The sequence below is a fragment of the Corynebacterium sp. HMSC078H07 genome (assembly GCF_001812805.1).
Lineage (GTDB): Bacteria > Actinomycetota > Actinomycetes > Mycobacteriales > Mycobacteriaceae > Corynebacterium.
The window spans coordinates 1-56,145 of the sequence record NZ_KV810440.1; the positions used below are offsets into that span (position 1 = coordinate 1).

General features: G+C 60.0%; 55 protein-coding genes. 24 read left to right on the forward strand and 31 right to left on the reverse strand.

The window, feature by feature from the left end; all coding sequences use genetic code 11:
* Positions 1-285: 285 nt before the first annotated feature.
* The 3 genes from HMPREF2875_RS01445 to HMPREF2875_RS01455 are packed head-to-tail and all read right to left on the reverse strand — an operon-like array spanning position 286 to position 2,443.
* Positions 286-1,272, reverse strand: coding sequence for a hypothetical protein (locus HMPREF2875_RS01445; RefSeq protein ID WP_070669733.1), 987 nt, complete (start codon positions 1,270-1,272; stop codon positions 286-288).
* Entirely contained in the window at positions 1,272-2,072 is an 801-nt protein-coding gene (locus tag HMPREF2875_RS01450; protein WP_070669734.1) for an ATP-binding cassette domain-containing protein, read from the reverse strand. The genes HMPREF2875_RS01445 and HMPREF2875_RS01450 overlap by 1 nt, the downstream gene beginning before the upstream one ends.
* A complete protein-coding gene (locus HMPREF2875_RS01455; protein WP_010187877.1) occupies positions 2,069-2,443 on the reverse strand; it encodes a GntR family transcriptional regulator in 375 nt (124 codons plus the stop codon). Before HMPREF2875_RS01455 ends, HMPREF2875_RS01450 begins: the two co-directional genes overlap by 4 nt.
* A 226-nt stretch (positions 2,444-2,669) precedes the next feature.
* On the opposite strand from HMPREF2875_RS01455, the gene HMPREF2875_RS01460 reads away from it, so the two are divergent.
* Positions 2,670-3,896 (forward strand): NYN domain-containing protein, encoded by a 1,227-nt coding sequence (locus HMPREF2875_RS01460; protein WP_070669735.1) that lies wholly within the window; start codon positions 2,670-2,672, stop codon positions 3,894-3,896.
* Positions 3,897-3,994: 98 nt separating this feature from the next.
* On the opposite strand, the gene HMPREF2875_RS01465 is transcribed toward HMPREF2875_RS01460, so the two are convergent.
* Entirely contained in the window at positions 3,995-4,831 is an 837-nt protein-coding gene (locus tag HMPREF2875_RS01465; protein WP_070669736.1) for a PspA/IM30 family protein, read from the reverse strand.
* 150 nt (positions 4,832-4,981) lie between these two features.
* On the reverse strand, positions 4,982-5,356 hold the full coding sequence (gene trxA / locus HMPREF2875_RS01470; protein ID WP_070669737.1) for a thioredoxin: 375 nt from the start codon (positions 5,354-5,356) through the stop codon (positions 4,982-4,984).
* A gap of 144 nt (positions 5,357-5,500) precedes the next feature.
* Between trxA and HMPREF2875_RS01475 the strand changes: the two genes are divergently transcribed.
* From HMPREF2875_RS01475 to HMPREF2875_RS01490, 4 genes are read left to right on the forward strand one after another with little or no spacing between them, the layout of a single operon-like run.
* On the forward strand, positions 5,501-5,701 hold the full coding sequence (locus HMPREF2875_RS01475; RefSeq protein ID WP_070669738.1) for a heavy-metal-associated domain-containing protein: 201 nt from the start codon (positions 5,501-5,503) through the stop codon (positions 5,699-5,701).
* A gap of 5 nt (positions 5,702-5,706) precedes the next feature.
* Positions 5,707-7,926: a heavy metal translocating P-type ATPase gene (locus HMPREF2875_RS01480; RefSeq protein WP_070669739.1), complete on the forward strand. Its 2,220-nt coding sequence runs from the start codon at positions 5,707-5,709 to the stop codon at positions 7,924-7,926.
* A gap of 11 nt (positions 7,927-7,937) precedes the next feature.
* Positions 7,938-9,272, forward strand: coding sequence for an MFS transporter (locus tag HMPREF2875_RS01485; protein WP_070669740.1), 1,335 nt, complete (start codon positions 7,938-7,940; stop codon positions 9,270-9,272).
* Positions 9,273-9,300: 28 nt separating this feature from the next.
* On the forward strand, positions 9,301-9,765 hold the full coding sequence (locus HMPREF2875_RS01490) for a VanZ family protein (protein WP_070669741.1): 465 nt from the start codon (positions 9,301-9,303) through the stop codon (positions 9,763-9,765).
* A 17-nt stretch (positions 9,766-9,782) separates the two neighbouring features.
* On the opposite strand, the gene dnaB is transcribed toward HMPREF2875_RS01490, so the two are convergent.
* From dnaB to HMPREF2875_RS01535, 8 genes are all read right to left on the reverse strand, one after another.
* A complete protein-coding gene (gene dnaB, locus HMPREF2875_RS01495; protein ID WP_070669797.1) occupies positions 9,783-11,222 on the reverse strand; it encodes a replicative DNA helicase in 1,440 nt (479 codons plus the stop codon).
* Positions 11,223-11,839: 617 nt separating this feature from the next.
* Entirely contained in the window at positions 11,840-12,292 is a 453-nt protein-coding gene (gene rplI / locus HMPREF2875_RS01505; RefSeq protein ID WP_070669743.1) for a 50S ribosomal protein L9, read from the reverse strand.
* Positions 12,293-12,338: 46 nt separating this feature from the next.
* Positions 12,339-12,920 (reverse strand): single-stranded DNA-binding protein, encoded by a 582-nt coding sequence (locus HMPREF2875_RS01510; protein ID WP_070669744.1) that lies wholly within the window; start codon positions 12,918-12,920, stop codon positions 12,339-12,341.
* A 62-nt stretch (positions 12,921-12,982) separates the two neighbouring features.
* On the reverse strand, positions 12,983-13,273 hold the full coding sequence (gene rpsF, locus HMPREF2875_RS01515; protein WP_181815413.1) for a 30S ribosomal protein S6: 291 nt from the start codon (positions 13,271-13,273) through the stop codon (positions 12,983-12,985).
* A 138-nt stretch (positions 13,274-13,411) separates the two neighbouring features.
* Complete coding sequence (locus HMPREF2875_RS01520; RefSeq protein WP_070669746.1) at positions 13,412-13,603, reverse strand: hypothetical protein; 192 nt, start codon at positions 13,601-13,603, stop codon at positions 13,412-13,414.
* Positions 13,600-15,003, reverse strand: coding sequence for a glycosyltransferase family 87 protein (locus HMPREF2875_RS01525; RefSeq protein WP_070669747.1), 1,404 nt, complete (start codon positions 15,001-15,003; stop codon positions 13,600-13,602). Before HMPREF2875_RS01525 ends, HMPREF2875_RS01520 begins: the two co-directional genes overlap by 4 nt.
* A gap of 15 nt (positions 15,004-15,018) precedes the next feature.
* Complete coding sequence (locus HMPREF2875_RS01530; RefSeq protein ID WP_070669748.1) at positions 15,019-17,235, reverse strand: transglycosylase domain-containing protein; 2,217 nt, start codon at positions 17,233-17,235, stop codon at positions 15,019-15,021.
* 76 nt (positions 17,236-17,311) lie between these two features.
* Positions 17,312-17,695 (reverse strand): DUF5318 family protein, encoded by a 384-nt coding sequence (locus HMPREF2875_RS01535; protein WP_246817001.1) that lies wholly within the window; start codon positions 17,693-17,695, stop codon positions 17,312-17,314.
* A 199-nt stretch (positions 17,696-17,894) separates the two neighbouring features.
* On the opposite strand from HMPREF2875_RS01535, the gene HMPREF2875_RS01540 reads away from it, so the two are divergent.
* From HMPREF2875_RS01540 to HMPREF2875_RS01550, 3 genes are all read left to right on the forward strand, one after another.
* Positions 17,895-18,374: a MarR family winged helix-turn-helix transcriptional regulator gene (locus HMPREF2875_RS01540; RefSeq protein ID WP_039672736.1), complete on the forward strand. Its 480-nt coding sequence runs from the start codon at positions 17,895-17,897 to the stop codon at positions 18,372-18,374.
* Positions 18,375-18,457: 83 nt separating this feature from the next.
* Entirely contained in the window at positions 18,458-19,438 is a 981-nt protein-coding gene (locus HMPREF2875_RS01545; RefSeq protein ID WP_070669750.1) for a universal stress protein, read from the forward strand.
* A gap of 22 nt (positions 19,439-19,460) precedes the next feature.
* Positions 19,461-19,937, forward strand: a complete 477-nt coding sequence (locus HMPREF2875_RS01550; RefSeq protein WP_070669751.1) for a hypothetical protein — start codon at positions 19,461-19,463, stop codon at positions 19,935-19,937.
* Positions 19,938-19,939: 2 nt separating this feature from the next.
* Here the strand turns inward: HMPREF2875_RS01550 and HMPREF2875_RS01555 are convergent, their stop codons facing one another.
* From HMPREF2875_RS01555 to HMPREF2875_RS01565, 3 genes are all read right to left on the reverse strand, one after another.
* Positions 19,940-20,869, reverse strand: coding sequence for an oxygen-dependent tRNA uridine(34) hydroxylase TrhO (locus tag HMPREF2875_RS01555; protein ID WP_070669752.1), 930 nt, complete (start codon positions 20,867-20,869; stop codon positions 19,940-19,942).
* 49 nt (positions 20,870-20,918) lie between these two features.
* On the reverse strand, positions 20,919-22,649 hold the full coding sequence (locus HMPREF2875_RS01560; RefSeq protein ID WP_070669753.1) for an ATP-binding protein: 1,731 nt from the start codon (positions 22,647-22,649) through the stop codon (positions 20,919-20,921).
* Positions 22,650-22,863: 214 nt separating this feature from the next.
* A complete protein-coding gene (locus HMPREF2875_RS01565) occupies positions 22,864-24,360 on the reverse strand; it encodes a DUF1846 domain-containing protein (RefSeq protein ID WP_070669754.1) in 1,497 nt (498 codons plus the stop codon).
* Positions 24,361-24,437: 77 nt separating this feature from the next.
* Between HMPREF2875_RS01565 and HMPREF2875_RS01570 the strand changes: the two genes are divergently transcribed.
* Positions 24,438-25,247, forward strand: a complete 810-nt coding sequence (locus HMPREF2875_RS01570) for an Fpg/Nei family DNA glycosylase (RefSeq protein ID WP_070669755.1) — start codon at positions 24,438-24,440, stop codon at positions 25,245-25,247.
* A gap of 11 nt (positions 25,248-25,258) precedes the next feature.
* Positions 25,259-26,860 (forward strand): NAD(P)H-hydrate epimerase, encoded by a 1,602-nt coding sequence (locus HMPREF2875_RS01575; RefSeq protein WP_070669756.1) that lies wholly within the window; start codon positions 25,259-25,261, stop codon positions 26,858-26,860.
* Between the two features lie 161 nt (positions 26,861-27,021).
* Here HMPREF2875_RS01575 and HMPREF2875_RS01580 read toward each other — a convergent pair whose 3' ends face one another.
* From HMPREF2875_RS01580 to HMPREF2875_RS01590, 3 genes are all read right to left on the reverse strand, one after another.
* Positions 27,022-27,846 (reverse strand): YwaF family protein, encoded by an 825-nt coding sequence (locus HMPREF2875_RS01580; protein ID WP_070669757.1) that lies wholly within the window; start codon positions 27,844-27,846, stop codon positions 27,022-27,024.
* 78 nt (positions 27,847-27,924) lie between these two features.
* Positions 27,925-28,572, reverse strand: a complete 648-nt coding sequence (locus HMPREF2875_RS01585) for an ABC transporter ATP-binding protein (RefSeq protein WP_070669758.1) — start codon at positions 28,570-28,572, stop codon at positions 27,925-27,927.
* Entirely contained in the window at positions 28,572-29,567 is a 996-nt protein-coding gene (locus HMPREF2875_RS01590; RefSeq protein ID WP_070669759.1) for an ABC transporter permease, read from the reverse strand. Before HMPREF2875_RS01590 ends, HMPREF2875_RS01585 begins: the two co-directional genes overlap by 1 nt.
* A gap of 115 nt (positions 29,568-29,682) precedes the next feature.
* Here HMPREF2875_RS01590 and HMPREF2875_RS01595 point away from each other — a divergent pair, with 115 nt between their 5' ends.
* Genes HMPREF2875_RS01595 through HMPREF2875_RS01605 form a run of 3 tightly spaced genes read left to right on the forward strand, consistent with a single transcriptional unit; the run spans position 29,683 to position 32,468 of the window.
* A complete protein-coding gene (locus HMPREF2875_RS01595; protein ID WP_070669760.1) occupies positions 29,683-30,831 on the forward strand; it encodes a sensor histidine kinase in 1,149 nt (382 codons plus the stop codon).
* The gene (locus HMPREF2875_RS01600) at positions 30,824-31,441 is read left to right on the forward strand and encodes a response regulator (RefSeq protein WP_070669761.1); all 618 of its coding nucleotides are present in this window, start codon (positions 30,824-30,826) and stop codon (positions 31,439-31,441) included. The genes HMPREF2875_RS01595 and HMPREF2875_RS01600 overlap by 8 nt, the downstream gene beginning before the upstream one ends.
* Positions 31,442-31,445: 4 nt before the next feature.
* Positions 31,446-32,468, forward strand: a complete 1,023-nt coding sequence (locus HMPREF2875_RS01605) for an NAD(P)-binding domain-containing protein (protein WP_070669762.1) — start codon at positions 31,446-31,448, stop codon at positions 32,466-32,468.
* A 12-nt stretch (positions 32,469-32,480) separates the two neighbouring features.
* Here the strand turns inward: HMPREF2875_RS01605 and HMPREF2875_RS01610 are convergent, their stop codons facing one another.
* Positions 32,481-33,056 carry a VanZ family protein gene (locus HMPREF2875_RS01610; RefSeq protein WP_070669798.1) on the reverse strand — a complete coding sequence of 192 codons (576 nt, stop codon included), beginning with the start codon at positions 33,054-33,056 and terminating at the stop codon, positions 32,481-32,483.
* An 87-nt stretch (positions 33,057-33,143) separates the two neighbouring features.
* Between HMPREF2875_RS01610 and HMPREF2875_RS01615 the strand changes: the two genes are divergently transcribed.
* Positions 33,144-34,109: an acrylyl-CoA reductase family protein gene (locus HMPREF2875_RS01615; protein ID WP_070669763.1), complete on the forward strand. Its 966-nt coding sequence runs from the start codon at positions 33,144-33,146 to the stop codon at positions 34,107-34,109.
* Here the strand turns inward: HMPREF2875_RS01615 and metS are convergent.
* The 5 genes from metS to HMPREF2875_RS01640 form a co-directional block, all read right to left on the reverse strand.
* Positions 34,106-34,279, reverse strand: coding sequence for a methionine/alanine import NSS transporter subunit MetS (metS, locus tag HMPREF2875_RS01620; RefSeq protein ID WP_070669764.1), 174 nt, complete (start codon positions 34,277-34,279; stop codon positions 34,106-34,108). The genes HMPREF2875_RS01615 and metS overlap by 4 nt on opposite strands.
* Positions 34,280-34,304: 25 nt before the next feature.
* Positions 34,305-35,966 carry a sodium-dependent transporter gene (locus HMPREF2875_RS01625; RefSeq protein ID WP_070669765.1) on the reverse strand — a complete coding sequence of 554 codons (1,662 nt, stop codon included), beginning with the start codon at positions 35,964-35,966 and terminating at the stop codon, positions 34,305-34,307.
* A 282-nt stretch (positions 35,967-36,248) separates the two neighbouring features.
* Positions 36,249-37,574 (reverse strand): MFS transporter, encoded by a 1,326-nt coding sequence (locus HMPREF2875_RS01630; RefSeq protein WP_070669766.1) that lies wholly within the window; start codon positions 37,572-37,574, stop codon positions 36,249-36,251.
* Between the two features lie 116 nt (positions 37,575-37,690).
* Positions 37,691-38,956 (reverse strand): AMP-binding protein, encoded by a 1,266-nt coding sequence (locus tag HMPREF2875_RS01635; protein WP_371327546.1) that lies wholly within the window; start codon positions 38,954-38,956, stop codon positions 37,691-37,693.
* Positions 38,957-39,292: 336 nt separating this feature from the next.
* Positions 39,293-39,928 (reverse strand): TetR/AcrR family transcriptional regulator, encoded by a 636-nt coding sequence (locus HMPREF2875_RS01640; RefSeq protein ID WP_070669768.1) that lies wholly within the window; start codon positions 39,926-39,928, stop codon positions 39,293-39,295.
* 102 nt (positions 39,929-40,030) lie between these two features.
* On the opposite strand from HMPREF2875_RS01640, the gene HMPREF2875_RS01645 reads away from it, so the two are divergent.
* The 10 genes from HMPREF2875_RS01645 (at position 40,031) to HMPREF2875_RS01690 (ending at position 48,216) form a co-directional block, all read left to right on the forward strand.
* A complete protein-coding gene (locus tag HMPREF2875_RS01645) occupies positions 40,031-40,489 on the forward strand; it encodes a hotdog fold thioesterase (RefSeq protein ID WP_070669769.1) in 459 nt (152 codons plus the stop codon).
* Between the two features lie 150 nt (positions 40,490-40,639).
* On the forward strand, positions 40,640-41,626 hold the full coding sequence (paaA, locus tag HMPREF2875_RS01650; protein WP_070669770.1) for a 1,2-phenylacetyl-CoA epoxidase subunit PaaA: 987 nt from the start codon (positions 40,640-40,642) through the stop codon (positions 41,624-41,626).
* A gap of 48 nt (positions 41,627-41,674) precedes the next feature.
* The gene (gene paaB / locus HMPREF2875_RS01655; protein ID WP_039672784.1) at positions 41,675-41,962 is read left to right on the forward strand and encodes a 1,2-phenylacetyl-CoA epoxidase subunit PaaB; all 288 of its coding nucleotides are present in this window, start codon (positions 41,675-41,677) and stop codon (positions 41,960-41,962) included.
* The gene (gene paaC, locus HMPREF2875_RS01660; RefSeq protein ID WP_070669771.1) at positions 41,959-42,795 is read left to right on the forward strand and encodes a 1,2-phenylacetyl-CoA epoxidase subunit PaaC; all 837 of its coding nucleotides are present in this window, start codon (positions 41,959-41,961) and stop codon (positions 42,793-42,795) included. The genes paaB and paaC overlap by 4 nt, the downstream gene beginning before the upstream one ends.
* 26 nt (positions 42,796-42,821) lie before the next feature.
* Complete coding sequence (gene paaD / locus HMPREF2875_RS01665) at positions 42,822-43,361, forward strand: 1,2-phenylacetyl-CoA epoxidase subunit PaaD (protein WP_070669772.1); 540 nt, start codon at positions 42,822-42,824, stop codon at positions 43,359-43,361.
* The gene (paaE, locus tag HMPREF2875_RS01670) at positions 43,361-44,521 is read left to right on the forward strand and encodes a 1,2-phenylacetyl-CoA epoxidase subunit PaaE (protein ID WP_070669773.1); all 1,161 of its coding nucleotides are present in this window, start codon (positions 43,361-43,363) and stop codon (positions 44,519-44,521) included. Before paaD ends, paaE begins: the two co-directional genes overlap by 1 nt.
* 12 nt (positions 44,522-44,533) lie before the next feature.
* Positions 44,534-45,310: an enoyl-CoA hydratase/isomerase family protein gene (locus tag HMPREF2875_RS01675; protein ID WP_070669774.1), complete on the forward strand. Its 777-nt coding sequence runs from the start codon at positions 44,534-44,536 to the stop codon at positions 45,308-45,310.
* Positions 45,311-45,370: 60 nt separating this feature from the next.
* Complete coding sequence (locus HMPREF2875_RS01680) at positions 45,371-46,567, forward strand: thiolase family protein (protein ID WP_070669775.1); 1,197 nt, start codon at positions 45,371-45,373, stop codon at positions 46,565-46,567.
* Position 46,568: 1 nt separating this feature from the next.
* Positions 46,569-47,336, forward strand: a complete 768-nt coding sequence (locus HMPREF2875_RS01685; RefSeq protein WP_246817003.1) for an enoyl-CoA hydratase/isomerase family protein — start codon at positions 46,569-46,571, stop codon at positions 47,334-47,336.
* A gap of 28 nt (positions 47,337-47,364) precedes the next feature.
* A complete protein-coding gene (locus tag HMPREF2875_RS01690; RefSeq protein WP_070669777.1) occupies positions 47,365-48,216 on the forward strand; it encodes a 3-hydroxyacyl-CoA dehydrogenase family protein in 852 nt (283 codons plus the stop codon).
* Here the strand turns inward: HMPREF2875_RS01690 and HMPREF2875_RS01695 are convergent.
* From HMPREF2875_RS01695 to kdpF, 6 genes are read right to left on the reverse strand one after another with little or no spacing between them, the layout of a single operon-like run.
* Positions 48,204-48,941 carry a response regulator gene (locus HMPREF2875_RS01695; protein WP_070669778.1) on the reverse strand — a complete coding sequence of 246 codons (738 nt, stop codon included), beginning with the start codon at positions 48,939-48,941 and terminating at the stop codon, positions 48,204-48,206. The genes HMPREF2875_RS01690 and HMPREF2875_RS01695 overlap by 13 nt on opposite strands.
* Positions 48,938-51,535: an ATP-binding protein gene (locus tag HMPREF2875_RS01700; RefSeq protein ID WP_070669779.1), complete on the reverse strand. Its 2,598-nt coding sequence runs from the start codon at positions 51,533-51,535 to the stop codon at positions 48,938-48,940. The genes HMPREF2875_RS01695 and HMPREF2875_RS01700 overlap by 4 nt, the downstream gene beginning before the upstream one ends.
* Positions 51,536-51,558: 23 nt before the next feature.
* On the reverse strand, positions 51,559-52,110 hold the full coding sequence (locus HMPREF2875_RS01705) for a potassium-transporting ATPase subunit C (RefSeq protein WP_070669780.1): 552 nt from the start codon (positions 52,108-52,110) through the stop codon (positions 51,559-51,561).
* Positions 52,111-52,139: 29 nt separating this feature from the next.
* The gene (gene kdpB, locus HMPREF2875_RS01710) at positions 52,140-54,209 is read right to left on the reverse strand and encodes a potassium-transporting ATPase subunit KdpB (RefSeq protein ID WP_070669781.1); all 2,070 of its coding nucleotides are present in this window, start codon (positions 54,207-54,209) and stop codon (positions 52,140-52,142) included.
* Positions 54,206-55,918, reverse strand: coding sequence for a potassium-transporting ATPase subunit KdpA (gene kdpA / locus HMPREF2875_RS01715; protein ID WP_370552174.1), 1,713 nt, complete (start codon positions 55,916-55,918; stop codon positions 54,206-54,208). Before kdpA ends, kdpB begins: the two co-directional genes overlap by 4 nt.
* Entirely contained in the window at positions 55,918-56,013 is a 96-nt protein-coding gene (gene kdpF, locus HMPREF2875_RS01720) for a K(+)-transporting ATPase subunit F (protein WP_070669783.1), read from the reverse strand. The genes kdpA and kdpF overlap by 1 nt, the downstream gene beginning before the upstream one ends.
* Positions 56,014-56,145 lie beyond the last annotated feature (132 nt).

Sequence of the window (56,145 nt, forward strand, 5' to 3'; positions counted from 1 at the left end):
ACATTGGCACACTATTGAGTTCTCACACATCATCACCACACAGCCATACGGTCCACCTAACGATGAAACGCAGTACTGCGAGTAAAGAAAATCTTTGTTTGTCAGGGCCTGTTTTCCTACCGCCACTCTTCAAGAACTGTGTTCCTGTGGGGCGCTGTCGGTCGCGCTGACTCATATAAAGTTACACACGGCCTTGATAAAACACAAATATGCACTTCAATGAAGGTTTTCACCCCTTCTTGAAGTGCACAAAGACAACCTCTTAACGCAGACATTGGATGGCGCTCAGCGTGCCCCAAACCAGCCCATGAGGCCCGGGCTAAACACGTTGGTCTTTTTAGCCATCCGGGGATACGCGGCAACCCACACGACGTAGATGATTGCCATCCCTGTGAGCGTCCACCACACAGAGATCTCAGAGTTAAGTAGCCACGCAAGCAACACGGCAACAATGGCTCCGGCCGTGACAGCCGTATAGGGCCATGTCTCTTTGTCGGTGATCGCAAAGCTCACGAGAACAGCAGCCACTGCAAGGGGAACGATGGTGAATCCGGCGAGGTTTCCGGTCCACATCAACGTCACCACATCAGTGACAGCTCCCAAGCCCACTGGAATCGCGGTACACAATAACGTCGCTTTGGACCAGGCCTCTCGTGGAACGCCAAAGGTCACCGCATCTTTCATCGAGCTGCGAACCGTGTCAGCAACTAGCGGCAGGACAATCAACGTAACAATGACACCCACAATGCCCACGCCGGTATCCCACAGCTTGCTCACCACGATGTTTATCGCAGTTGCGATGGCTACACCAATCGCAGCCCACATCCACGCGCGAGCTTGAGGGCGCAAAACAATCTGGGAAACCGGGGACGCTGAGAACCAGCCCGTCGAAGAATCACCATCGCTGCCTACGATGAGGGAGCTCGCGGTCATGCGCGATGGCTCGAATCGCTTCACCATGCACATTGCCCACATGAGCACCGGGGCGATGAGGACCCACCATGGAAAGGCGAAGGGCGCGCTAACCAGAATGAGCACAAGCGTCAGGGTGGCATTGATGCGCCGGTGTCCGTTCCAGATACGCGTACTGAGGCCAAAGGTGAGATAACGCGTGAAGCCAGGCTGCGAAAGGTAAACCATAAGGACCATAAAGAGTGAGTAACCAATGGCCCACTCGCGCCCACGGCCCATTCCCAGCACCGGAAGGATGACAATCCACAACGCGTAGAAGAAGCTGTTCCAGCTCAGCGCCATATGTCTATAGAGCTTCATCACGCCTCCCCCAGTGCCAGAACTGCCTGCTCCAGGGATACCTCGGTGGCGCGCAGCCCCATTTCCTGGGCCATGTCGAAGACGTTGGCGGTGTGGTTGGGGCGAGCGTCGACAAGCGCGCGGTCTGCTACGGCTGAGGTTTCGCGCTCAAGCACCGGGAGCTGCAGGCGCCCCAGCGCGCGATCGAGGGTTTCGGCAGAACCAGTGAGCTGGACGACGCCCTCAATGAACTCATCGATGGGACCGGACAGCGGGTTCTCCCCCATCAGAGCCACGGTATCGAGCAAACCGGACAGCTCGTTGAGGTGATGGGTGGAGACGATAATGGTGCGGCCGTGCTCTTCACGCAAGACGTCATAGAAAACCTCCCGCTTGGCGGCGTCGAGGCCGAGATAGGGTTCGTCGAGAAGCATGTATGGCACCCCCGACGCCACCGCAACGATGAAGCTCGCCGCGGACTTCTGCCCGCGGGAGAGGCCCGAGTAATTCTTCATCGGAAGCTCGAAGCGCTCGACCAGTTCCTCAGCGCGCGATGTGCTCCACGTGGGCCAGCGCAGGCTTGCCACGGTGAAGATCTTCTTCACGTTCCAGCCTTCCGGCAATGGGTTATCTATGCCCATGAGGACAACCTTGTTGAGGACTTTTTCATTGTCGTAGGGCTTGTCGCCGTCGACCTTGATGCCGGAGCCGCCGAGCTGGCCAGCAATCTTGCGCAGCAAGGTGGTCTTGCCAATGCCGTTGGGTCCGACGAGGCCGTGAGTGAGGCCGTCGTCGAAGGTGAAGTGCGGGGTAGAAATCATGAGTAGAGTCCTCGACTTTCTGCGACAAGGTCGATGAGGTCATGGAGTTGCTGGCGGGTGTAGCCCAGGTGCACGGCTTCGTCGATAAGCGGTGCGGCGTATTCAGCCGCAAAGTCTTGGCGACGCCGCGCCCGGATAAGGTCTGCGGCACCAGAGGTGACGAACATGCCGATACCTCGGCGTTTTTCGAGGATTCCGAGATCCACGAGGAGGGTCAGGCCCTTGCGGGCAGTGGCGGGATTGATGCTGTGAAAGGCGGCGAGCTCATTCGTGGACGGTGCCTGGGCGCCCTCGGCGAGAGTGCCCTCAATGATGGCGTCCTCAATGAGCACCGCTATCTGACGAAAGAGTGGCTGCGCGGAGTTATCCATGCAGTCCCCCTAGTTGGTTGGTTACTCATGTAACTAACCATATAACCAAGCCTGCAACCTCCGCAAGAGTTGCGACAAACACCTTTATTACCTGGGAATTCCCCCAAGGTTATCGACGTTTTGTGACTAATGGGGCACACTGGATGACACCAGCCTTAAGCTGGAGACCTCACGAAAGTGACCATAGAAAAATTAGTTAGAAACGATAGAACGGAATTTAGGAGCCATGCTTGAACGAACACTTGTCTTCGTTGACACCTCATACCTACTTGCCAGCTTTTATAACTCTTGGGAGACCGGCGCTCGGGCCCAGCTAGAAATCGATTTACCGGAGGTTGTCAGCTCCCTGGGTTCCATGATTGAAAACCAGGTGGGCAACCGAATTCACCGCCAATACTGGTACGACGGCATTCCTGATACCGGCCCCCACCGCTACCAGCGCGCACTGCGCGTGTGCGATGGCGTGCAGCTGCGAACTGGCCAGCTCATTGAGTGGGGCGAGCGCCGCACACAAAAAGCCGTGGATACCCGGCTCGTTGCGGACATGATCGTCGCCGCAATGAAAGGCCACGTCACCGACTTTGTGCTCGTTTCCGGCGATGCCGACATGATTCCGGGCGTCCAAGAGGCCGTCAACAATGGCGTCCGCGTGCACCTCTACGGATTCGGATGGGATTCCATGTCGTCCGCACTGCGCCACGCGTGTGACTCCACAACCATCCTGGACCCGCGCGAGGACTTCGCCGACGCTATGGAGCTCGAGGTTCTCGAAGGCCCCTTGCCACCAACAATCCGCGAGCCGCGCGACGGTGACGAGGAGTCCGACTCGGACACAGTTCTGGGCACCGAGACCTCTGGCCAGTCCTCGTCCCCCGAAGGATCTTCCGACGATTCCCCTGCACAGCCCTCTCCGCAGCTTGCCGACGCCGATGACGACTGCGACGAGCCCACGGAAGCCCAGGCCGCGTTCCCCTCAGCTCCGAAGCCGGGGCCGATTACCCCGTCGGCTGTGGCCCCCGCAGCACCGGATGCTGCAACCGCCGAAGCTCCCAAGACTGCATCGCCCGACGACGATTCCGCCGAGAACACCGCAGCCCCGAAACCGGCCGCGCCGAAGCCGTCAATGATGGCTCCACGCCGCAAGCTGCGCTCGAAGTACGTTCCGCTCCCCGAAGAGGTCTGGAGCTCCGCTGGCTTCCAATCGCCCTTCGACGTGGGCCAGCAGTACGCGTCCTGGTGGTTCGACAATGCCGCCAGCTCCGAACAACGCGATCAAGCCCACCTGCTATCCGGCGGTGGCCTGCCCCCAGAGATTGATCGCCCGCTCCTGCAGTTCGCCTGCGAGACGCTGCACGAGTACACGCTGACCGAAACCCAGCGCGTGAACCTGCGCGACGGTTTCCACTCCGGCATCCGCGGCGTGCTCATCAACATCCGCCGCCAGGACGGCTAATCCGCGAACCGACCCCCAAACCTCGTGGACGGGCGGCCTGTCCGCCCGTCCCTGAAGGTCCCGGATTTACTGCAGGTCCCGAATTTAAGGGACCTGCGCTACTTGGAGTCGCCGCCTTCGGCGTCCTCCGTGGTCTCGGCAGCTTCAGCAGCATCGACCTCAGTGGCGCCGGCCTCGAGGGCGTCGGCGGCCTTGTCGGCAGAGCCTGACTCCAGCTCCTTGCTCTTTGCCATCTCGGCGCGAATCTCCTCAAGGCGCGAGGATGCCGCCATGTCGTGCCCTGCAGCCGCAATCTCCTGGATGCGGTCACCACCGGAGGCGCGGTGCAGCTCTTGGGCACCGAGAGCATCAGCGTAGCGCTTCTCAATCTTGGCGCGAACACCATCCAGAGTCGGGGTGGAGCCATCTGGCTTCAGCTCATTCATGGAGTCGAGCGCCTCGGCATTCTTCTCCTGCATCGCGGCCTGATCAGCCTGAGCCAGAAGCTGGTCTACCTGTGCCAGCTGCTCCTTGAGACGGGCCTCCGACTGCTGCTGCTGAGCCTTTGCTTGTTCAGCAGCCTTGGTGGCAGCCTCATGCTGGGCCTTGAGCCCCTCAAGCTCCTTCTCCACGGCGACGAGCTGGCTGGCTACAACTTCAGCCGCCTGGTTGTACTCGGAGGCCGTCTGCGGATCCTCAGCCTTCTCCGCCATCTCTAGTGCTCGGCGCGTCTGATCCTGGTAGTCCTTTTGAGACTTCACCAGACGGTTAAGCTGCATCTCCAGCTGGGACTTGCGCCCAATAATTTCCGCGGCATGCTCAGAAATCTGGCGGTGCTGTTCCTTTGCTCCCTCCACTGCCTGCTGGATCTGGACCTTTGGGTCAGCATTCTCATCAATCTTCTGATCGAAGGATGCCATCACATACTTCCAGCCCTTGCTGAATGGATTAGCCATCGCACGTACTCCTTCATGCTTCCTGCAGCAGTACTTCCTGCCGCGGTTATATTGTCAGTCGATATTGTTTATGTAGCGCCCAATAAAAAGGCGCTTTCCTGCGAGTGTAGCGATACTCACAGAAAAGCGCGCGTTGTGAACGGCGAGATTTTACTCAGCCTGCTCGCCCTGTTCCTTCTCTACCTGGGCGCGAACCTCATCCATATCAAGGGCCTTCACCTGGGTGATGAGATCCTCCAGGGCTGCCGGCGGCAAGGCACCCGCTTCACGGAAGACCATGATGCCGTCGCGGAAGACCATGAGGGTCGGGATGGACTGGATCTGCAGCTTAGCTGCGAACTCCTGATTAGCCTCGGTATCGAGCTTGGCAAAGGTAGCGTCTGGGTGCTCCTCGGAGGCCTTCTCAAAGACCGGGCCGAAGCGCTTGCAGGGGCCACACCATTCCGCCCAGGCGTCAACAAGCGTAATACCTTCACCTTCGATGAGCTGCTTGAAGCTCTCCTCAGTAATGTCGATCGTTGCCATTGGTCATTCTCCCTATCAGTTCGGGTTCATTCTTAGGTTCTTCCCCACTCAACGGTACACAATCCAGTTCTATTCCTTGCGCACATACCCTAGGGGGGTATATCCTCGGGAGTGAACTATCACGAGTAGAAGGGACAACATCTAATGGCCACCAAGAACTACACCGTTACTGGCATGACCTGCGGACACTGCGAAATGTCCGTCAAGGAAGAGATCGGCGACATCGCCGGCGTTACTGAGGTCACCGCTGACCACGCGACTGGCGCAGTTAGCGTCAGCGGCGAAGGTTTCACCGATGAGCAGGTTGCTGCCGCTATTGCAGAAGCCGGCTACGAGCTGGTCTAAGCACCATGACTGACGTCCTCCAGCCCCACGGCCCTCTTGCCCACCTCGACCTCGGTGTTACCGGTATGACGTGCACCTCGTGCTCCTCCCGAGTCGAGCGCAAGCTCAACAAGATGGAGGGAGTTGAGGCCACGGTCAATTTCGCCACGGAGTCTGCGTCCGTGAGTTATGACCCGACCACGACCACCCCGGCCGAGCTCATCGAGGTCGTCGAAGGCGCAGGTTATGGTGCCTTCACCGTGGGCGGCGAGGACGAGGAGGAATCCACCTCCGCCACAACGGAATCCGCGCGCGATGCTGAAGCCGCCGACCTACTGCAGCGCACCCTCATCTCCGGCGCGCTCTCGCTTCCGCTCATGGTGCTGTCCATGGTCCCAGCCTTGCAGTTCCAGCATTGGCAGTGGGCGTGTCTAGTCCTGGCAACCATCGTTTATATCTTCGGTGGCGCTCCCTTCCATCGGGCCACGTGGGCGAACCTGAAGCACGGTGCCGCCACGATGGACACGCTCATCACCATGGGCACTACCGCGGCCTACGCGTGGTCACTCTACGCGCTGTTTTTGGGCAATGCCGGAATGCCCGGCATGACCATGCACATGACGCTGCGCTCCAACGACGCCCAGATGGACCACATCTATCTCGAGTCCGTCGGCATGGTCATCACCTTCCTCCTGCTGGGACGGTGGTTTGAGGTGAAGGCCAAGGGGCGCTCCTCCGAGGCGCTGACCAAACTCCTCACCATGGGCGCAAAGGACGCGACCGTTCTGCGCGGTGAAACCGAAAGCCGAATCCCTGCGTCCGACCTGCGCGTAGGCGACATCATTGTGGTCCGTCCTGGGGAAAAAATTGCCACCGATGGCGTGGTCACCACCGGCCATTCCGCCGTGGACGAGTCACTGCTCACGGGCGAATCCCTTCCGGTTGAAGTTTCCCCTGGAAGCCGCGTTACCGGTGCAACGATCAACGCCTCAGGCCGCCTCGAGGTGCGCGCTACCCGTGTCGGATCCGACACCGTTCTAGCCCAGATGGGCAAGCTCGTCACCGACGCCCAGGCTTCAAAGGCTCCTATCCAGCGCCTTGCAGATCGCATCGCGGGGGTCTTCGTGCCCATAGTCATCGCTATCGCACTGTTTACTCTCATCGCGCACCTTTTCGTGGGCGGCACAGCCCCAGCGTTTGTCGCCGCGGTCGCTGTGCTCATCATTGCGTGCCCGTGCGCCATGGGCTTGGCGACGCCCACCGCGATCCTCGTCGGCACTGGGCGCGGCGCCGAACTGGGAATCCTCATCAAAGGACCGGAAATCCTGGAATCCACCCGACAGATCGACACCGTCGTCCTCGACAAGACCGGCACCATCACCGAAGGCCAGATGTCCGTGACGACGGTGACGCCCGCTGACTCGCCCATCGTTGGCGCTCGCACCGAGGAAGAGCTCCTGGGCCTTGCCGCGGCCGTTGAGAAGGGCTCCAAGCACCCCATCGCCCGCGCCATTGTCGCCGCGTACGACGGGGAGCTGCCCGCCGCGGACAACTTCAAAGAATTGCCTGGCCAAGGCATCGAAGCGATCATAGGAGGTTCCCGGATTCGCGTGGGACGCCCGCCTGCCGGCTACGAGGGCACCGGCACACAGGTCGGCGTCTTTGTCGACGGCACGCTCGCTGGCACCATCGAGCTCCACGACCATGTCAAGGCCTCCTCGGCGGCCGCCATCGCACGCCTCAAGGAGCTGGGCCTGGAGCCGTATCTCTTGACCGGTGATAACGCGGGCGCTGCGCAGGCAGTTGCGCGCGAGGTAGGCATCGCAGCGACAGATGTGCAGGCAGAAGTCATGCCGGAGGACAAGGTAGCTGTCGTCTCGCAGCTTCAGGCCGAAGGGAAGGTCGTGGCCATGGTGGGCGATGGCGTCAACGACGCCGCAGCACTCGCCCAGGCAGACCTCGGCATTGCTATGGGGGCTGGCGCGGACGTCGCCATTGAGGCCTCCGACATCACCGTGATGAATAACGACTTAGGCTCGGTGGCCGATTCTGTGCGCTTGGCTCGGCAGACGCTGCGCATCATCAAGGGCAATCTCTTCTGGGCCTTTGCCTATAATATTATTCTCATTCCGGTCGCCGCCTTTGGCCTGCTCAACCCCTTACTCGCGGGCCTAGCCATGGCCTTTAGCTCGGTATTCGTCGTCACGAACTCTCTTCGCCTGAGAAGGTTCGCACCTGCGGAGTAATCTAACTATGCATGAATCGCCTCGATCATCATGCAGTCTCTCGCACGGAGCGGCTTGACCGGCTCCCCGTCACTTCCAAACACAAACGCCTTCTTATCGGCTCTGGCATCGGCTGGGCTCTCGATGCCATGGATGTCGGCCTCATTTCCTTCATCATGGCCGCCCTTGCCGTGCACTGGGGTATTACGCCTACTGAGTCTTCGTGGCTGGCCTCCGTTGGTTTCATAGGCATGGCACTGGGCGCGACCTTCGGTGGTCTCTTGGCCGACAAATTTGGCCGCCGCCACGTCTTTGCCCTGACCTTGCTTGTCTACGGCCTCGCCACGGGCGCGTCTGCTCTTGTGACGGGGCTAGTAGCGCTCCTTATCCTGCGCTTCTTTATCGGACTCGGCCTCGGCGCCGAACTCCCCGTAGCCTCGACACTCATCTCCGAGTTTGCCCCGCTCAAGGTCCGCGGCCGCCTCGTCGTCTTACTTGAGGCCTTCTGGGCGGTGGGCTGGATTCTGGCAGCGATTATCGGAACGTTTGTCGTCGGGGCGTCGGAAACCGGCTGGCGCTGGGCACTCGCCCTCGGCATGGTGCCGGCGGCCTACGCACTCTACGTGCGCTACACACTCCCGGAATCCGTACGCTTCCTCGAATCACAGGGACGCCACGAAGAAGCCGAGGAGGTCGTCGCCTCCTTCGAGGCGGAGGTGGATGACGCAGATATTGACCGCAGCACGCCTGCGCCTACCTATTCCGAAGAAGACATCACTGCCACCAGTATCTGGTCAAAGAGCCTACGCGAGCGCACACTGGCGCTGTGGACCATCTGGTTCTGCGTCAACTTGTCCTACTACGGCGCCTTCATCTGGATTCCCTCACTGCTTGTCGCAGACGGTTTCTCCTTGGTGAAGTCCTTCAGTTTCACACTCATTATTACCGTGGCCCAGCTTCCCGGTTATGCCGCCGCGGCCTGGCTCATTGAGGTGTGGGGACGCCGCAGTACGCTGGCTACCTTCCTCGTGGGCTCTGCACTATCCGCTGGCCTCTACGGCTTCGCCAGCACCGAGGCCACGATTATTCTGGCCGGCTGCTTGCTCTCCTTCTTCAACTTGGGTGCATGGGGGGCGCTCTACGCCATCGGTCCAGAGCTTTACCCCACCGCACTGCGCGGCCGCGGAACTGGTGCGGCAGCCGGCTTCGGACGCCTCGCCTCCATCCTGGCCCCACTTATCGTGCCGCCGCTCATCGCAACGGCGGGCGCAGGCTGGCTTTTCGTACTCTTTGCCGCCGCTTTTGCCCTTGCGGCACTCGCAGCACTTAGTCTTCCAGAATTCAAGGGGAAGGCTCTTGCTCAATAGGATTTCCCTGGCCGCATGGGTAGCGGTGATGGTCGCCCTCACCACGCTCAAGCCCTTTTATCAGATTGGCTACCTGTGGAAGCCGGAGAACCAGCGCGTCCGCGATCTGCGGCTGGTTCCCCTGGATGAATTCTCCGGTGGCACGTGGTTTGGCCCGCTTTTTGAATATGCGGGCAATACCGCCTTCTTCATCCCCTTCGGCATGCTGGTCTTTGCCCAGTGCCGATCAGTGACTAAGACAGCCGCGTGGGGCTTCGCACTGAGCGTGGCTCTGGAAATTGCCCAATACACCTTCGCGCTCGGGCGCACAGATATCGACGATCTCATCTTCAACACGCTGGGCGCACTGTTGGGCGCTGCAGGTGCTCGCCTGTGCGGTGAACGATTCTTCCCCGTCTGGCGTTGGTTGGCACTCGCTGCAGCAGCGGTTTTCCTGGTATTGGTCATCCTTGGCCCACGGTTGGGAGACCCCAACGCGGTGGTGGACCTGTAAATCTGTGGCCCTGCTTCCTAGCCGTGCGCCATGTTGACGAACTTGGAATAGTGCAGCTGGTGGGCCACCTTCACCGTGTCAATCGGGCCACCTCGGTGCTTGGCCAAGATGATGTCCGCCTCACCGGCACGAGGATCGTCACGGTCCTGTGAGTCTGGACGGTAGAGCAGCATCACCATATCGGCATCCTGCTCCAGAGAACCAGACTCACGCAGGTCTGCCAGCTGCGGTTTCTTGTCCGTACGGGACTCCGGACCACGGTTGAGCTGTGAGATGGCGATGAGAGGCACTTCAAGCTCCTTGGCCAACAGCTTGAGCTGACGCGAGAATTCCGAGACCTCTTGCTGGCGGGACTCAACCTTCTTGCCGGACGACATCAGCTGCATATAGTCCAGAACAATGAGGTCGAGGCCATGCTGCTGTTTGAGACGGCGAGCCTTGGAGCGGATCTCCATCATGGTGAGGTTGGGAGAATCATCAATGAACAACGGCGCATCCTGGATGCGATTCAGCGTGTCATCAATCTTGGCCCAGTCCTCCGTGGAGACGCGCCCACCGCGCATATCGGAGAGCTTGACCTCCGCCTCCGCCGAGAGAAGGCGCATCACAATCTCAGAGGCAGACATCTCCAGAGAGAACACCACCGAGGTCTTGCTGTGCTGCAAGGATGCCGAGCGCATGAAATCCATGGCCAGCGTGGACTTACCCACACCAGGACGCGCAGCCACAATGATCATCTGCCCCGCGCGCAAACCGTTGGTGAGGTTATCAAGGTCAATGAATCCCGTGGGAACGCCGGATTCCACGCCATTTTGTTGGAGGGCTGCCAGCTCATCAATCGTGGGGTCAATGAGATCCGTCAGCGCGCGGTAGTCCTCCGTTGTCTTCTTCTGTGCGACTGCAAAGACTTCCTGCTGGGCGCGGTCCAGCACCGATTCGATTTCCAGATCCTCGGAGCCTTCGAAGCCTAGTTGGACGACTCTCGTTCCAGCGTCGACAAGCTTGCGCAGCACTGCCTTCTCCGCGACGATCTCTGCATAATAGCGAGCGTTAGCTGCGGTTGGCACCGTGGCGAGCAAGGTATGAAGATACGGCGCGCCGCCGACACGCTCCAGGTTGTTGTAGCGGTCGAGGCGGGAGGCCACAATCACCGCATCGATATCTGTTCCGGCGGCATACAGGTCAATCATGGCCTGGTAAATGAGCGTATGGGCCGGGTAGTAGAAGTCCTCCGGTTCGAGCTCCTCGATGACCTCCATGACTGTGTTCGGACTCAGGAGCATCGCGCCGAGCACACCCTGCTCGGCTTCGCGGTCCGCAGGGGGCTGACGGAATTCTCCGTAGCGCTTCGGCTCCTCCGGACGAGAGTGATCACGGCGATAGGAGCGGCGCGGCTCCTCCTCCGACGGCTCCGGAGGAAGCGGTACAGTGTCGTCATCAAAGCTAGCGCTAGTCATTGTCATCAGCCCCCGGGGTGCTCGTTGAACCTACAAAGTCGGCGCGCTGCTCCTCCCTCCTGCTTGCCCAGAACGAGGAATACACGCGAAGTACACATCAGTGTAGTCGAGGCCTCCGACACTCCCCCTTGGGCATAACTCCCAGAGTTATCCACAGAAGCCTGTGGAATTACCAGCTCAGCAGACTCCGCCGCGGCGAAGTCCAAGGTCATGGTTGTGGATAACCTTCCAGGCCTGTGACCTGCGGCTATAATAACTGCAGGTCAAGGGATGTTTTTGGTGGTGTGAAAATATGCACAAAACCAGTGGAAAAGTACGACTATTCGGCCGAAATCCCTGCTACCAGCAGGTTAACAGACCCTCTTCCGCGTAAACTCACCGTAAACAGCCGACGACTTTATCCACAGGTTTTTAGAGTTATCCACATTTGTCCACAACCCCCACAGCTGAGGTGCACAGACAGGAAAACAGCCCACAGGCCGCGCTTCCTCCACCACCTCACATAGTGGGAGAAGCACGGCCTGTGGGCTTTGCTGTTGTCAGTGGGTCAAACCTGCGTCCACTCGCCACGCCTCACACGTGGGATGGACGGAGGGGACCGTCGTGCGCCTTAATTCTTAGGCAGCAACGACCGAGAAGTTCACCTTGCCGAGGACGTCTGCATGCAGCTTGACCTCGACTTGGTAGTTGCCGGTCTTCTTGACCAGGCCCTTGGGAAGCACAACGATGCGCTTGTCCAGCTTCGGGCCGCCAGCGGCGGCGACGGCGTTGACGATGTCCTCAGCGGACACAGAGCCGAAGAGCTTGCCGGACTCGGAGGTCTTCACGGGGACGGTAACGTCCTTGAGCTCCTCCAGCTGGGTGCGGATCTCGCGTGCGTGATCCAGGTCGCGGATCGCGCGAGCATCCTGGGCACGCTTGATGCCCTCGATCTGCTTTTCAGCGCCGCGGGTGGCAACAATAGCCAGGCCACGCGGAAGCAGGTAGTTACGTCCGTAGCCGTCCTTAACCTCTACAATTTCGCCGGGGGCGCCGAGGTTCTCAACGGCAGCGGTGAGGATCAGCTTCATGATCCCTGCCTTTCAATTGAGTTAAATGAATACTTGCGTGACAGTCTTAGAACGGGGGTTCTGCATCCGCACCACCAAAGCTTCCCGCCTGGGGTGCCGAATTCCACGGATCGTTACTCGGAGAAGATTGCTGCTGGGACTGCTGCGGAGCAGACGACTGGGACTGGTTTCCGGAGAAACCACCCTGGTTGTTTCCACCGCCGTAGTTGCCGCCACCTTGCTGCTGACCGCCACCGTAGTTGCCACCATTGCCGCCGTTGGCGGACTTACGGGTGACCTGTGCGGAAGCGTAGCGCAGGGACGGTCCCACCTCATCGACCTCAATCTCAAAGACAGTACGGTTTTCGCCCTCACGGGTCTGGTAAGACCGCTGGCGCAGACGGCCAGTGACGATAACGCGCATGCCCTTGGTCAGGGTCTCCGCAACGTTTTCTGCGGCTTGACGCCACACGTTGCAGGTGAGGAACATGGCCTCGCCGTCCTCCCACTGAGAAGTCTGCTGGTTATAGCGACGTGGGGTGGAGGCAACGCGGAAGTTCGCTACTGCGGAACCCGACGGGGTGAAGCGCAGTTCCGGGTCAGCAACGATATTGCCGACTACCGTAATGTTGGTATCTCCCTGAGCCATGTTTTTACTCCTTAATATCGGTTACGCGGATTCGTGTAGAAATGCTCGAAACCCAGTATCCGTTATTTGCTGTCGGTGCGCAGAACCTTGGTACGCAGAATGGAGTCGTTCAGGTTCAGACGACGATCGAGCTCGAGAACCGAGTGGGACTCACACTCCAGGTTAACGACGGCGTAGATGCCCTCTTCCTTCTTATTGATCGGGTAGGCAAGACGGCGCTTGCCCCACACGTCAACCTTGTCGACTTTGCCGCCATCCTTGCGGATTGCTTCGAGGAACTTATCCAGGGACGGGGTTACGGTGCGCTCATCCTGATTGGGATCCAGAATGATCATGACTTCGTAGTGACGCACGGACCTCATCACCTCCTATGGTCTAGTAATTGGTATCGGCCATATCACCTTTGCGGATATGGCAGGAGGGTCTGTTGCGTCAAGCAACCCCCACACAGTACCGCACTGACCGGCGGAAAAGAAATCACTCGCTCGGTCTTACATACCGTTGGTCGTTGCCGCGAAGAAAATAGCGGTACTCGCCGGGATGACGGTGAGGAAAAGGAGAGCCAACAACCCAAGAACAAGAGGCCACGTCCGGTTCTCAGCTCTCTGGAATAGGTAGTAGGCCGTGGTCACGCACAAGAAACCTAAGGCAATGGACACAATGCCGACGATCGTGATGATCACTTCCTAAATCCTCCGGCGAGAGGATCGCGGCCGCCATGGGCCGCACGGACTTTATCCTCGGACTTGCCCCACATCTGGCGGATGACGAGCACGCCGATGGCAATGATGAAGGCATCGCGCGTGATAACCGCCAGATCCAGCATCTCATGCGGTAGGGCCTTGTTTTCTGAGCCGAGCATGTGCCACATGAGGATGGGCCACACGAGGGCGTCGGCAAGCGCCCAGCTCAGAATGAGACGCCACCGCGGCAAAGCCAACACTGCCGGCACCACGAGCCACAGAGAATACTGCGGCGACCACACCTTGTTGAAGATGAGGAAAGCCATGATGATGAGGTAGACCAGCTCCGCCACACGTGGCGTGCGCGGCGCCTTCAGACCGAGAATGGCGATACCTGCACAGCACAGCAAGAACGCCACCAAAGAAAAGGTGTTGAGGAACTCCGGCGAAAAGCTGAGGCTCGTCGTTCGGTTGATCAATGCATAGATCGTGGTCCACTCAGCACCGCGCTCCTGGTTGAGGCGGAAAAATTCGCGCCATGCCTCCGGATACATCAGCGCCACCGGAAGGTTGACCACGACCCACGTGACAATCGTGGAGAGGAACATCGTGATGAACGGCGCCCACCGCTTGTTGCGGATGGCCAGCACTAGGAAGGCGCCGAGGATAAACAGCGGCCACAGCTTAAAAGCAGTACCCAGTCCGATGAGCACACCGGCTAGCAGGTTCTTGTGTTTCGTCACCGCGAGAAGGGCGCCCACCATAAACGCGACGGAAGGGATATCCCAGTTCGTAAAGGCATGGATGACAACCAGAGGGCTGGCCGCGACGAGAATGGTGTCCCACGCGCGGTTTCCGGTGAGCTGGAAAACCATGACGATGACCCCCACCCAGATGAGCGCCATCACTAGGGCAGTCAGGCCAAAGTACCAGCTGACCTCCGCCATACCGGTCCACTTAACAGCCGCATAGGTGTTGCGCGCCAGCCAGCCGACGGCCCCTTGGAACAGGCCGGCAAGCACGGGGTACTCCATGTAGCGAGTGAGGTCCCCTTCGACCCAAGAGTAGGCATAGGGAAAGCCCGGCTCGTCGAGGCCGCGGCCGCCGTACAACGGGACGATGTCGTTGTAGCAGAAGGAGGTGTACTGGCGGTTTCCATCCCAGTTGAGGCTGATGGTTCCGTCGTCACCCCGGCGGCTGCCAGCGCACGTGGCCTTGCTCAGAAAACCGAAAGCCAGGAAGGTCCACGCCAAGGTGATGATGACGCGTAGCGGCGTCCACCATCCGGCGGTGCCGGAGCGGGCGAAGCGGCCTGTGCGCCCGCCCAAGGCGTTGACTGCACTCAGCGCTACTGGCTCAGAGGACAGGGGTACAAGCTGTTGAGTTTTCTGCTGACTCACCGGGGGATCTGTCTCCTACTGACCAAGAAGTTTATTAAGTCCGTCGTCGATCAATTCATCAATCGACGGGGAATCCGGTTGGGCGGGTTGTTCCGGCTGAGCCGGCTGTTCAGGCGGTGCTGGGGTATCACCGCCACCGTCGTGGTTATCCCCACCGTGGCCCTCACCATCGTGGCCTTCGCCGCCGTTCTCGGTGGTCTCCTCGGGGGCCGCTGGGTCCTCCTGCCAGGTCTGGGTCTGGCTCGGGTCATAGGTGTAGCCAGAGCCCCAGCTGCCGACGCCGTAGTTGATGGGATAAGCCTGCGGGAAGGCCTGCTGCTCGACGTCAGCAAGCGAGGTATCCAAGATGGACTTCCAGATCTTCGTCGGCGAGTTGGAGCCATACATGATGCCGCCCCACTGATTAAAGATTGCGGAGGTGTTGTCGGCCGTGCCTACCCACACCGCTGTAGCCAGCTGCGGCGTGGAACCAACCATCCATGCATCCTTGTTCTGGCCAGTATCGCCCAGCTGCGTCGTACCAGTCTTGGACGCAGACGGGCGTCCGCCAGCTAGCGCACCATTGGACCATGCGGCAATTGGCTGCATCGCGGAGATCACGTTGTTGGCCACGTTAGCGGAGACACGGCGTTCACCGCCATCAGTTGGATTCTCGTAGAGAACCTCACCCGCGTCGTTTTCTACCTTTTCCACGAAGTGCGGCTGATGCCAGATGCCTTGGTTGGTCAAGGTGGCCATTGCCGTCGCCATATCGAGCGGACGCGACTGGTACTGGCCCAGCACGATGCCCTCGTACGGCGTTCCACCATTTTCAGTGAGGGTCTTCTCAATTCCCGGCAAGCTGCGCGCCACGCCCAGAGCGTGGGCCATGTCCGCGGTGTCCTGCATCTTATTCTCCAGGTCATCCTGGAGGCGGAGGAAGGACGTATTGTAGGAGTTCTTCAAGGCTTCCGCAATAGTGCAGCTGCCACAACCACCGCCAACGTTGGTGACCGTCTGCGAGCCAGGCAGCTGGTACGGCGCAGAGGAATAGTAGGTGTTGAGGTCAATACCCTGCTGAAGGGCCGCTGCCAACGTCATGATCTTGAAGACGGAACCGGTCTGCAGCGGGGAATTGGCATAATCCCAGCCGCCAGAATCATCGCCGCCATAGTAGCCGCGCACGGCACCCGTAGCCGGCTCAATGGTGACAGCCGCCGCGCGCGCGTCATCCTGCAGCTGGTCCAACTCTGCGTGGGCAGCATCCGTCGATGCATTCTGGACGGTCATATCAATGGTCGTCGTCACCTTCAGGCCACCAGTGGCCAGCTGATCCTCGGTGATGCCCACGCGGGATAGCTCATCGATGACCTGATTCTTGATGTGGCCATAAGCGCCCGGCGCTTCGGTGTAGGCGGAATACTCAGACGGATCACGGGTTTCCGGGAAGACGAGCTGGTCACGTTCAGCCTGATCCAGGTCACCCATCTCAACGAGGCCATCCATGACGTAGTTCCAGCGAGCATGGGAACGTTCCTCATCTACCCAGGGATCGAGGACGGACGGTGACTGGATGACGCCTGCCAGCAGCGCACCTTCTTCCTTGGTGAGGTCCTTGGCGTCCTTGTTGAAGTACGCGTTGGACGCCGCTTCAATGCCATAGGCGTTGCGGCCAAAGTAGACGGTATTGAGGTAGGCGTTGAGGATTTCCTCCTTGGACCACTCATTGGTCATCTTCACGGAGTAGATGAGCTCACGAATCTTGCGGACATAGGAGTACTCGTCACCCACCAGCGTGTTCTTCACATATTGCTGAGTAATGGTGGAGCCACCACCAGCGCTGCTATCACCAGTGAGCTTGCCCAGCACGGCACGGCCGAGGCCAGTAAAGGAAAAGCCAGAGTTGGTCCAGAACTCGCGGTCCTCCGCAGCCAGGACCGAGTCCTCCACATAATCAGGAATCTCTTCCAGGGTGACTTGGCGGCGGTTGCCTTCTGGCGGCACGAGCTTAGCCAACTGCGATTCACCGTCGCGGGCAACGATGGTGGAAATCTGGCTGGGCTGCAGCTCCTTGGAGTCGGGGACGTCGTACTGCGTATAGGCGTAGCCAAAAAGGGCCGCAGGTACGGCCACGATCACGAGCAGGACAACGAGCACAACCCATGGCCACCTGCGCTTGCGGCGGGGTCCGTTGTCGGAGCTCTTCTTCCTGTGGCTACCTGGCTTTCGCCGAGACGTTTCCTTTTCGGTCACTGATCCGTGTCCTCATCAATCCTGTACAGAAACTGTAAATACATGCAGCTTACCGGCGTGAACTGGGAAGCCAAAACTACCCTAAAGCATAGACCGTGGCGGCCCGAAGAAGATGATTCCAACGGCACGCCGGACATACCTCCACCGCATGGACGGTAAACTCCAGCCCTTCAGCCACCAGATCTGCAATCTCCTGCTCACTGCGTGCGCTGCCTGCGCGGCGCCCTAAAGAATCGCCATACACCCAGCGTGTGAGGCGCAAATCGTGTTCGCAGATGGGGCAGGACTTGTGCATATCGACGCCATGGTGCTCCGCCGCAGCACGAAGGAGGAAGTCGGCGTCGCACAGCTCGTCACGGCTCATCCGGCCCGCGCGTAAGTCGCGCAAATGCTGAGCGCGTTCCCACTCGTAGGAGATCTCGTTACGGTAGGCCACTGTTGCAGTTGCTTTTGCCGACACCTGTGTACCTCCTTCGCTCATGATGGCCGCTGACAGCGACGCCACATTCACCCGATACATTCTAGTAGGGGCTGCGACAACAATCTACGGACCCACTCTCATAGAAGACTGGGAATACGTAAGCGATTCAAGCTGCAAAACTAAACTTTTTAGCAAGCTAACTACCATTGAGCCACATAACTCGCTAGACTTATTTTCCATGAGTGAAGAAAATATCGAATCCCCCGTACCGTACGAGGACGCCCTCGAGGTTGCCCGCCAAATTCAGCCCGCGCTCAACAAGCTTATGTTGATTTTCCAGCGCACCACGGAGGGCACCTCCCTGACCACCTCCCAGGTGTCCATCATGAACCAACTCCGCCTGCGCGGCCCGTCCCGCGTGAGCACCATCGCCCAGGCAGAACTGATCCGTATGCCCACCGCTTCTAATGCCCTGTACCAATTGGAGCGCCATGGCTTTGTGGAGCGCCACCGTGACGAGAAGGATCGCCGCGGTGTTCTCGTTGCCCTTACCCAGCTGGGCGAGTCCGAGTTGACCATCGTTTCTCGCCAGCGTGCGGCCGCTTTGGCAGAGATCCTGCGCTGGCTGGAGCCGGAAGACATTAAGGATGCCGACTCCCTCGTAAACCTGATCTCCAAGCTGGCGGATGTCTACCGCCCCATCATGGAAGGAAAATAGACCATAGAGGAGGCCTTATGCAGATTTTATTTTAAGGCCGGAGGGGTTGATAATGGAATAAACAACCCCGAAACATGTACTGAATGGCTAAGAAATCTTCCCGCCCCTCCAAGGGGCTCGTAACATCAGAGGACCCGCTCCCTCCGGTCCGCATCCTCGTATCGTGGAGTCCTAAATCCGCCGGTACGGAGGCTATTGACTTCGCAGCATGGATAGCGCGCACCACACCTGCGCACATCCGCGTTGTCTCCACCATCTCGCAACCGCTGACCGTTACTTCCTTAAGCAAGCTCAGCGGTTCCTACAAGAAGTGGTTCAAGAAGGAACGCGCTACCTGCGAAGATGCTGTCCGGGATGCATTGAGCACAGCCGGCGTGCATAAGTCCCAATGGGATACGGACGTGTCTGTTCTCGTCGCCGGGCCCTCCCGCCCGCAGCTCTTAGAGGAGATGGCCCAGGATTTCGGCGCTCACGTCATTTTGTTGGGCGCCAATCAGTCCGCGCCGAAGGGCCGCTTCTTCTCCGGCTCAACGGCGGATGCCCTCCTTCACTATTCTCCCCTTCCTGTCGGCTTGAGCCCACGCGGCATCAAGCTCTCCAAGCACGGAGTCACTCGCATCAACTTCGCGTTTACCGACCGCGGCTGCGATGACGACCCCGCACTCCTCCGCGCTGCATGCATGGCACACCGCGCCGGGCTCCCCCTTCGCATACTGGCGTTTTCGCCGGAGGGGCTTATCGACGTCCCCCTGGACTACTCCCCTACTTTCCCCAGCGACGCCCCCAATTGGCGCGAGCACTCGCTCTCCCTTTTGGACCGCGCCCACGATTTTATTGCGGACGCCTTCCCGGATCTCGAGGTCACCACGGCCATCGGCAGCGGTAACGGCTGGTCCGGGGCGGTGGACTCACTCAAGTGGAAGAAGGGCGACCTTCTCTGCTTGGGGTCAGCGCCCATGGGCCCCATTGCCCGTGTCTTCATAGGAAGTACCGCCACTGAGCTTCTTCCGCACGTAGGTGTGCCTGTACTTGTGTGCCCGACGGGTCCGGATCCTGAGTCCTAGTTCACGCGTTAGACTGCACATCATGGCAGCTGAGCATCCTGAAAACGACCTGACGTCGGACGCGGACTACGCTAACCTGCGCCGTCCGGAGCCGCAGAGCTTCGACGAGCTTGCCGACGCCCCCGATCCCCTCGTCCTCGCCGAAGCCAACCGCCGCTCTTCGCGCCAAGCGCTCTGGTTCATGGTGGCTATCCTTCTGGGCTCGGCACTGTATGCACTGCTCCTCGCTGGCATTTTCAAGCTCACCGGCCCCGATACCAACTGCCACCCGGCGGTCTATGCCTCATGGCTGTGCACGAAGACGCAGCGAACCATTTTCGCGACCACAACGATGATCATCCCCTTCGCGGGCATGATCGGCTGCGCCGTCATCATGGTGCGCAAGCTCAAGGCTTATCTGCGCTGGCGCGGGTGGATGGCCATTTTCTGGGTCATGGCCGGCAACTTTATGCTCTGGGGCATTAACGATATTCAGATTCTCCTCGCCCCAGAGCTCTAGTCCTATTTTTGTGCTTCGGCGCGCGCGACCTCCGCACAGTCCTCGCGCCCACAATGCTGCGTCTCTGTGTGTTGGATGCAGTCATCACAGATGAGCACCTGCTGGCGGCACGTGTCCTCATTGATGCAGTTGTGGAAAGTATTGGTGCCTTTGCCGCAGTGCACGCAGTGGCCCAGCTGGATAAAGCCTGGATCCTCAATCCCCTGGCCAAATTCGTGGTGCATACGCTTATCGAAGACATACATCGAGCCTTCCCACAGGCCATCGTTGCCGTACTTTTCGCCGTAGCGCACGATGCCACCGTCAATTTGGTAGACCTCGTTGAAGCCACGATTCTTCATCAGCGACGACAAGATTTCGCAGCGAATGCCACCGGTGCAGTAGGAAACGACCGGCTTATCCTTCATCCAGTCGTACTTGCCGGATTCCAGCTCAGCGATGAAGTCGTGCGTCGTTTTCACGTCCGGCACCACGGCATTTTTGAACTTGCCGATTTCCGCTTCCATAGCATTGCGCCCGTCAAAGAAGACGACCTCATCGCCGCGTTCTTCGACCAGCTTGTTGACTTCTTCGGGTTTCAAGTGCACGCCGCCACCGACGACACCATTCTCATCTACCTTGAGCTCACCCGGCGCGCCAAAGGCCACGATCTCATCGCGGACCTTGACTGAGAGGCGTGGAAAGTCATCCGCGCCACCCTCCGACCACTTGAACTCCATTTTCTTGAAACCCGGATACTCACGGGTCTCACGCACGTAGCGCTTGCAGGCATCCATGTCACCGCCAACGGTGCCATTGATGCCGTGCTCCGAGATGAGGATGCGGCCCTTAAGCCCGAGCTTCTCGCACAGCGAGCGCTGCCACAACATAATCGCGGTGGGGTCCTCGATGGGAGTAAAGCAGTAGTAGAGGAGAATCTTGCCAATAGTCACGCCCGCAAGTCTAGGCCTGCTGCGAAGTAAAACCCCAATCTTTCCTGACTTAAGGTTGTGGATTTAGTACATAGGCCCGGCTGCGACTCGTGGGCGGCGCTGTGGGTTGAACTCGCCCTGAATCGATGAGCCCCCGAAGGCCGTAACGAATCGTGCTTGCGCTATAGCCGGTCTTGTCCATGAGCTGATGAATATTGTGCTCCACGTCAACCTCCAACACACCTAGGATTCCCACTTGCACAGGAGTCAGCCCTAAGACATCAGCGGAGAGACCGTACCGTTCAGGACCACGCTGATGCTCAGTTAAGAGACCTTCACTCACGAGCTCGCCCAGCTCCTCGCGCGCTTCGTCGCTATCGATACCAAGTACGCTTCGAATAAGCTGCGGAGTCACCTCACGGTATTCCCGTGCTAGAAGCATCACTTGGGCACGCTCTGGCGATAAATCCCCGATTCCAAGCTTCTCTAGCCATCGCTGGGCTTCAGGATTCAACAGACCGTGCCGATGCAGCACCACGGTAAAGGCACCTATTTCGATTTTGAATTGTGGTTGCGGCAGGCCATGCTGCTTCATTGCCGCTTGCATTCGGCGAATACCACTTCCTTGGTTTTCCGCGATCGTTCCTTTGTCTCTTGCCGGAACATAGGACAATGTCTTAGCAATGAATTGATTACGAGGCACTGACCTTCCGTCATCAAGATTGTCGAGTGTACGGTCTCCCCACAGGCCACCTGGATTGCGAATCTCAACACGGTCACTAAAAATATCAATCGCAACTTGCTCGCTGATCGACACTGGACCATAGTCGCGATGCATCACGGCATTGGTAATTGCTTCGCGCAGGACCACCTCAGGAATCTCCGGTTCCTGCTCGACAGTTCTTCCCCGCTCAACATATCGGGTATTGAGCAGGCTTAACGTCGCACCGATCGCATCTTCGATTTGATCTTTGATGTGGCCTTCACACACCTTGCGATGATCAAACCGTACTTCTGGATCTGCCGATTTTTGCTGTCCGGGGTGCTTCGCCACATCGATAAACAACTGCGGGAAGAATTGCTGGGGATAAACACCAAAGCACATCAAACCGGAAAAAACCACTTCACCAGCCCTATTAAGACTATTGAGCTTTCTCAAAACTGCGAGTGCAGAATTATCTCCGTTGAGCAAACGTGATTGGGAAGCATGAAGACGCTCAATGACTGAGTTGACCAACGGCATATCGAGATCTTCGATAGCCGCATCCTCCACAATTTGTTGATCAGAGAAATCAGATTCGTAACGGTGCTGGAGCTGATAGATCTCATGTGCGGTGAGATGCTTGTTCTTGTCATCGAGGCGCTTATAGCTTCCCTTCGTTATCCCCTGGTCGACAACAAAACACGGCATGCGTTTAGCCTTTTGAGTTTCCTCAGACATCGACGCGATTCCCAACGCCACGATTGGCGCGCCCTCAAAGGTGAAACGACGCACCTGAAATGTAGGAACCGGTTCTACTCTCGGCGCCTTGTCCCCTAGCCCGTTATCCACTGAGTCAATAATCTTGTTCGGGTCAAATCCTTGGGCAGGGATAAAACCGGAGGTTTCATCAATCCCAAGAAGTATGACGCCACCATCAGTATTGGCGAAAGCTGAAACCGTATTCCAGACGTCCTTGTTGAGTTTTCCTACCGCCGCTTTAGCCTCACAGTCATTGTCATCACTACCTTGCGCACGCAGGCGTTCGACAATCGCGTTGATGTCTTCATCACTGAAGTTTTCGACATTCCATACCGTCACTGCCCGTGCCTCCCTCAGCTGTTTTCTTCACTTTAACACTGACACCGCTGACTTTTAACAGTGAGAGCACACATTTGATAAGTGAGGAGTTCACTTCTATCACTGAGGACATCACTTTGATCAGTGAAGCGCCTCATTGTCAGAGTGAGCTACAGAAATAGCAAAGTGTATGCAGCGAGGTCGACGCAGGACGACGGGTTGGCCCTAACAGGCCTTAACGCTTCTGGTAGAGAGCGCTCTTGCGGGCAAAGACCGGATCGGAGGTCACAAGCACGCCGAGGTTGCGGAAGATACCTTCATCCACAGACCCCAGGATGGTAGTGGTGTGGACGTCGCAGCCCTGCAGTTCCTTCAATGCATCGAGGGCGCGGCGGGCATTCTCATCCTTCGCAGCGGAGACTGACAGGGCGATGAGAACCTCATCGGTGTGCAGGCGCGGGTTTTTCGAGCCCAAGTGCTTGGTCTTCAAAGTCTGAATCGGCTCGATGGACTCCGGCGACAGCAAGTGCAGCTCGTCGTCGATGCCGGCCAGGTGCTTCAGCGCATTGAGCAGGGTAGCCGCCGAGCAGCCCAGCAGTGGGGAGGTGCGGCCGGTGATGATGGTGCCGTCGTGAAGCTGCAGCGCCGATGCGGGTCCCTCGGTCTCCTCTGCCTTCTGACGCGCCGGCTCCACCACGGGGCGGTCAGTGGCCTTGATTCCAGCCTTGGCCATAATCACCGCAGCACGTTCCGACTGGGTGTTATCGAGACCGTTGCGGGCCTCCTCCACCAAGGTCTTGAAGTAGCGGCGGATGATTTCCTGTTGGGAGGCCTCGCGGCAGACTTCGTCGTCAGTAATGCAGAAGCCCACCATATTCACGCCCATGTCCGTCGGGGACTGGTAGGGCACGGTTCCGGTAAGGCGCTCCAACAGGGACTTGAGCAGTGGGAAGGCCTCGACGTCACGGTTGTAGTTCACCGTGGATTCGCCATGCGCGGAGAGGTGGAAGTGGTCGATGACATTCGCATCATTGAGGTCCACCGTGGCGGCCTCATAGGCCAGGTTCACCGGGTGATCCAGCGGAAGGTTCCAAATAGGGAAGGTCTCAAACTTGGCATATCCTGCCTGCACGCCGCGGAGATTCTCGTGGTAGACCTGCGACAATGCCGTGGCCAACTTGCCGGAGCCCGGGCCCGGCGCGGTCACCACGACGAGGTCCCGGGAGGTCTCCACATAGTCGTTCTTACCCAAGCCATCCTCGGAAACAATGAGATCAATGTTGGAGGGGTAGCCGGGGATGACGCGGTGACGCGCCACGGTCAGCCCTAGGCGCTCTAGGCGCTCGATGAAGGCCTCCGCCTGGCTATTGCCCTCCTCCAGCTGCGTCATGACGATGTTGTTGACTAGGAAGCCGCGGTCCCGGAAGACGTCGACAAGCCGCAGCACATCATCTTCATAGAGGATCCCCAGGTCACCGCGCATCTTCTGCCGCTCGATGTCCTTGGCATTGATGCAGACGAGGATTTCCACGTCATCCTTGATGCGCTCCAACATCGCAATCTTGTTATCCGGCGTGAAGCCGGGCAGCACGCGGGAGGCATGCATGTCATCAAAAAGCTTGCCACCCATCTCGAGATAAAGCTTCCCACCGATTTCTTTGCGTCGAGCGTTGATGTGCTCCGACTGCAGCTCAATGTATTTTTCACGGTCAAAACCGATTGCGCGCCCCATAATATTTAGGCCCTTCCGTTCAACGGGTAGTACCCGGAAAGTCTACAGCAGCACTGCCCCCGCGTAGACTTCCTGACATGCCTGAGGGACACGTTATTCACCGCCTTGCTCGGACACTCAATGCGGACTTTCGCGGCGCGCCGCTGGCTGTGAGCAGCCCCCAGGGCAGGTTTGCTGCGGAGGCCGCGCTTGTCGACGCCTCACCCCTCACCCTCGCCGAAGCCTATGGCAAGCACCTGTTTCTTCACTTCGATGCCGAGGACCCTCGCCACGTCATCTATATCCACCTAGGCCTCATCGGCTCCCTGCGCTTCGAACCTTCGGCCGACGTGTGGGGTCAGATTCGACTACGCCTCGATAACGGCACAACGGCCGCCAACCTGCGCGGACCGCAATTCTGCACTCTTATTACCGAGGAGGAGTACCAGGTCAAGGTGGCGAAGGTGGGCCAGGATCCGCTGCGTGAGGATGCTGACCCCGATGCCCTGTGGGCCCGGGTGCATGCCTCACGGCGCAGTATCGGTGCCCAGCTCATGGACCAGGGCCTCTTCGCTGGTGTAGGCAATATTTACCGCGCCGAGGCTCTCTTCCGCCAAGAACTCTCCCCCTTCATCCCCGGCACTCAACTCGACCGCGCCGAGTTCGATGCAATCTGGTCTGACCTGGTCGGCCTCATGGACTACGGCGTGGAGCACGGCCGCATCGACACCGTCCACCCTGCCCATACGCCGGAGGCCATGGGCCGCGAGCCGCGCAAGGATGACCACGGCGGCGAGGTCTACGTCTACCGCCGCGCCGGGCAGCCCTGCCATGTCTGCGGCGCAGAAATTCAAGAGAAGGTCATGCAGGGCCGCAATCTCTTCTGGTGCCCCACCTGCCAGGGCTAAACTGTGAGGGTATGCGCCCTGCTTATACCGTTGCCACTGTTCGTGCTGCTGAGGAGCGTCTCCTCGCTGAGCAATCGCACCCCGACCAGCTCATGCAGCTGGCGGCCGCAGCGGTGGCGGAGGCTGCCACCTCCATGCTGGCTGCTCTCCCCGGTGCGGTAGTCATCCTCGCCGGCTCGGGCGGCAATGGCGGTGATGGACTCTTTGCCGGTGCGCACTTGGCTGAGCGTGGTATCACCGTCCATGCCCTAGTCCCCGAGAAACACCATGAGGCGGCACTGGAGGCTTTCCTCGCCGCGGGCGGCACGGTCCTTCCTTCGAAGACCACGCTGCCGACAGGCACCGCGCTGCTTATCGACGCTATCGCGGGCCTCGGTTCCGCCCGCGGCTTGAGCGGCGCCGCACTGTCGCTCTACCGCGACGCCACCGCCGTCGGCGCCGCAGTTTTAGCCGTCGACATGCCCACCGGCGTCGATGCGGACACCGGCGTGGCCGCCCCAGACACCGTCGAGGCCGATGTCACCATCACCTTCGGCTCGCCGCGCCTGGGACATGCGCTGGCTGCTGAATGCGGGCAGGTGGTGGTCTCCGATCTCTTCCTACCCGGCGCGCCTTCCTTCGCTGAGACCCTCGCTGAACTGGATGAACCCGCCGCATTCATCGCCCATGAGCCCACGGTTCCCTCGCCCTGGGAGTGGCTCCCGGGCGAACCCGATCTGCCAGGTGGGCGCCTCACTCGTCCCTGGCCTGTCGGTTGCACCGGCCCCATTACCGATCCCACACCACATTCACGTTCCGACAAATACTCCGGTGGCGTCGTCGCCCTCGCTGCCGGCAGTGCGGCTTACCCGGGCGCGGGCATCCTCTGCGCCACCGCGGCGGTGCGAGCCACGCCGTCGATGGTGCGCTTCATCGGCGATAACACCATCACGTCTCTGCTTCCTGAGTTGGTCTGCCACCCGGATGTTTCCTCCGCTGGCCGCGCCCAAGCCTGGGTCGTGGGCCCAGGCCGCGGTACCGATGCAGCGGCCGCCGCCGAACTGCGCAAGGTTCTAGCGCAGGACCTGCCCACCGTTATCGATGCCGACGCCCTCACGCTTCTGGCGCGCAACACCTCCTTGCGCCGGACAGTCGCCGAGCACCCGCTGACCATCCTCACCCCACACGAAGGCGAATTCACCCGCCTCTACGAGGCCACCTTCGGCTCTTCGCTCCATGCGGCTACCGGCTGGAGCCGCGCCCTCCACGAACTAGCCGGGGAACTGAACAGCATCATCCTGCTCAAAGGCCGCCTCACCCGCGTCACCGCACCCGGCCAGCCGCTGTACTCCTTCAATTCCGGCCACTCCTTTGCCGCAACTCCCGGCTCTGGCGACGTGCTCTCCGGCATCCTCGGTGCGGTCATGGCCCAGCTCTTCGCCAAAACCTCCACCGAAACCGCCGCCGCGACCACCGCCCGAGCCATCAGCGAGGTTCTCCACGCCGGCGCCATCCACGCGCATGCTGCGGCCATCGCGGCCGAAACCCGCGAAGGCTTCGCGCCTTGTTCGGCCTCCCAGATCGCCGCAGCCATCCCACAGGCCATTGCCCGGCTCCTCAACGCGCAGCGCTAGCTCCGTAGCCCGGCGCTAGCTCCGCAGCAAGGTACGTTTCGATCAAATAGCACCCCAGAAATTCGAAGATCTGGGACCTTATTTGATCGAAACGTACCCAGCCGCCACCGTGTTGGTACATTTTCGCAACGAAGCCCTAGACTTTCGCGGTTCTCGGGCCACTATTTACGAAAACGTACCGCCGCTCGACGCAGAATCCCAGACGCGGTGCCGACGGACTTGCGCAGCAATCCCCTCGTGCCCACCGGCACGGTGCCGTGGCGCAGGGAGGTGTTCTCCCAGGGCCATGTCATTCCAGCCCAGGCTGCCATGACGGCAAGGGTCTCCACCGCAATGTAGCCGGGCCAGGGACCGAACAGGTTGATGATGGAGGGACTGCCCGGCGCGTGGTTGAGGAAACCGTAGTTGCCGTCTGTCTTGGCGTTGACCGTCATCGCGATGGCCATCCAGATGGGCGTGACCTTCACGGCAAAGCGGTAGCCCTTCCACGTCGGTCGATAGCCCAGGCCGAAGGTCAGGCCCAGCGGTACGGCGAGCGCCACGATGTGGAAGAACCAGTAGGTGCTAAAACGCAGCCAGCGTGGGGCAAAGTAGTAGATGACATCCGGGGTGATGATGGCCTGCGGGTTAAGGATGATGCCCCAGAAATACGTCAGGGTGAGGGCATGCTCGTTGCCGGTAATGAGGCCGAGCGCCAAGATGGGACGCAGCACGTCACAAAGGTGCAGCGGGAGGGACTCCCGGATATCGAACTGGGAAGGATCCAGGGAAATAACTGTCCATGCGGTGCCGAGGACCAAAAGGACCCAGCCGACCATCTGGCGGACGAACTTTTCACGGCTTGTGCCTTTAACGCGGCGAGCGCCGACGATGAAGACACCGCAGGCAGCGATGGTAATCGTCAACATAAGCGCATGCAGCGGGGTCCATTGCTGCATGCGCTCATAGTCGGTAGGGGTTACCCGTGGGCGGCGAGGTCGAAGCATATCGAAGTACTAATGTACTCCGCCTTCAGCACTTGTGGGCACGAAGAAGAAAAATTAGTTCCTTGTATCAATTAGGGCCTAGGCCGCCACGTCCGAGTAAGCGGAGACGTATCCGTCCTTGACTTCCAGGACACGGTCGGCATAGTCCAGCAGGCTGCGGTCGTGGGTGATGAACAGGGTGGCGGTGCCAAAGTCCTCGGTGACACCGCGCAGAAGCTTGGCGATGTCTCGCGAAAGCTTAGAGTCAAGAGCAGAGGTGGGCTCGTCCGCCAGCAACACGGAAGGCTGGCCCATAAGAGCACGGGCAATGTTGACGCGCTGGCGCTGGCCACCGGAGAGCTGACCCATGCGGCGGTTGCCAAAGCTCTCAAGGCCCACGAAGCTCAAGAGCTCATCGGCACGGTCCTGACGCGGCTTTCGGCCTTCCATGTGGTCGATGATGAGTAGCTGCTCACGCGCGGTCAGAGAAGCAATGAGGTTAGCCTGCTGGAAGATGAGGCCACGGGTGCCGTGCATCTCGACGGATCCGGAGTCCGGTTCGATAAGGCCAGCGGCCACGGAGAGGAGGGTGGACTTGCCGGAGCCGGACTCGCCGATGACAGCGGTGAGCTCGCCGGGATTCACGTCTAGGCTCACACCGTCCAAAGCGGCAACACGGGATTCGCCGTCGGGGTAGGTCACCACGATGTCGCGGAGGGACAGAGCAGGAGTAGCAGTGGTAATCATTAGGCGTTGCCTCCTAGGGCGTCGAGCGGATTGATCTTGGAAACGCGGCGGGTGGCGAGGAAGGCACCGGCGATGCCGAGCAGCCAGATGCCGAGAGCGGGGACGATGACCGTCATAACAGAAACCTCGAAGGGCACGGTGCCCTGTGCGGCGAGGCCCAGCAGCCAGCCGAAAAGCGCGCCAATCCCCACGCCAGCAGCCAGGATGATGGCCGCCTGGGCAATAGCATCCTTGAGCAAGTACGTCACGCTGGCACCAAGAGCGCGGAGGATAGACAGGTCACGGGTGCGCTGGATGGTCCAGATGCTCAGGAAAGCGATGGTGACCAGTGCAGAGATGCCGTAGAGGAAGGCCTGCATCGTCAACAGGGAGCCGCGCTCCGAGCTGTAGGCCGGCAGGCCAGACAGCGCCTTGCCCATGGACACGGACGTCTCCGTCGGCTCTGTGGTCAGCAGCGCCACGCCCACCATGCCCTCCGGGGCGTGGGAGACCTGCTGCCAGGTGGCCGTGTCCACCCAGATAACCGGGGAGTGGGAGTAATACTCATCCGGGACCATGCCACGTACCTCCAGGTCAACGCCACCAAGCGTGCCCTGAGAAGGAGCGTTCATGTCTTCATCGATGGACTGGCTAAGAATCATGCCGCGTTCCGGAATCAAGGTGTCCGTCCCGGGAATCTCAGTGCCGGCAGGCAGGCCCAGGACGGCCACACCGCCGTGGCCTTCCAGCTTGGTCTGGCTCGCGCCCAGCGGGAGACCACCGTCGACGACATCCTCAGCGAAAATCTCCGACTCGGTAAAAGACGGGTCTTCGGTGGAGAAGGTCACGTTCGGTGTAGTTTCTCCGAGTGCCTCCAGCGCAGAAGTGTTTTGCTTGGACAGTCCTTGGGTAAGGCCGGACAGCATAACGAGCAACAACGTAATTAGAGCCACGACGCCGCCGATCAGGAAGAAACGACCGCGCGCGGTGACTATCTCTCTCAATGCAAGGAACATAGTATTCATACTGATCACGCGCTAAGAGAAAGTAATCGGGTACCTAGTTGAACCTTCACTCAACCAGTTGGTTGATTCGGCCTCAACCGCTGAGGCGATAGGCTGGATCGGCGTGATGATGCGAAACAGCTTGTGGACCGTTGGCCTCCACATCATGTTCGGATTCCTGCTGGTCTTTGGCGTACTCCGCGCCTGGGCCGATGACCGGCTCGATGCCCGAGTCCTAGGTCTCTCGATTGCCCTCGCCGTGGTCTACGCCGGCTTCGTGGCCTACACCGCCCGCAGACCCGCTCGCCCCGTGCCCACTACGCTGTGGCTCGCTGCGCTCTGTGTGTTGTGGATAGGCCTCATGGTGCATGCCCAAGACTTCATGTGGATGGAATTCCCGCTGGTCTTCGTCTTTGTCCATGCCCTCCCCTTCTGGCCTGGCATCCTCGCCAGCATTGTGCTGTGGGCCATCGCCGCCTTCATCCCCGCCTGGCTGCACCCCCAGGCATGGACGGCAGCCGCTGCTATTGGCCCCTTCATCGGTACCTGTTTCGCCGTGGCCGTCTACCACGCTGCCCGCAAGATTCAAGCGGAGGCGGTGCACCACGCGGCTGTGGCCAAGCAACTGCGTGAAACACAGGAGGAACTGGCCGCCACCGAGCACCAAGCAGGCCGCCTCGAAGAACGCGAGCGGCTCTCCCGGGAGATTCATGACACCGTGGCCCAAGGTTTATCCTCCATCGTGCTGCTCAGCCGCGCTGCCAAGAACAGCACGGACCCGGAGGAGACCACCGCACAGCTCGAACTCATTGAGAAGGTGGCCAAGGACAACCTCGCGGAAGCTCGTCGCTTCGTCAAAGAACTCGCCGCCCCAACCTCCTCCATCGATGAAGGTCTGCGCGCCCTCGTGGACGAACTCCAAGCACAGGCGAAGGGTCTGGGGTTACGCACACGCTTTAGTCTCAAGTTAACCGGCCGCGGCGAGGTGCCTACCGAGCTCCACCACGTCATTCTGCGTTCCGCGCGCGAGGGCCTAACCAACGTGATGAAACATGCCGACGCCGACCGCGCAGTGGTCACGCTGGGCGCTTTCACAGATGAGATCACCTTGGACGTGGTCGACGATGGCCGCGGCATCGACGGCCCACAAGGCTTCGGCCTGACCGGCTTGGAGCAGCGTGTTCGCAGCGTTGGTGGCAGCGTCCAGGTAGAATCCTCACCGGCCGGCACCGCGCTCGCGGTGCGAATCCCAACAGGAAGCAGCCGCAATGGTTAACGTGATGCTCATCGATGATCACCCCGTGGTCCGCGCCGGGCTGCGCGCCATTCTCAACACGTTCCACGACATTGATGTGGTGCTGGAAGGCTCTGACGGTTCGGCAGTGGAGAAGCTGCTGCTTGACGACGTCCCCCCGATCGACGTAGTCGTCTGCGATATCCAGATGCCGGACGTCGATGGCATTGCCGCCACCCGGCGCGTGCGTGAACTCAACGGACCGCCGGTGCTGATTCTCACCACCTATGACACGCAAGCCGATATCCTCGCCGCAGTGGAGGCCGGGGCGATGGGCTACCTGTTGAAAGACGCTCCTGAGGAAGCCCTGCATAACGCGGTCCTCGACACCGCTGCGGGAAAGCGCACGTTAGCCCCCGAGGTCACCAACCTCTTGGCAGAACGCTTAGCCCAGCCGGAAACAGCACTCTCCGCCCGTGAGCTGGAGATCCTTCAGGCCTTGTCCACGGGACAGTCCAATAAGCAGATTGCGCAGGAGCTCTTCATTTCTGAGGCCACAGTGAAGACCCACCTCATCCACGTCTATCAAAAGCTCGGAGTGGATACCCGTACCGCTGCGGTGTCCGCTGCCCGCGAGCGCAAACTCATTTAAGCCGATGCATGCCTACGATTGCATCGTCGTCGGTGGTGGCCAATCCGGCCTCGCCACCGGCTACTACTTGCGCAAAAAGAAGCTCGACTTTCTCATCCTCGACGCCAACCCTTCCCCCGGCGGTGCCTGGCAGCACGTGTGGGACTCGCTGACGCTTTTTAGCGATGCTGAGTCCTCCACTCTTCCCGGCTGGCCCATGCCGCACTACCCCGGGTTTCCGCCGGCAACCCATGTGGTCGACTACCTCACTCGTTACGAAGAGCGCTATGACCTGCCGGTTCGGCATGGCGTCGAGGTCACCGCCGTGCTATACGACGCCCCCTTCTTCCACCTTTCCACCGCCCACGAGGAGTTCCGCGCCCGCACCGTCGTGGCCGCCACCGGCACGTGGTCCGCGCCCTTTATCCCCTTCTACCCCGGCGCGTTTGCGGGCCGCCAATGGCACACGGCGAACTACCCCGGACCCGCACCGTTTCTCCCCGGCGCGCAGCCAGAAACCCAGCGCGTCGCCGTCGTGGGCGCAGGCAACTCGGGTGCCCAAATCGCCGCCGAGCTTGCCTTGGAAGGCGTGGACACCACGTGGTTTACCACGCATCCGCCGCGGTGGATGCCGGATGACGTGGATGGCCGCGTGCTCTTTAGCCGCAACCGGCAGCGCATGCTCGCCTTGGCAAAGGGGGAGCCCGACCCCGGATCGGAGTCGGAGCTCGGCGATATCGTCATGGTTCCACCCGTCCTCAAGGCCCGGGATAGCGGGCTGTTGGGCGCTACCCCGATGTTCGATTCCCTCGATGAACTCACCGAGCAGGGCTTTAGTGATCTCATCTGGGCCACCGGTTTTAGGCCTGCCCTGCGCCCCTTTTCCGGACTTTTAGCAGAAGGAAAACCCACGGTGGAAGGTTTCTTCCCCGTGGGCTACGGCTCGTGGACTGGTCCTGGTTCGGCGACGATTACCGGTGTTTCTCCTTATGCGCGGCAGGTGGCAACCACCATCGCAGAGCGCGTTCGGCTCACCCCGAACGCTTAAGTTTCGAAACGCCTAATTCAGCAGCATGGCTCCGATAAGCGCCACCGACGCCAGCGCCAGAAGAAAACCCAGGCGCTGCAGGATTTTCATCTGCTGCTCGCGGCTCAGCCGCGCCATGAGAAGTGCGCCAAGAATGCTGCCCACGCTGTTGTAGAGGACATCATCAATATCGCTAAAGCCTAGGGAGAAAACGTACTGCGCGGTTTCAATCCCTAGGCTCACCGTGAGACCTATCAGCAGGGCGCCACCGAGACCCCAGCGAATCCGCCGCAGAGAACGTCCCACCACGTACACGGCCGCACCGAAGGGCATAAAGAGAAGGATGTTGCCGAAGAGATCGCTCCACCCTCCGTACCACACCGAAGCTGTTTCAAAACCACCAAAGAGGTGCAGGTTCACCTTGCGTACTGCATGCGCTGAGCCATCCACGACTCCCGGGATATCCATGAAGGGCTTGCCCAGCGTGGCCAGCCCCACGGTGACTAAGGCGAGGAGGGTGACTAAGAGGGCGTCGCGAAGCACATGCCGGTACGGATCCGGCACGGGCGCAAGCCGGTTTCGTGTGTGGCGAAGCTCTGTGGTGCTCATGGTGGCCACTTTAAGGGGAAAAGCTGACAAGATCCTGGGGTATTCGCTGCCAAGAGGCTGCTTCACAATGTCGGTAGGATAGTGCGCATGAGCACACTCATTGTCACCCGTACCGAGTCCGGCGTTTCCCAGGCTTTCCAGGACGAGCAGGTCCTGGCGGAAGGAGACACGCTGGTCAATGTTCAGTATTCCTCCCTCAACTACAAAGACGCCATGGCCTTGGAGGGCGATAAGGGCGTCATGCGCATTGACCCGCTCGTGCCCGGCATCGACGTCGTCGGCACCGTGGAAGAAACCACGGATGAGCGTTTGAAACCGGGCCAGCTCGTCGCAGCCTTCGGCGACGGCCTGGGCGAGTTCCGCCACGGCGGCTACACCACCCAGCAGCGTGTCAACGGTGAGGCCACCATCCCCGTTCCGGAGCGCTTCAGTGCCCACGATGCTGCTGCCATCGGCACCGCCGGCTACACCGCGGCTATCTGTGTGAACCAGCTGCGCACGCACGGCACGACGGAAGGTCACATCCTCGTCACCGGCGCGACAGGCGGCGTGGGCTCCATCGCCGTGCAATTGCTCAAGTCTGCCGGCTACGAGGTCACCGCCGTGACTGGCCGCGTGGACTCCCAATCGGAGTACCTCACCCGGCTAGGCGCCGATCACATTCTGGACCGCGCTGCGCTCTCGGAAACTGGGCGCCCACTGCAGAAGGCGCTGTACGACGGCGCCATCGACACCGCCGGCTCCACTGTTCTGGCCAACGTTTTGGCGCAGGTGCGCTGGGGCGGTGTTGTGGCAGCCACCGGCATGGCGGCGGGCCCAGACTTGCCGGCTTCGGTTCTGCCCTTCATCCTGCGCGGCATCGTGTTGGCGGGCGGCAACTCTGTCGACGCTCCGCGCGCGGTGCGTGAGGCTGCCTGGCAGCTTCTCGACGACCACCTGGACCTCGACCTGCTGCACTCCATTACGGAAACCGTGCAACTCGACGCCGTCACCGCAGCCGCCAAGGAGCTGCGCGCTGGCACCCGCCACGGACGCACGGTGGTGGAAATTTAACTGCGCTGGTGAACGCGATGTGACAGGGCTTCGTCATCCGTTCCGGGGGCGTCGCCCAACTCACCTGTAGTGTCATCATCAGTGCGGGCCAGCCAGATGGAGGACACCACCAGTCCACCCCAGATGACGACGACGAAGAGGATAAAGAGCAGGATTGCGCTGGTAGTCATGGTCATTCTCCTTTCCTACTAGGTGTTATTTCTGGCCTGAGACGGGCACGGCATTGTGTCCGGGCGCGGCTGCGGTCTCGGTGCTCACTTCTGCCACAGTGCCGGCTGCCAGCGGGTTTGGGGTACCTGCGGGGCGGCCACCGACTGGGACGCCGTAATCCGAGGTCTCCATGCCGTCGAGGTACTTGTTGCCGCGGAATGCTACGAGTGGCATGAGCAGACTTCCCAACAGGATGAGGCCGAGGGCTGCCCACCCAAAGAGCCCAATCTGGATAGTGGCATAGCCCTCATAGCCTTCGCGCGCGATGGTGAGGATTTCGTTGACGAGGAAGTACACCAGAAGCAGCGGAGTAGCCGCGAAGGTGAGGATCTGCCAGAAGCCACCAACCTTGAACTCGGACACGGCGTTGAGGTGCTGCTGGATTTCACGGCGGCGGCCGGTAATCCACCCCACCACAATCAGCGCGCAGATAGAGCCAAAGACGATACCCAGGTTGTTAGTGAACTTATCCATGATGTCCAGCGTGACCAGTCCGGAGGACGTGGAGAACAGGAAGCAAGACAGGACCGCCATGACGCTGCCGACGGAAATCGCGGATACCCTTCGGGACACATCGAACTTATCGGCCACTGCGGAAACCACGACCTCCATGATGGAAATCAACGAGGTCACGCCGGCCAGGAACAGCGAGCCGAAGAAGAGAACCCCGAAGAGTCCACCCAACGGCATGAGATTGATGATGGTCGGGAAAGCGATAAACGCTAAGCCAATGCCGGAGGAAGCCACCTCATCCACGGCCACGCCCTGCTGCGCTGCCATGTAACCCAAGGTGGCAAAGACACCAATGCCGGCAAGGACCTCGAAGGAGGAGTTCGCAAAGGCGGTAACCAGGCCGGCGTTCGTGAGGTTGGTACGCGGCTTGAGATAAGAGGCGTAAGTAATCATGATGCCGAAGCCGATGGACAGGGAGAAGAAAATCTGGCCGTAAGCAGCGATCCATACCGAGGGGTTACTCAGTACGGACCAGTCCGGAGTGAAGAAGGCGTTCAGGCCTGCAGCGGCCCCTTCCAGGAAGAAGGCACGAACCACAAGGATGATGAACATGACCGCCAGCACCGGCAAGAAGATCGATGTCAGTTTGCCAATTCCCTCGTTAATGCTCGTGGCCAACGTCGCTATACAGATGATCCACACGAGAATCATGACGATGAGGATGGAGGGAACAACGTTGCCGGAATAAGTGGCCTCTGCGTCCGCTTGGAGGAAGTCACTCATAAAGTAGGTGGCCGGATCATCGCCCCACGCCTGCGTCACTGACTTCACGGTGTACAACGCCGCCCACGCAATGATGGCGGCGTAATAGATGGCAATGAAGAAATTCACGCCGACCTTGAACCAGCCAACGCCTTCCCAGCTCTTGCCTATGCGCCGGAAAGCCAGCGGCGCAGAACCACGGAAACGGTGACCAATGGCCAGGTCAAACCAGAGAATCGGAATACCCGCAGTCAGCAGCGCCACCATATACGGGATAAGGAAGGCGCCACCACCATTGTCATAAGCAACGTAGGGGAAGCGCCAAATATTACCCAGGCCAACGGCGGAGCCAATTGCAGCCATGAGGAAGACGAAGCGGGTGTTAAACGTATCGCGCGTCGACTTAGTTTTTGTCGTGGTTATTGAGGACATGAGAGCACCTTCTTGTAGAGCACATCCCGTGCGCACGGGCCTGAAAGAGGGACCTTCAGCATCCACATGCGGACGAGTATTAGCGAGGAGTTTATACTAACTGCCGACCAATAGTTACCCTTTTTGAGAATGGTGTCTCATTTTTTACCCCCTGGGCTCCACATCACTCGCTGACTAAAACCGCCGAAACCCCTCGGCACCCAGCCTTCCCTTTCGGAACAACGAGTCCTGAAAGAAAACCGAGCGATGAGGGGTATCGAGCCTGAGAAGTTCAGAGTGCGACTAGACGTGCAGGTCGCGGTCCTGAATCCCCTTGGGGACAGCGAGCACGCCGATGAGGGAAACGATCGAAATAGCGACACCGTAGGCAGCGATGGCCATGGAGGTCTCAAACTTGGTATAAAGCATCTCCGCAATCATCGGGGCGAAGGCACCACCGATAATGGAGCCGAAGGCATAGCCGATGGACACGCCCGACAGACGCACTTTCACTGGAAACATCTCCGCATACATCGCTGATTGCGGGCCGTAGCTCGCGCCCAAGATGACGCCCAACAAGAACACGGCTGCGCCGAACAGATGGACGTTGCCTGAATCGACCGCCAGGAATACTGGGGTGATGTACAACGCTAGGACGACATAACCTCCAATGAAGGTCGTGCGGCGTCCAACCTTGTCGGACAGGTGGCCGAAGTACAACGTTCCAAAGAACCAGCCAATCGATGCAACGAGGGCTACCGCAAGAGCTTGCGGGCGTGTATAACCCACCACCTTCGTTCCATAGGCGGTGAAGTAGGCGATAACGAAGTAACCAATAGCGTTGTTAGCTGCAAAGATGACCGCGCACTTGATGACGGTTCCTAGGTGCCCCTTAAAAAGGACCGCGAGCGGTGCGGTGGACTTTTCCTTAAGCTCCTCCATTTCCGCGAAGGCTGGAGATTCTTCCACCGCTCGGCGAATGAGGTAGCCGAGGAGAATAAGCACGAGAGAGGACAAGAACGGAATGCGCCAACCCCATGCAAGGAACTGCTCCGGGGTCAAAAAGGTGGACAGCACCAGCATGAAAATGGTGGCAAGGAACATGCCGAGAGGAACGCCCACTTGGGGGAACGCTCCAAATAGTCCACGCTTGCCCGCAGGTGCATGTTCGACAGACAGCATCGCCGCACCGCCCCATTCGCCGCCAGCGGAGAGTCCCTGAAGAATACGCAGTACGACTAGCAGGATAGGCGCTGCCATACCTATGGATGCGTAAGTAGGCAGAACACCCATCAACATTGTTGCCAGGCCCATGCCAACCAGCGTCACGACGAGGACCGGCTTGCGACCAAGCCTGTCACCCAAGTGTCCGGCCAAGATCGCCCCGAGAGGACGGAAGAGGAAGGAGATACCCAGAGACGCCCAGGAGATGATCTGCGCGAGTGAAGCGCTCTCATTGGAGACCGGATCGAAGTACTGAGTAGCGAAAATCAGACCGGCGGCCTGAGCGTAAATGAAGAAGTCAAACCACTCAATAGTGGTTCCAACCATCGAGCCGGCAAGCACACGCTTGTGTTCTTTGGTAATTCCCGGACCTTGGGCAGGCTGTTGGGTGACTGGTGCAGACATAGTGGGATTCTCTTCTCTATGGGTGCAGAAGCACGGTGAATACAGTTAAGCCAGTGAACGAGCAGGGCAATTAGTGAGGCGGGGTATGCCTGAAGGGCCGAGAGCGCTGCAGAGTTTTACTGACCGCGGTTGTCGACGATCCTCTTGGCCTTGCCCTCACCGCAGTCGACGTAGTCAGCAATTTCGACACCCACGCTGATGCCGATGCGCTCCTTGATCTGCTTCTTCAGCCACTGGGCAGAAGCATCGATCTGATCGGGCGTCGCCTCCGGGGAGTGCTCAACTACCAAGGTGAGGTGGTCCATGCGGCCTCGCTTGCTCAGTACGCACTGGTAGCGCGGGCGCAGGACACGATCTTCAGTGATGATCTCTTCGAACTGAGACGGGAAGCAGTTCACACCACGCAGAATGATCATGTCATCGTTACGCGCGGAGATACGGTCGATGCGACGCATCGAGCGCGCAGTGCCTGGGAGCAGACGGGTGATGTCGTGGGTGCGGTAGCGGATAATCGGGAAGGCTTCCTTAGTGAGCGAAGAGATGACCAACTCGCCATACTCTCCGTCTGGAACCGGCTGCATGGTTTCCGGATCAATAATCTCCGGGTAGAAGTGGTCCTCCCAGACAGTCAGGCCATCCTTGGTCTCCACACATTCCTGGGCCACGCCTGGGCCCATCACTTCGGAGAGACCGTAAATATCGGTTGCGGTGATGCCAAAACCTTCCTCAAGCTCACGGCGCATTCCCTCACTCCACGGCTCGGCACCAAAGACACCAGCGCGCAGGGAGGACTCACGCGGGTCCAGACCTTCTTTGCGCATGCGATCAAGGAGGTTAAGCACGTAAGACGGGGTACCCAAGATCGCGTCCGGCTGGAAGTCCTGCATGATCTGAATCTGGCGCTCCGTTTGACCGCCGGAGGTCGGAATTGCGGTAGCGCCCAAGGCTTCGACGCCATAGTGGGCGCCGAGGCCGCCGGTGAACAAGCCGTAGCCAAACGTAATCTGAACCTTATCGCTCTTGCGCAAGCCTCCTGCCCGCAGCGAGCGCGCCACGAGCTCTGCCCAAATGCGCACGTCATTTTCGGTATAGCCCACAACTGTCGGACGGCCAGTGGTACCGGAAGACGCGTGGATGCGGGAAATTTGGTTCTGTCCTACGGCAAACATCCCGAAGGGATACTCCGCGCGGAGAGTTTCCTTGTCCGTGAACGGAAACAGCGCAAAGTCCGAGAGCTCCTTGAAGTCATCCGGATGGACGCCCTTTTCATCAAATGCACGGCGGTAGTGGGGGACGTTGTAGTACGCGTGACGCAACTCGTTCTTCGCGCGCGCGGTTTGCAGCGCAATAATTTCGTCGCGGGAAGCGTACTCAATTCCCATCTGGGGGCCATGGTGGTCGGAAAAAATGTCAAACGTTGCGGTCACGTTATTTGCCTTTCAATTCGGGGAGGGGGATACCACACCCATTGAGCTCCCTCGAAAGTGCTGCAAGAAGTTGATTAGCAGGTACAACACGCACAAAGTGCGTTACTTACTTACCGTTCGGTTAGGTAAGTCTTGTGACGTACACTACAGACTACAGCGGTGATAGACAACACATTTAGGCCAAGTTTTTAAGGAGCACCACATTATCGCAGGCCACGGCGATTTCATAGGAAAAAGAAGGTCTCACCCCACATAAAGCCCCCAACGCCGAATCGGCTTACACGTTCAGCGCTACCCCTTTTTCATCGCATGCGGGGCCAAGCCGCCGAAAACGACACTTTCAAAGGTGGCAGCCAATTCATCGGCATCAAGCCGTCCTTCCGGCTCATACCAATCGGACGTCGAGTTGATCATTCCGAAAATCATGCGGGTCAGCAGCGAGGCATCAACGTCGGAACGAATTGCCCCCTCCTCCTGAGCTGCCGCAACCAGCGGGACTACAGAACGCGTCAGAATGCGACGACGCTCAAGAGCAGAACGCTCCACCTCGGAATTCCCCCGCAAGCGGAGCAAAAGCGCTACAGACTTCGGATCGGAGCACAGCACCTCGATCGAGCCACGCAACAGCCCACGCACCTTATCCCCCGCCGATACATCGGCTGCAGCCATCTCTTCCGCGACCGCCTCTAGACGGCTCAGCGCCTGCACAACCGTAAGCTCCAAAATCTCCTCCTTTGAGGAGATGTGGTGGTAGAGCGCAGATTTGGAAATCCCCAATTCGCTCGCCACGTTGTCCATCGACGTGGCGTCGTATCCGCGAGCGGTAAAAGCGCGGACAGCTGCACGAATGACATCTTCACGGGAGTAGCCGGGGCGGCCACGGGCCGCGCCCTGAGCGATGGATTTCTCTTTATTCACGCAGTCCATTCAAGCAGAGTGCACATCACACCGTTAGACTGGTGAGCCACCACACCCTTTACTTGCTCCCTCGGTGTCACTGCGGAAGGCTCTTCCCAAGGAGAATTATCCATGAGCACCGAGCACCCCATCCTTGCCCCCGGCGTTGCCGAGGGCCCGGAGTTCACCCACGTGCGCACCATGTTCGATGGTGACCGTGCCACCGCGGAGATCGGCGCGAAGATTACCGCGCTAGATGCCGGCACGTGCGAAGGCCACTTCACCATCCGCCCGGAAATGTGCAATGGTCACGGCACGGCCCAAGGCGGCTACCTGTACATGTTCGCCGATTCCATCTTCGCCGGCGCCTGCAATTCAGGCGGCGACTTGGCCGTGGCCGCACACAACTCGATCCACTACATCGCACCCGCCTTCGAAGGGGACGTCGTCGACGGCGTTGGAATTACCCGCCAGACATGGGGCCGCAACGGCGTTGTTGATGTCACCCTCAGCATCAAGGGAAAGCCCATCGCCGAATTCCGCGGCACATTCCGCGTTCTCCCTTCTAAACCACAGAATCGCAACGCGTAAAGCGCAGATGCAAGCCCAGCAGAGGGCATGCAGAGATAGGGCGCAGCTCACACATTTGGTTGACATAGCTCACACCTGCGCCATATACTGACCAACCAGTCAGTAAGTATCACTGAGTCGACACTGAGCAGAGAGGCAACGATTCCTCCCATGACCCCTTCAGAGAAAACACTCACCGCTGTTCCAGCGACGGATGAAGCACAAGAACAGCAGCGCTTCGACGAGCTCATCGCCGAGGACTCCCGCATCGAGCCCACCGACTGGATGCCAGCTGCCTACCGCAAGACTTTGACGCGCCAAATTTCCCAGCACGCGCACTCCGAGATCATCGGCATGCAGCCGGAGGCCAATTGGATTACCCGCGCACCTTCGCTCAAGCGCAAGGCCATTCTCATGGCGAAGGTGCAGGATGAAGCCGGCCACGGCCTCTACCTCTACTCCGCTGCGGAGACCTTGGGCACGTCGCGCGACGAGCTCGTGCAGCAGCTTCTCGACGGCACCGCCAAGTACTCCTCCATCTTCAACTACCCGGCGCGCACGTGGGCCGACATCGGAGCCATCGGCTGGCTGGTGGATGGCGCCGCCATCTGCAACCAGGTCCCGCTCTGCCGTGCTTCCTACGCACCCTATGGCCGCGCCATGGTGCGCATCTGTAAGGAAGAGTCCTTCCACCAGCGCCAAGGTTGGGAGATCCTCTACGAGCTGTCCCACGGAACGCCCGAGCAGAAGCAGATGGCGCAGGAAGCCATCAACCGTTTCTACGGCCCAGCACTACAAATGTTCGGCCCGCCGGATGATGACTCGCCGAACTCCAAGCAGTCCATGGCGTGGAACATCAAGCGCTTCTCCAATGACGAGCTGCGCCAGCGCTTCGTGGACATGATCGTCCCGCAGGCCGAGGCCCTTGGCCTGCACTTCGAGGACCCGGACCTGAAGTGGAACGAAGAGCGCGGCCACTATGACTTCGGCGAGCTCGACTGGTCCGAATTCAAGGCAGTTATCAAGGGCGAGGGTCCCTGCAACGTGCAGAGGATGCAGCGCCGCCGCCAAGCGCATGCTGACGGCGCCTGGGTCCGCGAAGCCGCTGCGGCCTACGCCGAGAAGCACCACTCGGCTGATAGCTCGCTCATCGCTTAACGCCTAAGCACACTGCCCAACCAGCCACGACACTTTAAGGAAGATTCCATGTCCAGCTCTAACTGGCCCATGTGGGAGGTTTTCGTACGTTCCTCCCGTGGCCTCTCCCACGTCCACGCCGGCTCGCTGCACGCACCGGATGCCACGATGGCCCTGCGCAACGCCCGCGACCTCTATACCCGGCGCAACGAAGGAACCTCCGTCTGGGTTGTCCCCAGCGAGGCCATCGCCTCCTCCGACCCGGACTCCAAGGGCGGATTCTTCGAATCGCCACAGGGTAAGAGCTACCGCCACGCCACGTACTACGACAAGTCAGAAGGAGTACCGCACCTGTGACCGGATTTGCAGCCGCCGATTCTGCGACCAAACAATCGCAGGGCAACGGCATCACCGCAGAAGACATCGCCGCTTCCGGCGCAGTCGCCCCCGAAGACACGGCCAACTATGTGCTCATGTTGGGCGATGATGCCCTCATCTTGGCCCAGCGCCTGGGCTGGTGGATTTCGCGAGCACCGGAGATGGAAGAGGATATCGCCCTAGGTAATATCGCCCTCGATCTCATCGGGCACGCCCGCTTCCTCCTCACCTATGCCGGCACCGCATGGGGCAAAACTGAGGATGACTTAGCCTACTTCCGCAATGAGGAGGAGTTCCGCTCCGCGCGCCTTGTTGAGCAGGAAAATGGGGACTTTGGCTACACCATCGCCCGCCAGCTGCTCTTTTCCTACTACCAATACGGGCTCTACACCGCCCTGCTGGAGTCGAAGGATGAAATGCTCGCAGCCATCGCGGCCAAGGCCATCAAGGAAGTTGAGTACCACGTCGATCACGCCAACCAATGGATTCTGCGCCTTGGCCTCGGCACCGAGGAGTCGCACCGCCGGATCACGGAGGGCCTGATGTACATGTGGCCCTACCTCGACGAGCTTTTCGAGGATCTCCCGCTCCACGAGAAGCTGGCAGCAGAAGGCATCGCGGTTCTACCCTCAAGCCTGCGCGCGCAGTTCGATGAGCGCATCGCCTACGTCTTGGACAAGGCGGGGCTGTCGATCCCGGACGTCAAGCATGCCCGCTCCGGGCAGCGCACCGGGCGCTTCTCCGAGCATCGCGGCTACATCCTCGCGGAGATGCAGTCCTTAGCCCGCCAGCACCCAGGGGCAACCTGGTAGGAAAAGGAAAGGACCAAGGTTTCATCGTGTCCATCACAGACAAATCCCACCCGCTGCGCCCTACGCAGCCTGATGATGCCCACGTGTGGGACGTCGCCGCCGAGGTGCCCGATCCGGAAATCCCTGTCATTTCCATCGCTGACCTTGGGATTCTTAGGGATGCTCGCCTCGAAGGCGACACTGCGGTGACCACGATAACGCCAACGTATTCCGGCTGCCCTGCCATGGAGCACATCACGACGGACATCACCAGAGCGTTGACCGAGGCCGGTTACGCCAAGGTACGCGTTGACCTCGTGCTCCACCCGGCGTGGACCACCGACTGGATGACGGAGACCGGCCGGCAAAACCTCAAGGACTATGGCATCGCGCCTCCCAGCGGGAAAACCCGGGTTACGCCAGAAGGTCCTATCCCTCTCACACTCGAACCACCGCCGGCCATCGAATGCCCCCACTGTGGCTCCCGCCGCACACGTAAGCTTGCCCAATTCGGTTCCACGTCCTGCAAGGCCCTGTACAACTGCCTGGACTGCATGGAACCCTTCGACTACTTCAAGGTGCACTAATGACCACGACTCCCTCCGCTCCCGCTAAGAAGAAGGCCACGTTCAACACCCTGACCGTGTCCGAGGTGCGCGCACTGACTGAGGATTCCGTGGAGGTTTCCTTCGCTATCCCTCCGGAGCTGCAAGACGACTATGACTACATCCCCGGCCAATACGTTGCCCTGCGGGCGACCATCGATGGCCAGGAAGTCCGCCGCTCTTACTCCATCTGCGATGTGCCGCGCGATGGCATTCTGCGCGTCGCCATCAAGCGCGACCGCGGTGGTGTTTTCTCCACCTGGGCCAACGACACTCTGAAGCCCGGCGACTCCATGGACGTCATGAACCCGCAGGGTGCATTCACTTCAAAGACCCACCTGACCGGCCTCAACAACCCCGAGGCTGTACGCGAGGAACTGGAGAAACTGGAGAACCCGCATCTCGTGGCTATCGCCGCAGGCTCCGGCATTACGCCGATCATGGCGATCGCGCAGACCGTGCTCCACACCTCCCCCGACACCACCTTCGAGCTCATCTTCGCTAACAAAGGCGGCGGTGACGTCATGTTCGCCGAAGAGATCGGTGACCTCAAGGACAAGTTTCCCACGCGCTTTGCCGTGCACCACGTCCTGTCCCGCGAGCAACGCGTCAACCCGTTGTTCTCCGGGCGCATCGACGCTGAAAAACTCCAGACCCTGCTGGATAACGTCGTACGCACCGACAACGTCGATGAATGGTTCCTCTGCGGCCCCTTCGAGCTGGTGCAGCTCGTACGCGACGAGCTGGCCAGTCGCGATGTCGGCGAGAAGGATATCCGCTACGAGCTGTTCACCACCGGCAAGCCCTCCGGAAGCCAGAACCAGGCTGGCCGCCACGTCGAGGTCGATCCGGAAGGCGATAACGTCAGCATTAATTTCCAGCTCGATGGCCTCTCCGGCTCCGTGGAGTCCCCGGTTTCTGCGAACGAATCCCTGCTCAACGCGGCCCTGCGAGTGCGCTCCGATGTTCCCTTTGCCTGTGCCGGCGGCGTGTGCGGCACTTGCCGCGCCAAGCTGGTCGAGGGTGAGGTCGACATGGCGGAGAACTACGCGCTGGAGGCAGACGAGGTCAAGGCCGGCTACATCCTCACCTGCCAGTCGCGCCCCACGACACCGAACATCGTCCTCGACTTTGACGCTTAGGAGTAATACCCCATGATTGACCTGCACCACGACGCCGAAGCCGGAGTCGTCGAGCTCGTACTCAACAACCCGAAGGCCCTGAACTCCCTCGCGGAGGAAGACCTCGTCGAGCTCTCCCGCGCACTCGATGAGGCCGCGGCGCTCAATCCCCGCGCGCTCATCCTACGAGGAGAGGGCAAGGGCTTTTGCGCCGGCCGCAACATCAAGGGGCTCAACCCGCGCGAGGACGATGCCACTGCTTACCTCGCGGGCGTGGTTACCCCGGTGCTCAAGAAGATCGACAACTTCCCCGCTCCCACCTTCGCCGCTGTACACGGCCCGTGCCTCGGCGTGGGTCTCGGCCTCGCCTTGGCGTGCGATGTCGTGTACGTCGCCGAGGATGCCAAGTTCGGCTCTCCGTTCGCCAATTTGGGCGCCACCCTCGATTCTGGCGGGCATTCCCTCTTCGTCGAGCGTCTCGGAACGCACCGCGCGATGGACCTCATCATCACTGGTGATCTCATCTCCGGCGCGGAGGCGGTACGCGCAGGACTCTTCTCGCGTGCAGTCCCGGCAGAGGAGCTGCTGGGGTTCACTCGGGACGTCGCCAAGCGCGCAGCCCACGGCGCCACCCAAGCTTTCCTCACCAGCCGCACCCTAGTCCAGGACATCCGTGACAACGGCACCGGGCTATGGGCCAGCGTCGATGCCGAGAACATCGCCCAAGGAAAACTCTGCGATACCGAGGACTATTACGAAGGCTTCGCTGCCTTCAACGAGAAGCGCCCGCCAGTCTTCCACGGACGTTAAACCACCAACGCACCCCGTAGTCCACTCAGCGCAGTACACAAGAACTAGTTAAGGAAAAACATGACCGCTTATCTCGTTTCCGGCTTCCGCACCCCCGTGGGCCGCTACGGCGGCGCACTGTCTTCGGTTCGCCCAGATGACCTCATGGCCACCGCCATCAAGAAGACGGTGGAGGAGGCTGGCCTTGACCCATCCGCGGTGGATGACGTCATCATCGGCAACGCCAACGGCGCCGGTGAAGAGAACCGCAACGTCGCCCGCATGTCCTGGCTACTCGCCGGGTTCCCGGACACCGTTCCGGGCATTACGGTCAACCGCCTGTGTGCTTCGGGCATGTCGTCGATTGCCCTAGCCACCGCCCTCGTGGAATCCGGCCAGGCGGATATCATCATCGCCGGCGGCGTCGAATCCATGTCCCGCGCGCCCTGGGTCATGGAGAAGCCAAGCAAGCCTTTTGCCAAGCCAGGCCAGGTTTTTGATACCTCCATTGGCTGGCGCTTTGCCAACCCGAAGTTCACGGAGCAGGAGAAGATGACCTACTCCATGCCGGAAACCGCCGAAGAGGTGGCTAACGTCTTCGGTATCAGCCGCGAGGACGCCGATACCTTCGCCGTGCGTTCCCAGAAGCGCGCGCTCGCTGCTATCGAAGCCGGCAAGTTTGCCAGGGAAATCGTGCCCGTCGAGGTCACCGACCGCAAGGGCAACGTCACCGTGGTCGATACCGATGAAGGCCCACGCCCGGGCACCACGATGGAGGTCCTGTCTAAGCTACGCCCGGTGACCTCTCTGGGTGACGTCACCACGGCGGGTAATGCTTCCTCGCTGAACGACGGCGCCTCCTGCGTGATTGTCGCCTCCGACGAGGCCCTGAAGAAGCATAACCTGACCGCCCGCGCCCGCGTGGTGGCCAACTCCGCGCGCGGTGTACGTCCGGAGATAATGGGTACTGGCCCCATCCCTGCTACCCGCGACGTGCTGGAGCGCGCCGGCTGGGAGCTGGACAGCGTGGATGCCATCGAACTCAACGAAGCCTTTGCATCACAGTCCATCGCCTGCATCCGCGAGCTCGGCTTGGATGAGGACAAGGTTAACGCCTGGGGCGGCGCCATTGCACTGGGCCACCCTCTGGGTTCCTCCGGCTCCCGCATTACTTTGACCCTGCTCAACCGCCTGGAAACGGATGAGCTCAGCCGCGGCATCGCCACCATGTGCGTGGGCGTGGGCCAGGGCACCGCGATTGCGATTGAGAGGGTATAAATTGACGACTGCCATTGAGATTTCAACGCGCGGTGAGAACGACGAGATAGTCGTCGCCAAGCTCAACCGCCCCGAGGTGCGCAACGCCATCGATGAGCAGATGGTGACGGAGTTTCACGAACTGTGCGCCCAGCTCGAGTCTGATCCGCGCATCCTCATTATCACCGGCTGCACGGTAGATACCCCGAAGGGCCCCCGCGGGATCTTCGCCTCTGGGGCGGACATCGCGCAGCTTCGTGAGCGCCGCCGCGAGGATGCCCTCCGCGGCATCAACTCCGGCATCTTCCACCGCATCGCCTCACTGCCGGCCCCCGTCATCGCGGCGGTGGATGGCTACGCCCTCGGCGGCGGTCTGGAGCTGGCCTTGGCGGCAGACTTCCGCATGTCCACCCCTTTTGCCAAGTTTGGGCAGCCGGAGGCGGGCCTGGGTATCGCCGCCGCTGCGGGCGCTACTTGGCGCCTCAAGGAGTGCGTGGGCACCCCGTTGGCGAAGGAGATTCTGCTGACCGGGCGCATCCTCAACGGCGAGGAAGCACTGGCCAACCACCTGGTCAGCGAGCTGCATGAGCCGGATGCGCTGGTCGACGGCGCTCTGGAACTAGCCGGACGCATTGCCCAACAGGACCCACTGGCCGTGCGCTTGACCAAGCAACTCATCTCTATGCCGGAGTCGGCCCACCCGGCGGTGGATAACATCGCCCAGGCCGTGCTCTTTGAGTCCCCCGCCAAGTTTGAGCGGATGCAGGCCTTCCTGGACCGCAAGAAATAAACCTTCCACTCACAAGGAGATTCAACTCATGTCCTCAGTACTGCAGGTTCCTGCCAAGGTCGGCGTGCTCGGCGGCGGCCGTATGGGCGCGGGCATCGCGCATGCCTTCTTAGCCGCCGGCGCGTCCGTGACCGTGGTGGATATCAACGATGACGCCGTGGCCGCCGCCCGCGAGCGCGTGCACAAAGCCATCCGCGGCTCCCTCGACCGTGGTGCGGAAGGCAGCTTCGAATCCTGGGATGAGCGTCTCAGCTTTTCCACCACTGCCTCCGCTTTCGCCGGTTTCGACCTTGTGGTTGAGGCAGTTCCGGAATCGATGGATCTCAAGGTGGCCGCCTTCCGGGATATCGCTGAGGCAGCCCCACAGGCCGTCGTGGCCACCAATACCTCTTCGCTGTCGGTATCCCAGCTGGCAGAGAGCATCCCCAACGACGTCATCGGCCTGCACTTCTTCAATCCGGTTCCGGCTTCGAAGCTGGTGGAGGTGGTCGTCGCCGAATCCACGCCGGAAGCCCTCGTGGACACCGCCAAGGGCTGGGTCGAGGGCCTGGGCAAGACCGCAGTAGTGGTCAAGGACGCCCCTGGCTTCGCTTCCTCCCGTCTCGGCGTGGCCATCGCGCTTGAGGCAATCCGCATGGTGGAGGAAGGCGTGGCCTCCCCGCGCGATATCGACAACGCCATGGTGCTGGGCTACAAGTTCCCCATCGGCCCGCTAGAACTGACTGATATCGTCGGCCTGGACGTGCGCCTTGGCATCGCGGAGTACCTCGAATCTCAGCTGGGTGAGCGTTTTAGTCCGCCACAGCTCATGCGGGACATGGTTGCCCGCGGGGAGCTAGGCCGCAAGTCCGGCAAGGGCTTCTACAACTACTCCGAGTAGCCACTCCCTCCCACACCCGGCTCGGGCACCACGAAGCGGTACCCCAAGCCGGGCTCGGTGAGGAGGAAGGCGGGATTGGCTGGGTCATCCTCTAGCTTGCGGCGCAACTGGGAGGTGTAAATACGCAGGTAGTGCCCCTGCCCCTCAAAGCCTGGTCCCCAGATTTCAGAAAGCAGATCCTCTTTGCGTACCAAGCCGCCGTGGGCGCGAAGCAACGTGGTAAGCACGCCCCACTCGGTGGGTGTCAGGTGCAGCGGCTCGCCGCCTTTAGTGATGGAATGGCGCGGAACGTCGATCACAACGTCTCCGGCGCGTACCACAGCGGTCTCAGTGCGCCTCACTGGACTCTGTGGGCTACCATGCCGTAGCGCCACGCGCACGCGGGCCAGAAGCTCCTCCATAGAGAAGGGCTTGGTGACGTAGTCGTCCGCGCCGCGGTCGAGAGCTGCGGCGCTGAACAGCGGATCGGAGCGTGCCGTCAAGATGATCACCGGTACCGCGGACCATCCGCGGATTCCTTCCAACACGACGGTTCCGTCCATATCCGGCAACCCCATGTCCAAGATGACTACATCTGGTTGCTGCTGTGACACCACCTGCAGTCCCTCAGCACCTGTACGTGCTGGGTGAACCTCGTAGCCCCGAGCCTTGAAATTAATGCTCAGTGTGTTGAGCAGACGCGGATCATCGTCCACGATGGCGATGCTAGTTTTCTTCGACGTCATTTTTGTTCTCCTCCCGCGACGGGAAACCGCAACATAAAGGTTGCGCCCGGGGTGGCAGCCACCTCGATGCTACCGCCCATGGCCTCCACAAAGCCTTGAACAACAGAAAGGCCAAGGCCCACTCCGTTGTCGTTGCTGGTATCACCCAAACGCTGAAACGCCTGGAACAGTTCCTTCTGTTTCTCCGGCGGGATACCCGGTCCTTCATCGCCGACAATCAGTTCCACCTGTTCGGCGATGGTCTGAGCACTCATCGTCACCTGACCAGTCGGCGCATAACGCAGGGCGTTATCAAAGAGATTGGCCAAGACACGCTCCATGAGGGCTGCATCCGCGCAGCACGTAACTCCACGCACGCTAGAGTCCAGATGGATGCGCCCGATTTGCTCCGGGGAATGCCCAAAGGCGCAGGAAGCGATGGCACGATGAGCCACCTCTGCCACCTCGACGACGTCGTGGCGAGCGGTGATTGCTCCAGCGGTAAGCCGGGAGTAATCCAACAAATTGGTGACCAACCCGGTAAGTTCCTCGATGCTCGCCGCAGTTTCTGCCAAAAGCATATCTTGGTCCTCGGGAGTGAATTCAATGTCGGCATTACGCAATGACGACACCGCCAACTTGGCCGTTGCCAACGGAGTACGCAGATCGTGGCTCACACTCGACAGCAGCGCTCGTCGCAGCTCATCTGCAGCGGCTATCGCATCAGCGCGCGCGGCCTCAGCAGAAAGCTTTTCGCGGCGAACAATTCCCGCCAGATAGCCCGCGACCACGGTGACAAGGCCACGATCCCGGGCAGACAGAGTCGGGCCCGCAAGACGAAGCTGAACCGTCCCATCTTCGCTCGCCACAACGGTGTCCACTGTCTGTTCATGGCGCACTTTCTCGGGAATATGAAGGTGTTTCGAAGTGCGCTCGGGGCTAACTGCGCGCCAGGTGGCAAGGACGTCACCGTTGTCATCCAGCAGCTCCGCTCGACGACAATTGAATGCCTCCCCCACCTTGCGCATCACGGCATCTTTCGGGGAGGAATCTGCTCGGCGATTCAACGCGGCACGGGAAAACACCGTAAGCAGCTCAGCATCGCGCGCAGCCACAGCTGCATTCGCCCGCTCAATCTTGGCGCGGCGCACAAGTATGCCAACTGCCAGAGCGATAGCCACCATGACCACGGCGATGATAGCGTTAGCGGGATCGGCGATGTCGAAGGTATGGATTGGCTCGGTAAAAAACCAATTGACCGCCAAACCGGAAGCCACCGCCACCACCACGGCCGGCCACAGGCCACCCACCAAACTGACAAGCAGAATGAGTGCAAAGTAGAACGCAGAACAGGTACCTGTTCCCAAGTCCTGGCCGTCAGCCTGCACTAACAACGCAGTGAGTCCGACGAAAGCCAACGCTGAACTAAGCCACGCGATTGCACGCTGCGGGAAGGGCCGGAAAGGATGCAGCATCCGTGTGAGCGGAAGCGGCTTTTCCGGGGGAAGATTGACAAGGTGGCAGTCAATCGAGCCGGATTCGCGCAGTACTGTCTCTGCTACTGTGCTGTGCCAGTGCACGCCGAAACGCCGCCGCGGCGACACCCCGACAACAAGCTGGGTAGCGTTGACGCTTCGCGCAAAGTTGAGCAGAGCTTCCGGCACGGAGTCCCCAGTAACCTGGTGCAGCCGCGCACCCACATCGTGGGCCAGGGTCTGCAGCCGGGCAAGTTGTTGCGCCGATCCCGCCACCGAAGAGGAACGCGACGTGAAGGAATCACCAAAAACAACGTGGACCACATGCAGTTCCGCCGAAGATTTCGTCGCGATGCGCCGCCCGCGCCGGATCAGGGTCTCAGCATGGGCAACGTTTTGGATGGCCACAACTACCCGCTCACGTGCTTCCCACGTATCGGTGATTTTTTGATCCGAGCGATACGTAATGAGTGCTTCATCAACCTGATCTGCCAGCCAGAGCAGTGCCAACTCGCGCAACGCGGTGAGGTTTCCCACGCGGAAGTAGTTGTTGAGTGCAGGTTCGATGCGTGCTTCGCGGTACACGTGTCCGTCGCTAAGCCGGGTGCGCAGAAGCTGCGGAGAGACGTCGACCAGCTCGATTTCATTCGCAGCACGCACTACCTCATCCGGCACGGTTTCCTGCGGTGCAATGCCAGTAATCTGCTTGACAACATCGTTGAGACTCTCCAGATGCTGGATATTGAGAGTCGAGATAACGTCAATTCCGGCATCCAGAATCTCCTCGATGTCTTCCCACCGCTTCTCGTGCTCTTCGTCACGAGGATTGGAATGGGCAAACTCATCGACGAGGACGATGTCAGGCTTACGCTCGATGACTGCGGCGGTATCCAGCTCCCCGGCAGACAGACCGTCAACGCTGCGTCGCGGAATGATCTCCAAACCCTCGCACAAGGCTTTCGTATATGCGCGACCGTGGTCTTCCACAATGCCGACGACAACGTCACGGCCTTGGTTAATCAGCGTGTGCGCCTCACTAAGCATGGCGCAGGTTTTGCCCGCGCCGGGAGCGGCGCCCAACAAAATCTTCAAGGTGCCGCGTTTGGTGCGCGAGGACGGCGCAGTTGCTTCGGTCAACATTGCTTCATCTTATGAGCTGATCTTTATGAGCAGGGAGTAGGCGTGGGCAACGACATATTGAGAGTTGTCACATTGACCGTGTCTTCGCCTAGAAACCCGAGGCTGGCATGCTCCGTGTTCTCGGCGATGAGCTTTTCCATCTCTTCCTCGCTAATGCCCTGCTCCCGAGCCACACGCGGAGCTTGCAGCTCGGCGTACTCGGGGCTGATGCCGGAATCCACTCCGGAACCGGAGCCCGTGACGGCGTCGGCAGGCACACGGTCTTCGCTTACGCCTTCCCGTTGGGCAATAGCGGCGCGGCGTTCCTGGATGTTCTTCTCCAGCTCCGTGCTGCTCGTACCGTAGTTACTCATTCCCTCGGCGCGAGGGAAGAAGTAGGGGCCCTCGCTCACCCCGTCTTGGATTTGGGTAGAACCCACGAGGCACTCACCTTGGTAGATGAGATTGCCGTCGGCGGACTGCGGTGTGATGCGGGAAATGGCCCACACAGCCGCCGGATAGACCATGCCAAGCGCTACGACGCAGAGCAGCACGGCGACAAAGCCGGCAATGAGGTTACGCAGATAAACTCGCATTGTTCTTCCTTTTTCTTTGCAGGTTCTCTTTAGAGGCCTGGGAGGAGGGAGACGACCTGGTCAATGAGCCAGATGCCAATGAACGGGGTAATAACGCCGCCTAATCCCCAAATACCGAGGTTCCGGCGCAGAAGGGAGGACGCGGAGGCTGGCTTATACGACACGCCCTTGAGTGCCAATGGGATGAGCGCGACGATGATGAGCGCGTTAAAGACCACCGCGGACACGATGGCGGACTCAGGCGAATGCAGATGCATGATGTTGAGGCGTTCCAAGTGCGGCAACTGCGCGGAGAAGAGCGCCGGCAGGATGGCGAAGTACTTTGCCAAGTCGTTGGCCAAGGAGAAGGTGGTCAACGCACCACGGGTAATCAGCAGCTGCTTACCAATGCGAACGACGTCGATAAGCTTCGTCGGATCAGAGTCCAGGTCCACCATGTTGGCGGCTTCCTTCGCCGCGGAGGTACCAGTGTTCATGGCTACGCCGACGTCTGCCTGCGCCAGGGCCGGGGCGTCGTTGGTGCCGTCACCGGTCATGGCCACCATGCGGCCTTGCGCCTGCTCTTCGCGGATGCGGGCGAGCTTATCTTCCGGGGTGGCCTCGGCGATGTAGTCATCGACACCGGCTTCCTTAGCAATGGCCGCGGCGGTCAGCGGGTTGTCGCCGGTGACCATGATGGTTTTGATACCCATCTGGCGCAGCTCGGCGAAACGCTCGGCCATGCCGGGCTTGACGACGTCACTCAGCTGCACCACCGCGATCACCTTGCGGCTGCCATCGGATTCTTCCACAGCGACAGGCAGCGGGGTGCCACCGTCTTGTGCAATTCGGGTTACGGAATCCTCGATCTCTTGCGGCCAGGTGCCACCTGCTTCAGTAACCCACTTGCGTACGGCATCGCCAGCGCCCTTGCGCAGCTTGCGGTGAGCCAGGTCAAGGCCGGACATCCTCGTCGACGCGCTGAATGGAACGACCTCCGCACTCCGCGCTTCTGCATCTCCTTCGCTGGACAGAGAGTAGTTTTCAGTCAGCCAGGCCACAATGGAACGGCCTTCTGGGGTTTCATCCGCTAGGGAGGAAATGCGAGCAATCGCTGCAGCCTCGCGCTCGTCGACGCCCGAAGCCACAATCAGGCCGGTGGCCTGGCGGTTTCCGTAAGTGATGGTGCCCGTCTTGTCCATGAGGAGCGTGGCGACGTCACCAGCCGCCTCCACCGCACGGCCGGAGGTGGCCAGAACGTTGTGACGAACGAGGCGGTTCATACCGGCGATACCAACTGCCGAAAGTAGGGCGGCAATGGTGGTAGGGATTAGGCAGACCAACAGAGCGATAAGGGATAGTGGCGAAAGCTCCGCGCCGGTGAATAGACCCATCGGGGCAAGCGCAGTGACGGCGACGAGGAAGAGGATGGTCAGCGTGGAGAGCAGGATGCTCAGCGCAATCTCGTTCGGAGTCTTGCGGCGTTCCGCGCCCTCCACCAAGGCGATCATGGTGTCAACGAAGGTGGAGCCCGGTTCGGAGGTGATTTTGACCTTGATGGAATCAGAGAGCACCACGGTGCCGCCGGTCACGGCACAGCGGTCACCGCCGGCTTCGCGGACCACAGGAGCCGACTCACCAGTAATAGCCGATTCATCCACGGTGGCAGCACCTTCGATGACGTCACCGTCACCCGGGATGGTCTCCCCTGCTTCTACACGCACGATGGCACCCTTGGTCAGCTCGGACGCGGGGACCACTTCAATGCCAGAGTCAGTAATGAGATTGGCAGTTGCATCATCGCGCACAGAGCGCAGACTGTCTGCTTGGGCCTTGCCACGGCCTTCGGCATATGCCTCGGCAAAGGCGGCAAAGGCAATGGTGAACCACAGCCATACCGTCACGACCCATCCGTAAAAGCTGGGGTTGAGGATGGACCACACAGTGGTCAGTGCCGCGCCTACCCACACCACGAACATCACGGGGTTGCGTGCTTGGGCGAGCGGGGACATTTTGCTCGGCAGCGTTTTCAGCGCCGCAGCCGCGAGGCCACTGCTCTTCTCTGGAACGTTGCGGTGAGGAGTCTTATCCGGCTCAGCGGTGATGGTTTGGGTTGTCATGATAGTGCCTCCGAAATGGGACCCAGGGTGAGGACAGGGAAGAAAGTGAGCGCTGCAACCAGCAGGATTACTCCGATAGTCAACAGCGAGAAGGTAATGCCGGAGGTGGGTAAGCTGCCTGCGGTGGTGGCCTGGCGCTTCTGTCCTGCCAGGCTTCCGGCTAGGTAAAGGGCGAAGACGATGGGCAGGAAGCGGCCCAACAGCATGGCCAAGCCCAAAGTGATCTGCCACCAGGGCTCAGTCACCGTCAGTCCAGCAAAAGCAGAACCGTTGTTATTCGCCGCCGAGGTAAAGGCGTAGAGAACTTCCGACAGACTGTGGGCATTATCAGCCGTGCCCGGTGCACCGAAGTTGGTCGCTGAAGCTTCCACGAGTTTGCGCTGCGCCACGGAAGCGCCGACGCCCACGAGGACCAGAACCGGCATGGTGAGGATGTACAAGCTAACCGCTGAAATTTCCTTGCGGCCAATCTTGTTGCCCATAAATTCCGGTGTGCGGCCCACTAGGAGGCCACCGATGAACACAGCGAGGATGGCCACAACCAACAGGCCATAGAGGCCAGTACCCACACCGCCCGGCGCGATTTCACCCAGCAGCATGTTGAGGATGAGCAGACCACCGCCCAGTGGCGAATAGCTATCGTGCATCGAATCCACCGCACCCGTCGAGGTACCCGTGGTAGACACGGCGAACAGTGCTGAGGCATCAATGCCTAGCCGCTGTTCGATACCTTCCATGTTGGCGCCTGCCAACTGAGACGCACCGCCGACAAGGGTGTGCTGTGCCCAAGTCACCAGAACAACCATCACGGTCCACAAACCACCAGCCACGCTGAGCAGCGTCCACGCGTGCTTCTGCGACTTGAGCATCACACCATACGTGCGAATCATGCAGAAAGAGATGACAAGCAGGGAGAAGATCTCCACCAAGTTGGTAAAGCCGGTCGGGTTCTCAAACGGGTGCGCAGAGTTGGCACCGAAGATGCCACCGCCGTTGGTGCCCAGGAGCTTAATGGCTTCCTGGCTGGCCACGGGAGCACGGGAAATATCTACACCGGACTCCGTAACCAGGTTCGAGCCAAAGGTTTGCATGGTTCCGCCGAGGACGAGCACGGTGGAGATGAATAGCGACAGGGGAAGCAGGATGCGGACGAGGCCGCGGGTGAGGTCCACCCAGAAGTTGCCGATGAGGTGCTGACCATTCTCGGTTGCCAACGTATCGCGGCTATAACCCAAGTGACCGATGCCGCGGATCAAGGCGACAGCAACACACATGCCCACTGCGGCTGAGGCGAAGTTTTGCACGGTCAGGCCCAGCATCTGCGAAGCGTTCGTCAGAGTGTCTTCACCGGAATAGGACTGCCAGTTGGTGTTGGAGGTAAAGGAAGCCGCGGTGTTGAAGGCCATCCACGGCTCCACGGCTTCCTCGCGGGGGTTTCCAAAACTTGGCAACACCGCTTGGAGCCGCTGCACTGCGTAAAGGACGAGGACTGAAGCCAGGCTGAAGCCCAGCAGAGCGCGAGCGTAGTTCTTAGCGTTATGGCCCCGGTTAGGGTCAATACGCAAAATTCTGTACACAAGGCGCTCCACGGCCCAGTCTTTTTCAGAGGTATATGTGCGGGCCATCCAATTGCCCAGCGGCACGTACGCCGCCGCTAGAAGTGCAAGGAGGGCAAGATACTGCGGCGCCACCGCCGCAATGCTAGCGATCATGCGAAACGCTCCGGGTCAATAAGGGAAATGATGAGATAAGCCACGAGCGCGACAACAATGATGAGCCCGAAGACTGCTGTGATGGTGTTCATGTTCTACGCGTCTCCGTCCATAAACTCGTTGATGGAGGAAGGACCGCTGAACGCAAGGACCACGATCACAATGACCAGAATGTCCAACATGTGGGAGAGACCCCCTTGGGTGAAAGCGATACTAGGTGTGCC

What these genes read in the sequence shown, in the direction of transcription:
- HMPREF2875_RS01445 (WP_070669733.1), bottom strand. Translation starts at nt 1,272, where the DNA reads ATGAAGCTCTATAGACATATGGCGCTGAGCTGGAACAGCTTCTTCTAC.
- HMPREF2875_RS01450 (WP_070669734.1), bottom strand. Translation starts at nt 2,072, where the DNA reads ATGATTTCTACCCCGCACTTCACCTTCGACGACGGCCTCACTCACGGC.
- HMPREF2875_RS01455 (WP_010187877.1), bottom strand. Translation starts at nt 2,443, where the DNA reads ATGGATAACTCCGCGCAGCCACTCTTTCGTCAGATAGCGGTGCTCATT.
- HMPREF2875_RS01460 (WP_070669735.1), top strand. Translation starts at nt 2,670, where the DNA reads ATGCTTGAACGAACACTTGTCTTCGTTGACACCTCATACCTACTTGCC.
- HMPREF2875_RS01465 (WP_070669736.1), bottom strand. Translation starts at nt 4,831, where the DNA reads ATGGCTAATCCATTCAGCAAGGGCTGGAAGTATGTGATGGCATCCTTC.
- trxA (WP_070669737.1), bottom strand. Translation starts at nt 5,356, where the DNA reads ATGGCAACGATCGACATTACTGAGGAGAGCTTCAAGCAGCTCATCGAA.
- HMPREF2875_RS01475 (WP_070669738.1), top strand. Translation starts at nt 5,501, where the DNA reads ATGGCCACCAAGAACTACACCGTTACTGGCATGACCTGCGGACACTGC.
- HMPREF2875_RS01480 (WP_070669739.1), top strand. Translation starts at nt 5,707, where the DNA reads ATGACTGACGTCCTCCAGCCCCACGGCCCTCTTGCCCACCTCGACCTC.
- HMPREF2875_RS01485 (WP_070669740.1), top strand. Translation starts at nt 7,938, where the DNA reads ATGAATCGCCTCGATCATCATGCAGTCTCTCGCACGGAGCGGCTTGAC.
- HMPREF2875_RS01490 (WP_070669741.1), top strand. Translation starts at nt 9,301, where the DNA reads ATGGTCGCCCTCACCACGCTCAAGCCCTTTTATCAGATTGGCTACCTG.
- dnaB (WP_070669797.1), bottom strand. Translation starts at nt 11,222, where the DNA reads ATGACTAGCGCTAGCTTTGATGACGACACTGTACCGCTTCCTCCGGAG.
- rplI (WP_070669743.1), bottom strand. Translation starts at nt 12,292, where the DNA reads ATGAAGCTGATCCTCACCGCTGCCGTTGAGAACCTCGGCGCCCCCGGC.
- HMPREF2875_RS01510 (WP_070669744.1), bottom strand. Translation starts at nt 12,920, where the DNA reads ATGGCTCAGGGAGATACCAACATTACGGTAGTCGGCAATATCGTTGCT.
- HMPREF2875_RS01540 (WP_039672736.1), top strand. Translation starts at nt 17,895, where the DNA reads ATGAGTGAAGAAAATATCGAATCCCCCGTACCGTACGAGGACGCCCTC.
- HMPREF2875_RS01545 (WP_070669750.1), top strand. Translation starts at nt 18,458, where the DNA reads ATGGCTAAGAAATCTTCCCGCCCCTCCAAGGGGCTCGTAACATCAGAG.
- HMPREF2875_RS01550 (WP_070669751.1), top strand. Translation starts at nt 19,461, where the DNA reads ATGGCAGCTGAGCATCCTGAAAACGACCTGACGTCGGACGCGGACTAC.
- HMPREF2875_RS01565 (WP_070669754.1), bottom strand. Translation starts at nt 24,360, where the DNA reads ATGGGGCGCGCAATCGGTTTTGACCGTGAAAAATACATTGAGCTGCAG.
- HMPREF2875_RS01570 (WP_070669755.1), top strand. Translation starts at nt 24,438, where the DNA reads ATGCCTGAGGGACACGTTATTCACCGCCTTGCTCGGACACTCAATGCG.
- HMPREF2875_RS01575 (WP_070669756.1), top strand. Translation starts at nt 25,259, where the DNA reads ATGCGCCCTGCTTATACCGTTGCCACTGTTCGTGCTGCTGAGGAGCGT.
- HMPREF2875_RS01580 (WP_070669757.1), bottom strand. Translation starts at nt 27,846, where the DNA reads ATGCTTCGACCTCGCCGCCCACGGGTAACCCCTACCGACTATGAGCGC.
- HMPREF2875_RS01585 (WP_070669758.1), bottom strand. Translation starts at nt 28,572, where the DNA reads ATGATTACCACTGCTACTCCTGCTCTGTCCCTCCGCGACATCGTGGTG.
- HMPREF2875_RS01590 (WP_070669759.1), bottom strand. Translation starts at nt 29,567, where the DNA reads ATGTTCCTTGCATTGAGAGAGATAGTCACCGCGCGCGGTCGTTTCTTC.
- HMPREF2875_RS01595 (WP_070669760.1), top strand. Translation starts at nt 29,683, where the DNA reads ATGATGCGAAACAGCTTGTGGACCGTTGGCCTCCACATCATGTTCGGA.
- HMPREF2875_RS01600 (WP_070669761.1), top strand. Translation starts at nt 30,824, where the DNA reads ATGGTTAACGTGATGCTCATCGATGATCACCCCGTGGTCCGCGCCGGG.
- HMPREF2875_RS01605 (WP_070669762.1), top strand. Translation starts at nt 31,446, where the DNA reads ATGCATGCCTACGATTGCATCGTCGTCGGTGGTGGCCAATCCGGCCTC.
- HMPREF2875_RS01610 (WP_070669798.1), bottom strand. Translation starts at nt 33,056, where the DNA reads ATGAGCACCACAGAGCTTCGCCACACACGAAACCGGCTTGCGCCCGTG.
- HMPREF2875_RS01615 (WP_070669763.1), top strand. Translation starts at nt 33,144, where the DNA reads ATGAGCACACTCATTGTCACCCGTACCGAGTCCGGCGTTTCCCAGGCT.
- metS (WP_070669764.1), bottom strand. Translation starts at nt 34,279, where the DNA reads ATGACTACCAGCGCAATCCTGCTCTTTATCCTCTTCGTCGTCGTCATC.
- HMPREF2875_RS01625 (WP_070669765.1), bottom strand. Translation starts at nt 35,966, where the DNA reads ATGTCCTCAATAACCACGACAAAAACTAAGTCGACGCGCGATACGTTT.
- HMPREF2875_RS01630 (WP_070669766.1), bottom strand. Translation starts at nt 37,574, where the DNA reads ATGTCTGCACCAGTCACCCAACAGCCTGCCCAAGGTCCGGGAATTACC.
- HMPREF2875_RS01635 (WP_371327546.1), bottom strand. Translation starts at nt 38,956, where the DNA reads ATGGGAATTGAGTACGCTTCCCGCGACGAAATTATTGCGCTGCAAACC.
- HMPREF2875_RS01640 (WP_070669768.1), bottom strand. Translation starts at nt 39,928, where the DNA reads ATGGACTGCGTGAATAAAGAGAAATCCATCGCTCAGGGCGCGGCCCGT.
- HMPREF2875_RS01645 (WP_070669769.1), top strand. Translation starts at nt 40,031, where the DNA reads ATGAGCACCGAGCACCCCATCCTTGCCCCCGGCGTTGCCGAGGGCCCG.
- paaA (WP_070669770.1), top strand. Translation starts at nt 40,640, where the DNA reads ATGACCCCTTCAGAGAAAACACTCACCGCTGTTCCAGCGACGGATGAA.
- paaB (WP_039672784.1), top strand. Translation starts at nt 41,675, where the DNA reads ATGTCCAGCTCTAACTGGCCCATGTGGGAGGTTTTCGTACGTTCCTCC.
- paaE (WP_070669773.1), top strand. Translation starts at nt 43,361, where the DNA reads ATGACCACGACTCCCTCCGCTCCCGCTAAGAAGAAGGCCACGTTCAAC.
- HMPREF2875_RS01675 (WP_070669774.1), top strand. Translation starts at nt 44,534, where the DNA reads ATGATTGACCTGCACCACGACGCCGAAGCCGGAGTCGTCGAGCTCGTA.
- HMPREF2875_RS01680 (WP_070669775.1), top strand. Translation starts at nt 45,371, where the DNA reads ATGACCGCTTATCTCGTTTCCGGCTTCCGCACCCCCGTGGGCCGCTAC.
- HMPREF2875_RS01690 (WP_070669777.1), top strand. Translation starts at nt 47,365, where the DNA reads ATGTCCTCAGTACTGCAGGTTCCTGCCAAGGTCGGCGTGCTCGGCGGC.
- HMPREF2875_RS01695 (WP_070669778.1), bottom strand. Translation starts at nt 48,941, where the DNA reads ATGACGTCGAAGAAAACTAGCATCGCCATCGTGGACGATGATCCGCGT.
- HMPREF2875_RS01700 (WP_070669779.1), bottom strand. Translation starts at nt 51,535, where the DNA reads ATGTTGACCGAAGCAACTGCGCCGTCCTCGCGCACCAAACGCGGCACC.
- HMPREF2875_RS01705 (WP_070669780.1), bottom strand. Translation starts at nt 52,110, where the DNA reads ATGCGAGTTTATCTGCGTAACCTCATTGCCGGCTTTGTCGCCGTGCTG.
- kdpB (WP_070669781.1), bottom strand. Translation starts at nt 54,209, where the DNA reads ATGACAACCCAAACCATCACCGCTGAGCCGGATAAGACTCCTCACCGC.
- kdpF (WP_070669783.1), bottom strand. Translation starts at nt 56,013, where the DNA reads ATGAACACCATCACAGCAGTCTTCGGGCTCATCATTGTTGTCGCGCTC.